Origin of the sequence: Streptomyces sp. NPDC048191, assembly GCF_040652655.1 — a bacterium.
Lineage (GTDB): Bacteria > Actinomycetota > Actinomycetes > Streptomycetales > Streptomycetaceae > Streptomyces.
Window position 1 is genome coordinate 57672 of sequence record NZ_JBEZMO010000029.1, and the last position, 45962, is coordinate 103633.

General features: G+C 67.2%; 30 protein-coding genes and 7 pseudogenes (1 of these 37 only partly in view). 19 read left to right on the forward strand and 18 right to left on the reverse strand.

The window, feature by feature from the left end; all coding sequences use genetic code 11:
* The 3 genes from AB0D93_RS33125 to AB0D93_RS33135 form a co-directional block, all read right to left on the reverse strand.
* On the reverse strand, positions 1–609 hold the beginning of the coding sequence (locus AB0D93_RS33125) for a sugar porter family MFS transporter (protein ID WP_362127496.1). It extends 825 nt beyond the left edge of the window; only the first 609 of its 1434 coding nucleotides appear in the window; its start codon is at positions 607–609; its stop codon lies beyond the left edge, outside the window.
* 9 nt (positions 610–618) lie between these two features.
* On the reverse strand, positions 619–1572 hold the full coding sequence (locus AB0D93_RS33130; protein WP_362127499.1) for a TIM barrel protein: 954 nt from the start codon (positions 1570–1572) through the stop codon (positions 619–621).
* 268 nt (positions 1573–1840) lie between these two features.
* Positions 1841–1972, reverse strand: a complete 132-nt coding sequence (locus AB0D93_RS33135; protein WP_362127502.1) for a hypothetical protein — start codon at positions 1970–1972, stop codon at positions 1841–1843.
* Positions 1973–2455: 483 nt separating this feature from the next.
* Here AB0D93_RS33135 and AB0D93_RS33140 point away from each other — a divergent pair.
* Positions 2456–3298 (forward strand): annotated as a pseudogene (locus AB0D93_RS33140) (transposase); the annotation flags it as partial.
* Positions 3299–3598: 300 nt separating this feature from the next.
* Here the strand turns inward: AB0D93_RS33140 and AB0D93_RS33145 are convergent.
* The 4 genes and pseudogenes from AB0D93_RS33145 to AB0D93_RS33160 form a co-directional block, all read right to left on the reverse strand.
* Positions 3599–4852, reverse strand: coding sequence for an ATP-binding protein (locus tag AB0D93_RS33145; protein WP_362127505.1), 1254 nt, complete (start codon positions 4850–4852; stop codon positions 3599–3601).
* Positions 4853–5329: 477 nt separating this feature from the next.
* Complete coding sequence (locus AB0D93_RS33150; protein ID WP_362127508.1) at positions 5330–6844, reverse strand: lanthionine synthetase C family protein; 1515 nt, start codon at positions 6842–6844, stop codon at positions 5330–5332.
* Positions 6845–8523: 1679 nt separating this feature from the next.
* Complete coding sequence (locus AB0D93_RS33155) at positions 8524–8940, reverse strand: hypothetical protein (RefSeq protein ID WP_362127511.1); 417 nt, start codon at positions 8938–8940, stop codon at positions 8524–8526.
* Between the two features lie 643 nt (positions 8941–9583).
* Positions 9584–9802 (reverse strand): annotated as a pseudogene (locus AB0D93_RS33160) (transposase); the annotation flags it as partial.
* Positions 9803–10682: 880 nt separating this feature from the next.
* Between AB0D93_RS33160 and AB0D93_RS33165 the strand changes: the two are divergent.
* Positions 10683–10832: a hypothetical protein gene (locus AB0D93_RS33165; protein WP_362127514.1), complete on the forward strand. Its 150-nt coding sequence runs from the start codon at positions 10683–10685 to the stop codon at positions 10830–10832.
* Between the two features lie 131 nt (positions 10833–10963).
* On the opposite strand, the gene AB0D93_RS33170 is transcribed toward AB0D93_RS33165, so the two are convergent.
* Positions 10964–12694, reverse strand: coding sequence for a chloride channel protein (locus AB0D93_RS33170; RefSeq protein WP_362127574.1), 1731 nt, complete (start codon positions 12692–12694; stop codon positions 10964–10966).
* 1343 nt (positions 12695–14037) lie between these two features.
* On the opposite strand from AB0D93_RS33170, the gene AB0D93_RS33175 reads away from it, so the two are divergent.
* From AB0D93_RS33175 to AB0D93_RS33205, 7 genes are all read left to right on the forward strand, one after another.
* Positions 14038–14433, forward strand: a complete 396-nt coding sequence (locus tag AB0D93_RS33175; protein ID WP_362127517.1) for a hypothetical protein — start codon at positions 14038–14040, stop codon at positions 14431–14433.
* 907 nt (positions 14434–15340) lie between these two features.
* Positions 15341–16423, forward strand: coding sequence for a class V lanthionine synthetase subunit LxmK (lxmK, locus tag AB0D93_RS33180; RefSeq protein ID WP_362127577.1), 1083 nt, complete (start codon positions 15341–15343; stop codon positions 16421–16423).
* The gene (locus AB0D93_RS33185) at positions 16420–17379 is read left to right on the forward strand and encodes a T3SS effector HopA1 family protein (protein WP_362127520.1); all 960 of its coding nucleotides are present in this window, start codon (positions 16420–16422) and stop codon (positions 17377–17379) included. Before lxmK ends, AB0D93_RS33185 begins: the two co-directional genes overlap by 4 nt.
* Positions 17380–17716: 337 nt before the next feature.
* Positions 17717–19447, forward strand: coding sequence for an ABC transporter ATP-binding protein (locus tag AB0D93_RS33190; protein ID WP_362127580.1), 1731 nt, complete (start codon positions 17717–17719; stop codon positions 19445–19447).
* Positions 19447–21375, forward strand: a complete 1929-nt coding sequence (locus AB0D93_RS33195; RefSeq protein WP_362127523.1) for an ABC transporter ATP-binding protein — start codon at positions 19447–19449, stop codon at positions 21373–21375. The genes AB0D93_RS33190 and AB0D93_RS33195 overlap by 1 nt, the downstream gene beginning before the upstream one ends.
* A 595-nt stretch (positions 21376–21970) precedes the next feature.
* Positions 21971–22255, forward strand: a complete 285-nt coding sequence (locus AB0D93_RS33200) for a transglycosylase family protein (RefSeq protein WP_362127583.1) — start codon at positions 21971–21973, stop codon at positions 22253–22255.
* Positions 22256–23079: 824 nt separating this feature from the next.
* A complete protein-coding gene (locus AB0D93_RS33205) occupies positions 23080–24129 on the forward strand; it encodes an ATP-binding protein (protein WP_362127526.1) in 1050 nt (349 codons plus the stop codon).
* 399 nt (positions 24130–24528) lie between these two features.
* Here the strand turns inward: AB0D93_RS33205 and AB0D93_RS33210 are convergent, their stop codons facing one another.
* Both AB0D93_RS33210 and AB0D93_RS33215 read right to left on the reverse strand, forming a co-directional pair.
* Positions 24529–25797 carry an MFS transporter gene (locus AB0D93_RS33210; RefSeq protein WP_362127529.1) on the reverse strand — a complete coding sequence of 423 codons (1269 nt, stop codon included), beginning with the start codon at positions 25795–25797 and terminating at the stop codon, positions 24529–24531.
* Between the two features lie 830 nt (positions 25798–26627).
* Entirely contained in the window at positions 26628–26774 is a 147-nt protein-coding gene (locus AB0D93_RS33215; protein WP_362127586.1) for a hypothetical protein, read from the reverse strand.
* Between AB0D93_RS33215 and AB0D93_RS33220 the strand changes: the two genes are divergently transcribed.
* Entirely contained in the window at positions 26715–26903 is a 189-nt protein-coding gene (locus tag AB0D93_RS33220; RefSeq protein WP_362127595.1) for a hypothetical protein, read from the forward strand. The two genes, AB0D93_RS33215 and AB0D93_RS33220, sit on opposite strands and share 60 nt — an antisense overlap.
* A 13-nt stretch (positions 26904–26916) precedes the next feature.
* Here the strand turns inward: AB0D93_RS33220 and AB0D93_RS33225 are convergent.
* Positions 26917–27210 (reverse strand): annotated as a pseudogene (locus AB0D93_RS33225) (transposase); the annotation flags it as partial.
* Between AB0D93_RS33225 and AB0D93_RS33230 the strand changes: the two are divergent.
* Positions 27149–27335 (forward strand): annotated as a pseudogene (locus tag AB0D93_RS33230) (IS5/IS1182 family transposase); the annotation flags it as partial. The pseudogenes AB0D93_RS33225 and AB0D93_RS33230 sit on opposite strands and share 62 nt — an antisense overlap.
* A gap of 44 nt (positions 27336–27379) precedes the next feature.
* On the opposite strand, the pseudogene AB0D93_RS33235 reads toward AB0D93_RS33230, so the two are convergent.
* Positions 27380–27556, reverse strand: a pseudogene (locus AB0D93_RS33235) (IS5/IS1182 family transposase); the annotation flags it as partial.
* 281 nt (positions 27557–27837) lie between these two features.
* Positions 27838–28926, reverse strand: coding sequence for a beta-propeller fold lactonase family protein (locus AB0D93_RS33240; RefSeq protein WP_362127532.1), 1089 nt, complete (start codon positions 28924–28926; stop codon positions 27838–27840).
* 1031 nt (positions 28927–29957) lie between these two features.
* On the opposite strand from AB0D93_RS33240, the gene AB0D93_RS33245 reads away from it, so the two are divergent.
* From AB0D93_RS33245 to AB0D93_RS33260, 4 genes and pseudogenes are all read left to right on the forward strand, one after another.
* Entirely contained in the window at positions 29958–30896 is a 939-nt protein-coding gene (locus tag AB0D93_RS33245; RefSeq protein ID WP_362127589.1) for a YceI family protein, read from the forward strand.
* Between the two features lie 949 nt (positions 30897–31845).
* On the forward strand, positions 31846–33960 hold the full coding sequence (locus AB0D93_RS33250) for a DUF2156 domain-containing protein (RefSeq protein WP_362127535.1): 2115 nt from the start codon (positions 31846–31848) through the stop codon (positions 33958–33960).
* A 525-nt stretch (positions 33961–34485) separates the two neighbouring features.
* Positions 34486–34749 (forward strand): annotated as a pseudogene (locus tag AB0D93_RS33255) (Tn3 family transposase); the annotation flags it as partial.
* 378 nt (positions 34750–35127) lie between these two features.
* On the forward strand, positions 35128–36465 hold the full coding sequence (locus tag AB0D93_RS33260) for an MFS transporter (RefSeq protein WP_362127538.1): 1338 nt from the start codon (positions 35128–35130) through the stop codon (positions 36463–36465).
* 649 nt (positions 36466–37114) lie between these two features.
* On the opposite strand, the gene AB0D93_RS33265 is transcribed toward AB0D93_RS33260, so the two are convergent.
* On the reverse strand, positions 37115–38314 hold the full coding sequence (locus AB0D93_RS33265) for an acyl-CoA dehydrogenase family protein (RefSeq protein ID WP_362127541.1): 1200 nt from the start codon (positions 38312–38314) through the stop codon (positions 37115–37117).
* Between the two features lie 278 nt (positions 38315–38592).
* Between AB0D93_RS33265 and AB0D93_RS33270 the strand changes: the two genes are divergently transcribed.
* A complete protein-coding gene (locus tag AB0D93_RS33270; protein WP_362127544.1) occupies positions 38593–38883 on the forward strand; it encodes a flavin reductase in 291 nt (96 codons plus the stop codon).
* A gap of 260 nt (positions 38884–39143) precedes the next feature.
* Positions 39144–39614, forward strand: a complete 471-nt coding sequence (locus AB0D93_RS33275) for a hypothetical protein (protein ID WP_362127547.1) — start codon at positions 39144–39146, stop codon at positions 39612–39614.
* A 2211-nt stretch (positions 39615–41825) separates the two neighbouring features.
* Here the strand turns inward: AB0D93_RS33275 and AB0D93_RS33280 are convergent.
* The 4 genes from AB0D93_RS33280 to AB0D93_RS33295 all read right to left on the reverse strand — a co-directional run bounded on the left by AB0D93_RS33280 (position 41826) and on the right by AB0D93_RS33295 (position 44892).
* Entirely contained in the window at positions 41826–42107 is a 282-nt protein-coding gene (locus AB0D93_RS33280) for a hypothetical protein (protein WP_362127550.1), read from the reverse strand.
* Positions 42108–42139: 32 nt separating this feature from the next.
* Positions 42140–42814, reverse strand: a complete 675-nt coding sequence (locus AB0D93_RS33285) for a 7-cyano-7-deazaguanine synthase (RefSeq protein ID WP_362127553.1) — start codon at positions 42812–42814, stop codon at positions 42140–42142.
* On the reverse strand, positions 42814–43209 hold the full coding sequence (locus tag AB0D93_RS33290) for a 6-carboxytetrahydropterin synthase (protein ID WP_362127556.1): 396 nt from the start codon (positions 43207–43209) through the stop codon (positions 42814–42816). Before AB0D93_RS33290 ends, AB0D93_RS33285 begins: the two co-directional genes overlap by 1 nt.
* Before the next feature lie 147 nt (positions 43210–43356).
* Positions 43357–44892, reverse strand: coding sequence for an MFS transporter (locus tag AB0D93_RS33295; protein ID WP_362127559.1), 1536 nt, complete (start codon positions 44890–44892; stop codon positions 43357–43359).
* Between the two features lie 696 nt (positions 44893–45588).
* Between AB0D93_RS33295 and AB0D93_RS33300 the strand changes: the two genes are divergently transcribed.
* Positions 45589–45774: a hypothetical protein gene (locus AB0D93_RS33300; protein WP_362127562.1), complete on the forward strand. Its 186-nt coding sequence runs from the start codon at positions 45589–45591 to the stop codon at positions 45772–45774.
* A 1-nt stretch (position 45775) separates the two neighbouring features.
* A pseudogene (locus AB0D93_RS33305) lies at positions 45776–45962 on the forward strand (hypothetical protein); the annotation flags it as partial.

Consider the following 45962-nt stretch of genomic DNA (forward strand, 5'->3'; position numbering starts at 1 on the left):
CGGGCTCTCGGGCATGACGAGCATGCCGAACCAGAGCACGACCGCCGGGATGGTGGCGATGACCAGCATCCAGCGCCAGATGCCGCCGGACTCGCTGCCGAGGTGGGCGATGATCGCGTTGGAGGTGAAGGCGAGCAACTGCCCGCTGACGATCATCAGTTCGTTGCGGGTGACCAGTGCGCCGCGCCGCTCGGCGGGGGAGATCTCCGCGAGGTAGACCGGTACGGTCACCGACGCGCCGCCGACCGCGAGGCCGAGCACGAAGCGGGCCACGATCATGACCGCGGTGGTGGGGGCGAGGGTGGCGCCGAGCGCGCCGGCGAAGAACAGCACGGCGAGGGTGAGGATGGTGCGGCGCCTGCCGCGGGCATCCGACATGCGTCCACCGGCGACCGCGCCGAGCGCGGCGCCGAGCAGCAGTGAGCTGGTGACCATGCCCTCCGTGACCGGGGTCAGCCCGAGGTCCTTGCTCATGTAGGGCAGGGCGCCGTTGATGACGCCGGTGTCGTAGCCGAAGAGCAGTCCGCCGAAGGTGGCGATGACGGTGATCAGCCGCAGCCGGCGGGAGATTGCCGCAGGGGCCTTGATCGCGTCGTCTTTGACGTTCATGGCCGCCTCCTACCGGGTGCTGGCCGGGCGTCGGGCCGCGCTCAGACCGCAGCCGGCCAGGTGCTCACGGGTGCGTACGGCGATGGGCAGCGGTACGTCGGGAGCACACGGGTACAGGTCCTGCTCGACGACGACGAACAACTCGGCGTCCAACCGCGCGAGTTCGGCGATCACGTCGGCCGGGTCGGGTACGCCCGCCGGCGGTGAGACGCACACCCCGCGCCGGACGGCCTCGCCGAACGACAGGTCCTCGATGGCGACCTGGGCGAGGATCTCGGGGTCCATCTGCTTGATGTGGACGTATCCGACACGTTCCCCGAACCGGCGGATCAGGTCGAGGTTGTCCCCGCCACCGTACGCCACATGGCCGGTGTCCAGGCACAGGTTCGTGTACCGGCTGTCGGACTCGTTCAGCAGCCGTTCGATCTCGGGCTGGGTCTGGATGTGGCTGTCGGCGTGCGGGTGGATGACCAGCCGCACGTCGTACTCGTCCAGCAGCACTTTGCCCAGCCGGTCCGCGGCCTTGCCGAAGCCCGCCCACTGCTCGGCGGTCAGCTCGGGCGACTCGGTGAACGCGCCGCTCTTCTCATCCCGGTACATCGCAGGGATGAGGATGAGGTGGTGGGCGCCCGCGGCCGTGGCCAGTGCGGCCACCTGGCGGACACCGATGAGCGTCTCGTCCCAGGCCCCCGGCCGGTGCAGGGCGCCGAAGGCGGTGCCGCCGCAGACCTTCAGGCCGCGGGCGTCCAGTTCCTCCTTCAGCCGCTGCGGGTCGGTGGGCAGATACCCGTACGGGCCGAGTTCGAGCCACTGGTAGCCGGCTTCGGCCAGCTCGTCCAGGAAACGGGTGTACGCCACCTGGTGCTCGTCTTCGGGGAACCAGATGCCCCAGGAGTCGGGCGCGGAACCCAGGCACAGATTGCCTGCGGTGGTGCGGAGCGGTGTCGTTGGCGCCGTTGCCATGGCGTGTCCTTCGCGGAGGGGACGGGAGCAGCGAGGTGGAGAGGGCGAGCGAGCCCTGTGTAGCCGCGGTCCCGCCGCGGCTGGGGGCCGCGGCGGGACCGGGATCAAGGCGAAGTGGCAAGCGGCGTGGGGATTGCGGGCCTAAGACCAGGCTCTGTGCCCGCCCCCTGGTGCGTCGCTCGTCTGGATCGACGTCGTGGCGTGCGGGCCGAACGGTCCGGTGCCCGCCGGGAGACGATCGTGCGAGCGATCAGCCGCCGAGTTTCACTCACAGGCCCCCGACGACGATCGTGCCCCGCTCAATGTCGAAGGCGAGCGTCCCGGCGAGGGTTGTGACTCGCACGTCCTCGTCGGAGGAGAACTGCTCGGCCTTCGCGTATCCGATGACTTCCACGCCCATGTCATTTTCCTCTTTCTTGTGTGGGGACCTGACCGGTGACATCAACGGGCGGATGAACCCGGTGCGTGTCCCGGCCATGTCCTGCCAACCGGTTTTTCCTTGTCTTCGAAACTGCCACCCGCCCCGAGAGGGCGGCATCCCCCGACCGGAGGGCCTGATGGGGGAGGCTGCACGTGAACGCGTCGTGATGCCGCGGGGGTTCGTCTCCAGCCCTTGTCCGCAAGGCTTGCGTGGGAGGTGTGGTACCGCGGACGGCCGGGCAGCGGGCCGGCGCCGCAGAACGCCTCTGGTGGGTGTTCACCGGGTTCCTCCGAGGATGCCCCGGCCTTCAGGCCGGGGAGGAATCGGACTCCTGCGGAGCAGGGCAGGGGTGGCCGGATCGCTGTCAGGGCGATCCGGCGTTCACCTCGCACGGCGGTGATGTCGCGCTTACAATTGATCAAGAACTCTCAACTGCCAGTCTTCTCAGGTGGGTTCGGGTGCATGGCGACAGAGGCGACCACGAAGGACTCCGGGTATGCCCGGTACACCTTCCGTGTGCGTCTGTCGGTTACCGCGCGGCGCGCACTTGAGGCGGAGTGGGCGCGTTGTAGGTGGGTCTGGAATGAGTGCGTCGCGAAGTCCAGGCAGGTGCACGTGCAGAGCCGGGCGACCGGCGAGAAGGTGACCTGTGGTCCGGGGCAGTTGGACAAGATGCTGACCGAGGCACGCGGGGTGATGCCATGGCTGGCTGAGGGCGCGAGCGTGCCGCAGCAGCAGGTGATACGCGACTTCGCGAAGTCTCGGGCGAAGGCGCTGAAGGACATCAAGGACCGGTTGCCGATGCACCGCCGGGCCCAGATGCCCCGCTGGAAGAAGAAGCGCACGGCGCGGCCCAGCCTCAACTACACGAAGCGCGGTTTCCGCCTCAGGGATGGCCGCTTGCACCTTGCGGGCGGGATTGTGCTGACGGTGGTGTGGTCGCGGGAGCTTCCGGCCGATGCGTCGAGTGTGCGGGTGTACCAGGGCACGCTCGGACATTGGTATGTGTCCTTTGTCGTTCCCGCGCAGAGCGAACCGCTCGCATGCACGGGGCGTGTGCTCGGGGTGGACTGGGGTGTGAAGGAGACCGCGACCGCCACCGATGACGCCTACGATCTGCCGCATGCCGAGCACGGCAAGCGGGCCGCGCAGCGGCTGGCCCGCTATCAGCGGATGATGGCCAGGCGTCGGCGTCCGAAGGGACAGCCCGCATCCGCGGGCTACCGGCAGGCGCAGGCACAGGCGGCGAAGCTGCATAAGAAGGTCGCGCGGCAGCGGGAGGACACCGGCCGCAAGTGGGCCAAGTCGCCTGCTGGCGTCCCGGCGTGGCAGGAGACGGCGCCCTCGGCGGGATCGCTCCGGCCCCACACTGCGTGCGGCACGGCGACTTCAGGGCCCGGCTTTCGAGGGCAGGCGCGCGGGCGCAACGCCGGGCTGTGCCCGTCGGCTTGGATATGTGGGGGCCGGCATGGCAGGCGCTGTCCAGTCACCGCCGAGCGGCAGAGCGCGTGCGACCGTGTCAGGAGCGGCGTACTGCCTGCGCGGGCTCATGTGTGTTGGGAACACTCGGCGCACGGAGGGTCCCGGGTGGCGCGGCGGTGGTCTTCAGATGGGGGATGCCTTCGTGGCAGGGCCCAGCAGGGGCGATGTTCCCCGTTGCGGGCCGGGTGCGTAAGCGGGAATACGCACCGGGAGGCAGACCCTGACCGATGTGCCGTGGGAGACGGGCAGGAAATCGAACCTGCCGTGCGCCGCCTCCACTCGCACACGCAGGGATGCCAGGCCGATGTGGCCCTGTGAGAGGCGTTCGCGCAGCATCGCCGCATCGAAGCCCCTGCCGTCGTCGGTCACCGTCAGGTAGATGGAGTGGTCCGTCTGCTTCAGCTCGATGTGCAGGTGGGAGGCTCCCGAGTGCCGAACGGCATTGCCGAGCAGTTCCCGCGCAATGCCGAACAGCAGCACGTCATGAGTGCCGGGGACCTCGGACAGATCGCATTGGGCCGTCAGCCTGCCGCGTGCCCGTGCTGTCTGCGCCAGTGATCTGAGCGCCGCAGCCAGACCGGCCGTCTCCAATACCGCCGGATGCAGTTGGTAAGTCGTCTGCCGCAGGGCCTTGGCCACGTCCGTCAGCGTGTCGTCCGCCCGGCTCAGCGCGGTCCTGTCGCCGGTCTCGGCGAACTCCTCCAGATCATGGCGGGAGGCCAGGATCGACTGCAGTGGCCCGTCGTGGATCGCTTCGGCCACGATCTTTCGCTCCCGGTCCTCTGCCCCGACCACCTGGGCCAGGAGATTCGCTCGGGCATCAAGGAGCTCGCCGATCCGGAACGTTCTGCTGCGGTGCACCGCTGACAGCAAGAGGACCAGGGTGCAGACCATCAGGTGCGCGCAGACGAGAATCCAGACGCGAAGCCATGTCAGCTCGGTGACGGCGACGGGATCCGTCGTCAGAGCCACCACGAAGGCGGCCGCGTTGAACGCCAGGGTGATGGCCGTCGTACTGAGCCGAATGTTGAAGGCGCAAAAAAGAGGAAGGATGAACAGAAACAGCAGGAAGAGGTTGGGGCCGCTGGACAGCTGCAGCAGGAGGAAGACGGCGAGGACGTCGATGACGCCTGACACGGCCACGGCGGGAACGTAGAGTTTCTGCGGGGGACTGGCGTACCACCACAGCAGTCCGCCCAGCGTGAATGCCGCATAGACCGTGATGATCCCCAGCAGCACTCCCCAGCGCTCGTGCGGCGTGTCCATGACGGCAGCCACGGCGAGCAGCGCCGCCAGCACCAGACGGAACCCATTCCGCAGCAACTGGACACGCCGACCGTATTCGGCGAAGACCATGTCCTTCGCGGTGCCTGCCACTGCGTTCTCCTGATCGTACTGAATGGAACTGATTCGTCCTGAAGGGGACTGCTTCGGCGGCCGTCCCGGCCGAGGGGTGCCGACACCGGTCGCCCGGCGGAGCGGCCAGGGCCCTACCGGTGCCCCACCAGGATGGTGAGCAGGGTCCACAGCACGTGGGGAACGTGGTCGAGAACAGCCATGCGGGATCATTCCTCTCCAAGGCGGCGTACTGTCCTCCATGCCACCCCACCCGGCAGACGGGCGGTATCCACCACCCTCCCGACCCGCTGGGGGACCGCCGCTTCCCCCGGCCGGCCGCACAGGGGCGAGTCGCCCCTGGCACCGGCTGCGCACGCCCACATCCGGCCCGCCGGGGTGAGGCCGCAGGCGCAGACCGATCAGCCGGGGGCCGGGAGGGCCGCGCCCGGCCCGACGGTGACCGGGGCTCCCGCCTCTACGCGCCGGAAGGCCGCGACGGGGGGCGGTGCAGCGGCTTCACGCGAGAGCGAAGCAACGGTCCCAGGGCCGGTCGGCATGATCAGGCAGGGGACCCCTCGTGACATCGAGCAGCGCACAGGCCACGCCCGCGGCCCCTTCCAGCAGGCCCGCCCTGTCGGCCCTCTCCACCGGCATGCCGATGGACGCGCTGCGAACGGCGTGACGGAACACGAAGGGAGCTTCCTCGTCGGCCTCCGACAGCACCGCCGTGGTGATCCGCCGGCACCCTTCGATCAGATCGGGATCTCCGCAATGGGCGGCCACACGCGCCGTCGTCTGCAAGAACCCGGCGCTTCCGTGGCAGATCGTCGGACCATCGGTCCCCCACTCCGCCTGCTTGCGTCCCACAGCACCGCGCAGCAGCGCGACCGCCCGCTCACACCACTGGGGTACGCCCATCACCAGGCCCGCCCGGTACAGCGCCGCCGCCACGCCCGGTGTGCCATAGCACCAGGCGGCCTGGACGGCGGGCCGGGGGAGAAGCTCGCCGGTGATCTGCTCGTGGAAGGTGACACGGTTGGGCCAGCCCGCGTCGGCGTTCTCGGGCTCTGCCCAGTGGGCGAGCCACTCGGCGATGCAGGTGATGGCCGGGCGCTGACCAGGTACCTCATGTCCGTAGGCCAGCGCGGAGCAGAGGACCGCCAGCACCCCGGTGATGCCGTGCGCCATGCCGGTGTCGAAGAAGCCGTCGGGATAGTGATTGCGTTCCTGTTCGGTGAGGAGGCTGTCGACGGGCAGCCACCAGCCCGGCACCTGCCGGCCGTGAACCCGGACAGGGCGGGTCAGCCCCACCAGATACTCCAAGGACTGTGTCACCGCCCGCATGACGTCGGCGCTCTCAGCCGTGTCCACGGCGCTGTCCAGCAGCAGCCGAGTCGTTCCGGACATTCCGGCGATCACGTCATATTCGATCGGCGCGCTGACCGTACGGGACGTCCGTCGGCGCATTGCATCCAGGCGCCGCAGCTGAAGCATGACCAGCCACTGCGCCAGCGCCGCACGCAACGACTTGTAGTCACCGGAGTCAGCGGCGCAGGTCTGCGCGGCCGCCAGCAGTGCCGCGGGACCCTGGAACAGGCCCGTTCCGGAAGGTTCGGACAGCGCCTGCACGGCACGGGAAATGTGCCGGTGGGCGACCGCGCGATAGGCGTGATCGTCGCGTGACAGCTCACCGTAGAGGATGGCGGGGCCCGCAAACCCCGACGCCAGACTCAGTGGATGCCACGCCGGTCTGCCCCAGGCCGCCTCGATACGGGTGTCCGCCTTGGAGGTCACGGATTCGACTTGCCCGGGCTGTGCCAGTCGCGCGGCCACCTCCTCGATGACCTGTGTGGCCCGGGCCGCCACGGGGCCGCTGACGAGTGCCGTGCTCTGCGTAATCACGAAAAGAACCTCCTGTTTCTTCAGCCGCCGGCGATCCGCGGCGTCGATCCGCTGCCATCGGACCGCCGCCGGCCACGTCGCACCGCAGGGCCGGGCGGCAGATGGCCATCGGCCCACAATCGCCAGCACCGGGCCACGAGGACTCCGCCCAGCCGGCTACGGCACCCCGCGGGCACACGCGGCGCAGCACCCTCGTACCTGCCGCTCCTTCCAGCACCCACGGCGTGGAAAGCCCTGAACCACAGGGCTGGCTGAGCCCTACTCTCTCCCGCCGCCGGGAAAGCCGGTATCCGACGACCCGGGGAATGCCCGGGGGAGCCGGCCGCGGGACCGGGTGCTTGGCAGCACTTCTTCGGGCGCCGGTACACACCCGGAGAACTGGCAGTAGCGGGGCAGCAATAGGCCCTCGAGCAGCGCGTTCGGTGCGGATAGGGGGCCTGGTGCGGGTCACTGGGCCGTCTGTGGGCCGTCAGGCTCACGCGGGGCCGACAGAAGCACCCGATCCACGGCGACCATCACGCGTGCGGGCAAGGAGAGGAGGGCGGGGGTGTTGCATTTCGCGGGCGAACACGGCACTCCCCCGTATGAGCTTCATCTGACGGACCACCCGCAGGGCTCCGCCCTCGAAGCCCAGTGCATCTTCAGCGAGTGCACCCCGACCACCCAAGCGGCTGCTGTGCTGCCGGAGCATCAGTGGCCGCCGAAAGGCAACAGCGCAGTGGACACGGTCCGTGAGAAACCTCCTCCGGGAGATCCACCAATCAGGATCTGTCGCCGATGAGGGAGGCCGACAGTATGGGAGTCAAAGACGGGACCACGGTGTGAGCATCGCTTACGCAACCGTGTACCTCACGAGGGAGAGCATGGTGGACACCACCGAAGCCTTTACCGGTCACGACACATACGCAGATGCCGCAGAACTCGCCATCGAATCGCAGAGCGACGCCGTAGCCGCGTGCAGTTGGCCGCATACTTGGCATGGCTGCGCGGACGACTCCGCCGACGCACGGCCCGCGAGGGACCAGTCACCCAGGTGCTGACACGGTAGGCCGGCATAAACAGCACCGAGTAGCATCGCCGCTGCCCAGGAGGACAGCTCAGCAACGATCGGACTGCGACGGTCAGATGGGCCCGTTGTTGCAGCAGCTCATGGACGAGGTGTCCGCCCAACATCCAGGACGAGGAGCACACCCTCTCTCCAAGGCTGCGGCCCGCTCCTTCGAGGAGCTGAGCGATCTGGAAAAGAGACTCCGGCTGCTTGCGGGACCACGACACGACGCGTGAAGTGGTAGCAGTTCAAGGGGGGGCTGGCGGGATTTCATTCGCGCGTTCGATCTCTCATAACACCAGTCAGGCCACCTCGGCGCCTCAGCGACGCCGACCGACGCGAAGGCGCCGATGTTGGTGGGGTGATGTGGCGAAGCCCTCGTCGTTGGTGTGGTGATCTCCCTCAACACGCCATCGGCCGGGGGCTTCGTTGGTTCCGTATCCTTCCATGCTCGATGTCCCGCATGAGCTGATTCAGCATGTATTGACTTATCGACGCTCGAAGGCGTGAACTTCGTTTGAGCTAGCGCAAATTGGGCTGTTTCAAGCAGGCCCTGCTGGCTCTTGCGCACGCTTACCGACCGGATCGGCTCACGTTTCGGACCTCCCGGTGGCCGCGGCGCTGGACGAGAACGGGCAATGGCGCGGTCGGCACGGGGGCGCGACAGACGCATTGAATACGGCTGCGCCGGCCCCCGTGGGGGGCCGGCACAGTCGGGCTAGGGGCATCCGTTGCTGCCGCCCGGTCTGGCTTCCTGAGATCAGGTGCTCAGGTGAAGCACCACCCGGGCACTCCGTTCGGGAACCACCGTGAACTGGGCATAACCACGTGCCTTTTTGTATACCCCGGTGCCCCCCGTAATTGCCTCCTGGAAGGACTGGGGCGCGGTGCCTTCCAGGGTGAACTGTGTGGTGCCCTGCAGGGTGATCTGTCCGTGCGGCGTGGCGAGCGTCTGCAGGCACTGCACGCTGATACCCGGAGCAGCATTCCGGCCACCGACCACGCAGTCGAACACGAAGGTGCCGAACGGCTTGCCGGTTCTCGTTTTGGTGGTATTGCCCGTGGCTCCAAAACGGGAGCCCGCGTGTTGAGCGTTGCCGAAGCGATCGGTGATCGTAGTCGTGAGGTCCAGAACTTGCCGAGAACCGTGCGCGTGTCCTGCTGCCGCGGCAGGCATTGACATTCCCAGGCTCCCGGTCATACCGAGCGCGCAAGCTGCCAGCAGGGCTGGTGTCCCGAACGTTCGCATCATGTCTGCCCTTCGCTACGGATCTGATGTCGCCCTGTGCACGGTTAGAGGAGAACAGGGGTCATCACCGTACGTGCCGTTCCGTAAGGGGGGATAAATCCATTCCTGTGACCCGAAGCCTTTCATCCGATTGCACTACCGGAGGATCCCGGCGGGGGTGACTATGGAACGGCATCTGTTGATGCAGCGGCTGGCCGGCGACAATGACGATGCATCCGCAGCTGCCCTTGCTGCCCTCCGCGGCGGCGCAACTACGTGTGGGGGATTGGACCGTTCCCGCAGAGCAGCCTGCCCAGGGCCATGCGACCCGACTTCGGTACCTGCGGCGGAAGGGAATTGAGGCTCGGAGCCTGGACCGAGTGGTGCACCTCCTTGGCCGACACGACGGCTCCGCGGTCCGGTACATCCGGACCGCACGCTCACGCAACTCCAACGGGTACTTCCTCGGCGCGGGTATCGTCAGATCTCCTCTCACGAGAACCATCTGAACCTCTGTCACTACATCTCGCATCCGGGGGGAAGCTCAGACCGTCGTGCGTTCTGTAGCTGGCGATGGCTGGGAAGCTGCTGGTCAGTCGGAGTGGGGTAGCAGGGCGAGCCGGCCCAGGGCGGTGGTGACGGTCCAGGGCCAGTGCCGGGCGAGGCGGAGGAACCGCCGGCGGCCGGTGGTGACGAGGTGTCCCGCCGAGGTGAACAGGCGGAGCCGCAGTCGCCTGGGTTCCCAGAGCCGGGCCTTGCCGGTCAGCGCGAGCATCGGCATCCAGGCCAACAGATCCAATGCGATCTGCACGTGGGTTGGGCATGGGTGCGGCCACCGTGATCATGAACGTTTGTGACAACGTTGCCAAACCAGGTGGTTGTGTTCGGACGGCGATGGATCCGATCACAGGGCTGCTTCGCCCGGTGGACGTCAAACCGGCAGATCACCGTATGTGCCACGCGCCGGCGCCTGCACACGAGAAGTCCGTCGACCCGTCCACAAGGGCGGCCCCGCCACAGATGCCCGGTGGTTCCCCCGGGCGATCCCCGCATCGTGGGACTCCGTCCGTCTCCCCTGACTGGACAGACTTGAGCCAGTCTGGTGCACAACACACGGGGACCCGCATTAGAGAGGAACAGAGCATGGATATGTCGGAGATCTTTTCCGGGCACGACGCATACGCGAAGGCTGAGGAAATTGCGATTTCCCTCGACGACTCGCAGGAGAAGTCCTTTACTGCCTACTGTCACGGTACCTTCATTGGTTGCCCTACCGGTAACCAGGGCTGAAGCAAGTTCCGGAGGTGTGCGGTTGGTCGGTACGGAGGGGTTAGCCTCGATCATTCATGAGGGTCCGTCAGCTTGCTGGCGGACCCTTTGTGGTGAGTGTTGGTGGTGACTTTCGGAGTCTGGGCAGGTTGAGTGCCCGGCTGATGCCCCTATGGATGTCAAGCGGCTGGTGCGGGTGTCACCGCGGTTCGCGGGTGATCATCTGGTACATCTCTCATGCGATGTACCGTTTCAGGCAGCGGATGGCTTCTCGGCGGGTCTTGCCCTCGCTGATGCGTCGCTCCACGTAGTCGCGTACAGGCCGACTCCGCGCTCTACACCGTCGTCCTGGCCCGCCTGCGCTGGGACACCCGCACCACGAGGACGCCTCCACCGTCCACACAGGCACCGCACCCCGCGCCATGGCCGCCTTCCGCAACCTCGCCATCGGCCCGCTGAAGATCCTCGGAGCCGACAACATCGCCAAGACCACCCGAGCCATCCACCGCAACCCCGAACACGCACTCCGAATCCTGAGCCTCACAGGCGACCCGGACACTCCAGGAACTTGATCAAGCTCTGGCCGGTAACTGAACCTCTTTCATCCTGGCTGGGTGAGTGAAGTGGGCTGGTCAGGTGGGGGGCGGTTGGTCCCGCACAGGATTGAGCAATGCCGCACCGGCCACAGCCACCTGACACACGCTCACGGCTGCCTCCGCGGCCGGTCGGCGGGAAAGAGGGCCAGCAGGGCGGCACGGTGGGAGAGCCATCCCACGAGGTGGCTTCGTGCACTGTCCAGCACCGGAAGTCCGTCTTCGTCGCTCTCGGTGAACAGGGCCAGGACTTCGTGGAGTTCCTGCCCGGCCAGTGCGACCGGGGGGAAGCTCCTCAGCTCGGCCAGGGGGCGGGACAGCGGCACGCCCGCCTCCAGTGCGTCGGCAGTCGTCATGGAACCGACCACGCCCTGATACCGCCCCGCGGCGTCCACGAGAGGCATGCTGCTGCGCCGTGTGCGCCGGAGACTGTCGACAGCCTCGCGCAAAGTGGCCTCGGGCGGCAGGCTGTTCGGAGGCGGCTCCATGGCATCGGCCACGGTGGTCAAAGGGGGGCCGACCTGTTGCAGGTCGACGCCGCGGCGCTGCAGCTTCGCGGAGTAGACGGTCTCCTTGCTCAGCGCGTTGCTGACGCCTGTCGCGATCGCGACGGCCACCATCAGCGGCAGGATCAGTCCGTAGTCGCCGCTCAGCTCATACATGATGATCACCGCGGTGATGGGTGCGCGTGCCGCGCCGGCGAACACCGCCCCCATGCCGAGCAGCGCATAGGAAGCAGCCGGTCCGGTGACTCCGGGAGCCCAGAGCCCGAAGAGCTGTCCCCACGCGCTGCCGAGCATCGCGCCGATGAACAAAGACGGTGCGAAGACGCCCCCCGAACCCCCGATGCCGATGGTCACGCTGCTGGCCACGATCTTGCCGACGAGCAGCACCAGGAGGAACGCGATGCCGTATCCGCCGATCACCGCCTTCTCCAGCACCGGATAGCCAACGCCGTACATCTGCGGCAGGGCGAGAAGGATCAGGCCCAGGACAACGCCACCCGCGGCCGGGCGCAGCCACTCCGGGCCGTGCCAGAGGGCGTCGCAGGCGTCCTCGATCCAGTAGAGGATTTTCGTGAAGACCACGCCCACCGCGCCGGCCACCAGTCCCAGCAGCACATAGAGACCGTAGGAGGCGAGGTGGTGCACCTGTGCCGGGGGCAGATGGAGGAATGGCCGGTTGCCCAGCACTCCGCGGCCGATCACGGACGCGGTCACCGAGGACAGGACCACCATGCCGAAGCTGCGGGCGGTGAACTCGGCGAGGATGAGTTCCATGGCGAAGAAGACGCCTGCCAGCGGAGCGTTGAAGGTCGCTGCGATACCGCCTGCGGCCCCGCAGGCGACCAGAGTCCGCAGGCGTTCCTCGCCCACGCGTACCGCCACGCCTGCCGTGGAGCCCAGGGCGGAACCGATCTGCACGATCGGCCCTTCCCGGCCGACCGAGCCGCCCCCGCCGATGCACACCGCCGAGGCGATCGCCTTGACCGCCGCGACCCGGGGCGGGATCCTGCCGCCTTGGCGGGCGACGGCGTACATGACTTCCGGGACCCCGTGCCCCCGTGCCTCTCTCGCGTAGCGGTACACCAGCGGGCCGTAGACCAGTCCCGCCACCACCGGTGCCAGCAGCACGAAGTAGGGACCCAGCCAGGGAACCAGAGGGTTGTCGGCCCGTCCGGCGGACGAGTAGTCGGCATGACCGGTCAGCACCCGTGTGACGGCCTCGATCAGCCACCGAAAGACGACCGCGCCGAGTCCGGCCCCCGCACCCACGGCCACCGCGAGCGCGACCAGACCGGCCGGTGTCTGCTGCAGCGCCGTCAGCGCGCGGCGCGGCATGCTGAGGGCCTCTTGCCGCAGGCGGTGCAGCACACCCGTGCCTGGCCGGTTCGAGCTCACCTCACCCACCTGCCGGGCACCTGCTTGGCCTGCTCCGTGCCACGCACGCGGCGAGCGGGCCGGGCAGAGGGTGGACATCGGTGCGGGCAGAGATCATTTTCTTCCTGCCTCTCATCACACTGCAAGTATCACATTATGTCTTGGAATATCGGATTCTGTCAGATGGGGTGGCCGGGCCGCTGCGCGAGCAGGTGACAGGTCGTCAAATTCAGCGGCGGGCTGACGGTGTCCTGCCGCCTTTCCGGCGCTCGATCACCCGTGCGGGTCCCCAGCCCTGGCCACGGCGGCCGCCGGTAGGTCCGTTGCCCGGGAAGATGTTCCCGGCGAAGGGCTGCCGGCGGGCTCGGGGGTGAAACGGAAGTCTCCGTAGCCGTGAACACCGGTTGGGAACCGGTCAACACCGCGCACGCCCTTGCCGGGCCAACGCGTATGCGCCTTTGGGGGGTGTGTCGTCGATTCGCGCAACGCCCTTGCAGAAGTCCACGGTTGGCAGACGCTCTGTTGTGCCGTACGACAGACCTGCAGCGACCGTGCACCCCCGTGCGTGCGGCCGATGAAGCCGGACATGTCGCATTCCGAGGTCCTGGTTCTTGTGCCCACGGCGCCTGGACGCATGGGAGCCACGCATGATGGCGCCGGTCCTGGCGCGGTGACCTGCGGGCCCGGGGTGTGCCGGTGTCGACGTGCGCTGCCGAAGGCCGAAGGCCTAGACCGCCTGTAAATCTGTGACCTGTGCAAACAGGCGTTTGATGCCGTGTCACTTCGCTGGCCGTGCACCCCGGTTGCGGGCCGGTATCCCTGGTGCCGGGTGACGTCGCGGCCTCCGGGTGCGGATGCGCGCATGACAAAAATTCTTACACGGTGGCGTCTCTTGTCTTCTCTTCGCTGTTCTCGTGCCAGCCTCATCTCATCCCAGGCAGCTGCCAGTCCGTCGCGCAGTGCTCAATGGAGATGCAGCTCGCCGTTCCCCCCACTGGCTGAGAGGCGCACCGATGCGAACATCAAGGATCCTGACGCGGTCCAGGCGAACACCGACACTGGCCGCCGTGGCATTCGCCATGGTGGGGGCAATGGCGACACCGTCGTCAGCGTCGGACGCACCCACCGCACAGGACATCCTGCGTGACTGTGCATCAGGTCTGGGCAAGTGCACGTTTACGCCCGACTATGTGGGACCGGGCCAAGCGGGAACGTTCCGCCCGGTCACTCCCGTCCAGCTGGGCTGTGTGGCGGGGACGTCGCTGCGGAACGACTGGTCGGACACGACCGGCACAACGGACACCGTGGGGACGGAATTCAGCTCGTCCGTCACCATCGCGGAGACCGTCCAATTCAGCCTCTCGGTGATGTACCAGCACAGTTGGCTGACCACGCATACGGAAACCTACTCCTCCACACTTCCCGTACCGAAGGGTTACAAGGGCTGGATCGACTACGCCGATGTGGTGCAGCACATTTCCGGCACCTGGCAGACCCACTACGACGACCGGCACTGGGGGCACTATTTCTGGTACGTCCACGACAACATCACCCACCCGGTGACGGAGGGCACGGACGGTCAACGGAGGCAGATCATCCCGGTGATCCGCCCCATGACCTCCGCCGACTGGCGGAGCTGCGCAATGGCCCCCGCCAAGGGCACGAACGCCGTCGCCAAGAAGGCCACGATCCGCTCGTAACCCCCATCGGGCAGATCTCCTCAACTGCCTGCTCAGCCTGGAGCGCTGCTCCCGGCCGCCCGACCGGTCCGGCGCTACGTCGACGAGCCCCTCGAACGTCCCGTTGACGTAGCGCCGGGCCCTGCCTGTGAGGTCGGCAGAACCGTGTGAAGCAACCCGGCTCGCACCGGGGCAGGACCCGTTCCACCACCCCTGCTCGGCCGGGCCGAAGAAACCCGCCGTGCGGTTGTGAGTGTCACCGTCCGGTCGTGGCCGGTCTGCCGGAAGGCATGGAGAAGGCCCCTGGCCCTCGGAGGCCGGTTTCGGGGTGCCTCTCTTTCTTTCGCCAAGCGAGGCGTGGGGTTGCGGGCTCGTAGCAGGTGCCGTCGCGGTGGCGGGCAAGGTGCTTCCCGGGGCCGTCCGGCACCGACACGCCCCACACCTCGCCACCGGGGTCGGCACCCGAGCCTGTCAGGCCGGCCACCGCCTCGCGTTCGCGACAGCGGCCCAAGAGGCCCCCGGCATTCGAAGCCGTCAAGGAGGCATGCCCGGCGACGAGTTGACCCGGCCGGGCCGGACCCCGCTGATCATCGTGGCGAGGTCGGCACATCCCCTTCGAACCCGAGGCGGCGAACCTGCTCCCGATCATCCCAGGACGCTACGAACGCGAGCGTGCTGCCGGAGCATGGTTCACGCCGCGCCGGCACCCGGGGTCATCAAGCAAGGACACGTCGGCCCCCATGTGCCCCGCCGCACGTCGGCGGCGCTCTCTTCCGGGCCGCTGTGACGTCCCTCATCGCGGGGAAGCGGCAAAAAAGAAGGGGGCGAGGGCAGTGCCCACCATCCGCTCCACCGTTCAGGGGACGGTGTCCGCTCGAGGCGGGCGGCAGCCTGAGTACCTGACGAGCGAAAGGAGCGGGTTGTGGGCATGCGACAGACGCCACTGCCTGTTGATCTCGAAAGGGTGCCGGAAGTGTCCCGCGCCGTTGACAGGCTGGGGCTGGGCGTTCTGCTGCCCGAAACGATCCACTCCTTCAACGGGCGCAACGACAACTGGTCGGGCCGGACCAGCACCGGAGCACCCATCTTCATCAAGAAGGTCCAGGGCTACCAGGCTCGGCAGCGTTTCGAGCGCACTCTCTCGTTCGAGAAGCTGCGCCGGCTCGGCCGGGCCCCGGTGCCCGCTGCGCAGTGCCTGGGATGGGACGAGCCGTCGCACATCATGATCTACGAGCTGCTCGACGGAGCCCGCAGCACCGCGGACCTGGCCGAGGACCAGGCCTTCACCGCAGAGCTCGCTCGCGAGGCCGGCTCTATGGTCGGCCGCCTGCACAACGTGCGGGTCGAAGACCACGAACTGCCCGATCCGCCGGCCCCGTGGACGCTGCTGGAGTGCCGGGGGGCGGTCAGCGCCGAAGCCTACGCCCTGGCCAGCGGAGCACTGCTGGAGACATGGGGGCTGCTGCAGCGCGATTCGATGCTGGCCACAGCGCTCGACCGTCTGCGGCACGACAGCGAGCAGGCGCCGGCCGCCCCCATCCACGGAGACCTGCGACTGGACCAATTTCTTTTGTCGGAAAACGGACTGCGCATGGTCGACTGGGAAGAATTCTGCCATGCCGACCCGGCCCGGGACATCGGCGCGTTCATAGGCGAATGGATTCACCGCGCAATGTTGGCAGGGCTCGCCGATTCCCCGACGGACGGCGAAACGCTGATGAAGTCGTGGGGGCAGGAACTGGATCACAGGATGCCCATCATCCGCGCTTTCTGGGCCGGGTATGCGGGCGAGCGGCCGGTGACCGATGCCGGGTTGGGTGTGCGAGTCGCCGGTTTCACGGGCTGGCACCTGCTCGACCGGGTCCTGGCCGGCAGCATCGAACGTCACCGGCTCGGAGCGCTGCAGCGCGCCCAGATAGGCGTCGCGCGCACACTTCTGCTCGATTCCGGGACCTTCTTGAAGATCACTGGAATCGGGACAGACACGCCAAGCAAGGAGATGGCGGCATGACCACCGAGACTTTCCAGCTCGCAGACCGGCTGCAGCAGGCACTCGCCACGGTAACAGTTACCTCCGTAAATGGTTTCCATGCCTTCCGGGTAGGCGATGTGGAATTTCAGTCGCCAAGTCTCAGTGAATTCCGTGGCAAGCTGAGCGGCGCACTCTACGACACGTTCCACGCCGGCCGCGATTCCCAACAGCAGCGGCCTCGATGGCTGCGCGACCCCGCCTTCGAGGACGTGCTCGCCGCGGCGATGCCCTACCAGCACACGACCGGTACCGGCCGGTATGCGGGGCGTCTGGACAGCGGCGAGATCCTGGCCGAACTGGGCTCCCTGCGGGTGAAGTTCACACCCGACGACGTCGAGGGGATGGCGCAGTGCCAGATCGGCGACCTGCTCAGGCTTCGCCTGCCGGCGTCCCGGCCGGCCCTGTCACCCGGCTTCTACCTCGCCGACAGCCCCGACGGGCCTCCGCCCGCAGGCCCGCTGCTGCGCCTTTACGTACACCTGGCAGACCCCCACCAGGCCGCTGCTGCCTGGAGGGCGTGCATGCTCGCGCTGAAGGCGCAAGGTGTGCGCTACCGCGCAAAGATCAGCTCAGCCCCCTGGCTGTATCCGCGTATGGACGCACTCGTGGTGTACCTGGGCCATGACGCCTGGCCAGCAGTGGGCGACGTCGTGGACGTCCTTGCGTCCCTGCCCGGAAAGGGCACCGACACCTCCGTGTTCGCCTCCCGCCTCGCACCGGGCATCTCCTACGCCTGGGAACCGGCCGATGCCAGGGTCGGCAAGAGCAATATGAGCTTCGGGCAGCACCGCAGCGCCGCCCTCACCGACGGGCTGCTGGCCGCCGCCACCGCTGCGGACACCCGGAAAGCGGCAGTCCTGCAGGCGCTGTGCGACGCCAACATCGACCCCGGCGCCCCCGAACGCAATCTCGACTCGCCTCCCCTGCAGTGGTGACGGCCGGCCCCCACCGGGCCGCCGCCCCCTCGCCCCGCCCGGGCCCACCCGGTCCGGCATATCCGCCTGCGGCATCCGCACTCGGCTGAGTGAACAAAGGAACCGATCCCCGATCATGAGAGCACCGTCCGCACCCCAAGACCAGTGCCTCGATCACGTCGATGGGCCGCGGCAGCCACAAGCACAGCCGCCCGCGCGACAGGAGGGATGCTGCCGGGAACCGGCACACCCGGCACAGCGCGGCCACCGGCGACACCGGCGCCCTGCCACAAAACCGCCCGAGCGATCAGCCCCCGCACGGCAACGGAGCAAAGCATGCGCGAACCGCAGCACACTCATAGGACTGCTGCACACCTACCTCAGGCCCTACAGCAAGCCCATCGCCCTGGTGGTAGTGCTGCAGTTGCTGCAGACCTGCGCCACCCTCTGCCTGCCCGCGCTGGACGCGCGCATCATCGACAACGGCGTCGTCAGGGGCGACACCGGTTACATCCTCACCTTCGGCGCCGTGATGCTCGCCGTCACACTGGCGCAGGTCGCGTGCAGCATCGGCGCCGTCTACTACAGCGCCCGCACCGCCTGTGCGCTGGGCCGGGACCTGCGCCGTGCCGTCTTCGACCGCGTGCAGTCCTTCTCCGCACGCGAGGTCGGCCATTTCGGGGCGCCCTCGCTCATCACGCGCACGACGAACGACGTGCAGCAGGTTCAGATGCTGGTGCTGAGCGCGCTCACCCTGTTCGTGTCGGCGCCCATCATGTGCGTGGGCGGCATCGTGATGGCGCTCGGCCTGGACGTGCCCCTGTCCGGGGTACTGGCCGCGGTCGTGCCGGTACTCGCCATCGCCATGACGGTGATCCTGCGCCGAGTGCACCCGCTGTTTCGGACCATGCAGGTCCGCCTCGACACGGTGAACCGGATCCTGCGCGAGCAGATCACCGGCAACCGCGTCATCCGTGCCTTCGTCCGCGAAACCTACGAGCAGAAGCGGTTCGGCAAGGCCAACAAGGACCTGACCGAGCTCCAGACGGCCACCGACTGGATGCTGGAGCTGATATATCCCATCGTGATCACGGTGGTCAACCTGGCCTCCATCGCCCTGGTGTGGTTCGGCGCGTACCGTCTGGCCGACGGCGGGATGCAGATCGGGGACATCGCCGCGTTCCTCGTCTATCTGATGCAGATCGTCGCGGCCGTGATCACGGCCACCTTCATGCTCATGAGGGTGCCGCGCGCCGAGGTGTGCGCCGAGCGCATCGAGGAAGTCCTCAAGACCGACTCCAGCGTGGTGGCGCCGCTCGCGCCAGTCACCGAGCTGCGCCGGCACGGCCATCTGGAGATCCGGGGCGCGGGCTTTTGCTATCCGGGTGCCGAGGAGCCGGTGCTGAAGTCCATCGACCTGGTGGCCCGGCCCGGTGAGACGACCGCCGTGATCGGCTCCACCGGCAGCGGCAAGTCCACCCTGCTCGGGCTCGTCCCGCGGCTGTTCGACGCCACCGAGGGCGAGGTGCTGGTCGACGGCGTCAACGTCCAGGAGGTCGCCCCGAAGCTGCTCGCGCGGACGGTCGGACTGGTGCCGCAAAAGCCGTACCTGTTCGCGGGAACGGTCGCCACCAACCTGCGCTACGGCAACCCCGACGCCACCGACGAGGAGCTGTGGCACGCACTGGCGGTGGCGCAGGCCAAGGACTTCGTGAGCAAGCTGGAGGGCGGCCTCGACGCGCCCATCGCGCAAGGAGGCACCAACGTCTCCGGCGGTCAGCGCCAGCGCCTCGCCATCGCCCGCACCCTGGTCCAGCGCCCGGAGATCTACCTCTTCGACGACTCCTTCTCCGCGCTCGACTACGCCACCGACGCGGCCCTGCGCACCGCGCTGGCCCGCGAGACGGCGGAGGCGACGACCGTCGTCATCGTCGCCCAGCGGGTGGCGACCATCCGGGACGCCGACCGGATCATCGTGCTGGACGAGGGCCGGGTCGTCGGCTCCGGCCGGCACCACGAACTGATGGCCGGCAATGAGACCTACCGGGAGATCGTGCTCTCCCAGCTGACGGAAGCGGAGGCCGTCTGATGGCCGGGAAGAGGACGGACGGCCCCGACAGCCGCTCGATGGATTTCACGAAGTCGGGCAAGCGGCTCATCGCCCAGTTCAAACCCGAACGCCTCACCCTCGGCCTCCTGCTGCTGTGCATGGGGCTGAGCGTGGGCCTGTCAGTGCTGGGACCGCTCCTGCTCGGCAAAGCCACCGACCTGGTCTTCGCCGGCATCATGGGACGCCAGATGCCGTTCGGACTCACCAAGGACCAGGCGCTGAGCGACATGCGGCTCCGGGGCCAGGACACCATCGCCGACATGCTCAAAAGCACCGGCCTGACCCCCGGCAAGGGCATCGACTTCGACGTCCTGGGCCGTGTGCTGCTTCTCGCTCTGGTCGTCTACCTCGCCGCCAGCTTGCTGCTGACGATGGCCACCTGGCTGGTCAACCAGATGGTGAACCGGACCATGTACCGCATGCGTGAGTCCGTGCAGGCGAAGCTGTCGCGGCTGCCGCTGTCGTACTTCGATGGGCGCCGGCGCGGCGAGGTGCTCTCACGTGCCACCAACGACATCGACAACCTCGGGCAAACCCTGAGCGAGGCGATGAGCCAGGTGCTCAACTCAGTGCTGACCATCATCTGCGTGCTGGTGATGATGTTCTGGGTCTCCTGGCTCCTCGCACTGGCGGCGCTGGCGACCGTACCGCTGATGTACGTCGTCGGCACCCGGGTCGGCAAACGGTCCCAACCCCACTTCCTCCAGAAGTGGCGCACCGTGGGCACGCTGAACGCGCACGTGGAGGAGATGTGCACCGGACACACCCTGGTGAAGGTGTTCGGCCGGCAGGAAGAGTCGGCCAAGCAGTTCGCCGAGCACAACGAGGCTCTCTACCAGGCCGGGTTCAAGGCCCAGTACCACAGCGGTGTCATGCAGCCGCTGATGATGTTCCTGTCCAACCTGAACTATGTGCTGGTGGCGGTCGTCGGCGGCCTCAAGATCGCTTCGGGCACCCTGTCCATCGGCGACGTCCAGGCGTTCATCCAGTACTCGCGGCGGTTCTCCGGGCCACTGAGCCAGGTGGCGGCGATGGCGAACCTGGTGCAGTCCGGTGTCGCCTCCGCCGAGCGGGTCTTCGAACTCCTGGACGCGCGGGAGCAGGAAGCGGACCCGATGCCCGGCGAGCGGCCGGCCCGGCTGCGCGGCAGGGTGCGGCTGGAGCACGTCTCGTTCCGCTACGACCCCGACAGGCCGCTGATCGAGGACCTCTCGCTCACGGTGCAGCCCGGACACACGGTGGCCATCGTCGGCCCGACGGGTGCGGGCAAGACCACACTGGTCAACCTGCTCATGCGGTTCTACGAAGTCTCCGCCGGCCGGATCACCCTCGACGGCGTCGACATCCGGAAGATGTCCCGCGACGACCTCCGCTCCGGGATCGGCATGGTACTGCAGGACACCTGGCTGTTCGGCGGCACCATCGCCGAGAACATCGCCTACGGCGCCTCCCGCGAAGTCAGCCGCAAAGAGATCGAGCAGGCCGCGCGGGCCGCACACGCCGACCGGTTCATCCGCACACTGCCCGACGGCTACGACACCGTGATCGACGACGAGTCGGGCGTCAGCGCCGGCGAGAAGCAGCTCATCACCATCGCGCGGGCGTTCCTGTCCGACCCGACCATCCTCGTACTGGACGAGGCGACCAGCTCGGTCGACACCCGGACCGAAGTACTGATCCAAAATGCGATGGCTCAACTCCAGCACGGCAGGACGTCCTTCGTCATCGCCCACCGACTCTCCACGATCCACGACGCGGACACCATCCTCGTCATGGAGAACGGCGCCATCGTCGAGCAGGGCACCCACGACGAACTGCTGGCGGCCGACGGAGCCTACGCACGGCTGTACCAGGCACAGTTCGCACACGAACGCGACACAGCCGACCTGCTGACCGTTTTGGCGTGACCGCCTTCCACCACCCCCCGAGCCTCGAGGGAAGCTTCCGCACCAGCCGCGGCGGGGGCAGACGCCTGCCCTCTTCGCTTCGTCGCGCACGGAAGGCCCCGGCGGCACCGCAGCGGACAACCGGGCGGGCGGTCATCGAAGGAGCGTCGGGGCACACAGCGGCTGATCGCTCTCACGATGTCACCCCGCGGCCGCACAGCCGCCAGGCCCTCACACCAGGACGCCGATCCAGCCCGCGATCCCCACGCCGCGTGCCACTTCCCCCTGATCCCCGGACCCGCCGCAGCCCTCGGCCGCGACGCGAGTGAGGGCTTGGCACCGCAATGCTCCCGGCCCCGCAGGACAACCCCTGGCCGCCTCCGCGCCCCTCCCCGAGTCGCAGCGGACGAAGAGGCACGTCCACCGATCGGCTGGTGCAACTGGAAGGCAATTGACCCCCGGTCGGCCGATTTATTTGACCTTCGATTTTCACGAGGCTCGATTCGAAAGCGTTTTTCACCACCCAGGAGTGATTATGACTTCCGCGTCCCGCCGCGCCTCATTTATCAGGAATGCCGCTCTAGCCATCCTCACGACCATCGGCATCTCCGTGCCAATGATCACGGCCGCAAGCCCGGCAAACGCGGCGACCGACAACGTATGGAGCCGCCTCGCCACCTGTGAAAGCAGCAGCAACTGGGCAGCCCACACAGGAAACGGCTTCACAGGAGGCCTCCAATTCACGAAGTCGACATGGCGTCAATTCGGCGGTACTGCCTTTGCCCCGACCGCAAACGAGGCCAGCAGGGGGCAACAGGTCGTTATCGCCAAGCGGGTCCAGGCCGCACAGGGGTGGAATGCATGGCCGTCATGCTCAAGGAAGATTGGACTTGCCGGCTGATACGACCCGCCCGGCAAAGTGCCGTCCCTGCCGGTGTTCCGGCACCAAATGAAACCAAGCCGGTACCGCGGCGGCCGCATCGCGCGAGGCGTCCGGCGGTGGCGCTGAAGACATCGTGCTGGAGTTCGTGCTCCATCCGAGCAGTCACGTGCAGCTCCCGGCAGGTGACCTCGGATGGAGCACGGCGTGTGATGCAATGCCTGTCGACCTTCGACACCCCGGACGGTGAGACCACCGTGCAGGGGGCCTGGAGCGAACACGGGAGCCCGCCGCAGCCGTCCGAGGCCGCCGTCACGGCCGGAACCGGCAAGTGCCGTAACACCACCGGCTACGCGCGACGTACGCGCTGCTCAACCCCGGCAACACCGTCGGCATGCGCGCGGCAACGACGACCGGCGCCGGCCCGGCGTCTGCGTCACATGCGGCGGCCTTCAACCCCCGTAGGCCCAAAGCGCCGTGAATCGCCCGTGCCGACGGCGCGCACCGCGCGGGCGCCCCCGGAGGGTGATGCCGCTGCGGATCTACAAACGGCGGAGTAACGTTTGTAGGGATTTTCGAGTTCATATGTGATACCGAGAACTTCCTCGGAAGTGCCGGAACAGCTCCAACGGCTGGCGTATTACAGGTCGGGGGTGATAGTGATGCCGAACCCTGTGGGCAGCATCGGTGAAGTAATCGGCGGGCATGAGCGTCGCAGTCTGCAAGCTCAGTGTGTGCTACGCCTTTTCATCCTCGCCCTGGTGTGCGTCAACCAGGCCCGACTCGTACCCCGAGGCGGCAGATGGGCCGCCTCCATGGTCATAGCCTGCGCCTACGGAATCTGGGTGATCCTGTTGGTCACCCGGGTCGTAATGAACCGCAGGGTTCCCCGCCAAGTGCCGTGCATTATGATCGATGTGCTTGTGCTGACATCGATTCTGACGGTCCTGGGGGGGTTCCAGGAATTCTATACACCCCCTACCGGATTTGATTTCCTGGACTACGCCTACCTTCTGCTCCCCATCCTTGCGGCGTTTCAAATCGACGCTCGCGCGACACTGCTTGTGTCGGTAATGGAGACCGGTGCTTGGGTGTGCGGGGCGGGTTTTACGACGATCAACCCCGACTGGTCTATAATAGGGCGCTTTGCGATGCTCTCCACCATTGTGGGGCTGGCGTGTGTGTTCATCTCTGCCATAAATCATTCCAGGGTCTCGGCGATAGCTGATCTGGCAGAGACGAGAGCGCACCTGCTCGACGAGAACATCGTCATCGAAGAACACGAAAGACAGGTGCTGTCGGAAGCCATCCACGACGGCCCGCTGCAGACCCTGCTCGCCACGCGACAGGATGTCGGCGACATGCGTGACCAACTCGGAACGACGTCCGATGAATCCGCCACGGCTGAGCGCATCGACACAAACCTGGAGACGGCGGTGGCCGACCTGCGGACCGTTATCCGCGGCCTGCACCCGATGGTGACGCGCGAGATCGGCATCGGCGAATCAATTCAAAACCTCGCACAGGCCGCCGCGCAAAGAGGAGGGTTCGACCTGACGTTCCGGAACGAACTCCCGACGTGCGATGTGCAGATCCCGCCCCGCATTCGAAAGGTAGCCGTAAGCGCGGCCCGAGAATTCCTGGAGAACGCCGTAAAGTACTCCAGAGCGCAGAACCTGCACGTCACCTTGGGGGTTTCCGAAAGAGCTCTGCGTCTTGAAGTGAGCGACGACGGCGTCGGAGCGCCCGCTGCCCGGCTGCGCTCCAACCTTCAGCAGGGCCACATCGGGATCGCTTCTCAGAGCGCACGGGTCGAGAGCGCGGGTGGAAGCATCGCGATTCATGGGTCCGAAGGAAACGGCGTAACGGTGACCGTCTCCATCCCGCTCGAGTGAGCGTCTTCTTCCTGCAACGTCACCGCCCGGACCGTCGGCGCGTAAGGGCAGCGCGTGAAGAGGTGCCCTGGCCGGGGCGCGGCGGCTCGCGGAGAGGCACACATCAGGAAATTCACAGCAGCCCTGCAGTACGCGACCGCCCAAGCCGGCCCCGTCCTGCTGCGCACCGAGGACAACGCCGGCCATGGTCCCCGAAGCCGCCGGCCGGAAACCTTGCGGCGTTCGTGGGCGTGTGGAGGTTCTCGCAGGTCCATCTGATCGACTGCCGTCTGGGGGAGTGGCGTACCACGACGGACCGGCGCGGAAACCCAGGGGGGTACGTCCCTGGGCACCGTCTGGAGGGCCCCTTCTGCCGCACCGGGCGATCGACGCTGCAGACGTTGCACAGGCTGGACCGGATCATCGACGGTCGGCAATGCGCGGCTGCGGGGTCCCGCCCATGACGGCCGCATCCGTTGCGCATCCGGCGTGCGGCCGCCGCCTGGAAGGCTCGCCGCGCCGGTCCCGCTCCGTCCGGAATGCCAGCACGGTCAGACCCACGAACGTGACCAGGGGCAGCAGCAGGGCGTCGCGGACGGTGTGGGCCTCGTCGGCGAGGAAACCGGCGAGCAGCGGGATCGCGGCGCCGGCGCCGATCGTCATGGTCAGGATGCTGGAGACCGCGTCGGTCTCCTGCGGCGAGGTCTTGTCGAGGGTGATGGCGAGCACGACGGGGAAGACGTTCGCGCAGCCGAGGCCGATGAGGATGAAGCCGGCCGCGACGACGGGCGTGAGGGGAACGAAGACGATGGCGAACCCGAGGGTTGCCGTGACGCAGCTCAGACGCAGGAGCGTGGAGCGGTGCATGCGGATGAGGAGGAAGCTGCCGGTGAGCCGGCCGCACGCGAGAGCCAGCACGAAGACGGCGGTGCCGAGCAGTCCGATCCGTGTGTTGTCGTAGCCGAAGCTCGCGTGGAGGAAGAGGGGGATCTGGGAGCCCACGGTGATCTCGGCCCCCATGTAGGCCACCAGTGCGGCCGCTCCGATGGCGACGGGGCGCTTCTTGAGCAGCCGTGGCACGGAGGAGAACGTGCACCGGTCAGGCGCGGCGGAGGCGGGGGCGGGGCGGGCGCGTCGCGGAACGCCGATGCGGACTGCGATGAGGGTGATGGCGACACCGGCGGCGTAGAGAGGAAAGACGATTCCCCAGTCTGCGCCCAGGGCAAGGGCCGCGATCGCGGGGATCAGAGGGCCGGACAGGGCACCGACGCAATGGAGGCACTGCGCGGACAGCAGCCGCTGGGTGAACTTCCCCGGCGGGGAGGCGTCCTGCAGCAGGGGGGCTGACGAGACCTGCAGGAGTGTCGCCCCTATGCCCATCAGGAGTGCGGTCGCCAGGAAGATGGGCAGAGATGGCATGCCCACGGTCACGGGGATGAGCATGGCGAGGAGCATGCTGATCAGACCGAGCGACAGCACGCGCTTGCGGCTCGTACGTGCCTGCAGAACGCCGGCGGGGATGGAGAAGAGCCCGAACATGGCGTAACCGGTGAACGGGATCAGCTGGGCGACGACGATGCTCAGGTGGAACTGATGCCCGGCCAGGCTGACGAATGGTCCCAGGGCGTCGGCGAATCCCATGGCGAAGAACGTCATGAAGATGGGCGTCGTGCCGGTGGTGCGTGTCATCGTGATCTTCTAACGGTGGGGGAGACTCGTCGATCAGGTGCGGGCGAGGTAGGGGGATCGGCTGGTGTCCGTCAGGAGGGCCTCGACGTCTGCGGCGCTTCCGGCGGGATGGTCTGCGGCCTGCTGGAGAATCGCGGTCATCCGGGCTGCCGGGGCATGACCGGTCGCAATCGTGCGGTGTGCGGCCTTCGAGAGGTCTCGCCGGAGGGCCAGGTATATCCCTCGCGGCCCTGGGCGATGAGATCCTGCGCGCCGCCGACCTCGGTGACGACCGGAACGACCCCTCGGGGCGCAGCGCTTTGAAGCAGGAACCCACCGAGACGGTCACCCGACCGTGGCAGGAATCCCCGCCGTCAAAAGCGACTCGTCCGCCTCACCACATAGGACACGGTCTCAGGGGCACCCAGTCACGGATTCCGTGAAAGTTGAGAGCAGGATGCGGCAGGCAGTCGATGCCGCGGGCGCCATTGATAATTTTCGCCGTGACCGGACTGTTCATCCAGGGCTCCATAACATCTGCGGCGGCCTACTGGGGCCTTTGTATGGATTTCCAGGAAATTACTGGATAGGGCGGGAGTCATTCTCCGAAAAGGAAGATGGCGCCTGTGCAGGTCTACTCTTTGGACTGGTTACCACTGGTCTTCACACCCAGGCGAGCGGTTGCCACACGTGCCGCTCATGCTCCTCATGAGCGTTGCATCTTCGCTGTGGAGGTATCCCCTGTAAAAAAAGCTAGCCCCAGGGCAGCACCGCAGCCCTCACCTGATTCACCGGTTGACTGCCTGATGCAGACGTCCTCCGATCGGCCGATCCCTTCGGCGCACTGCGGGCTAAAGGCTGCGTCGGTGGTTGTCGAAGCCGCAGTCGGTGCTGGTCATCTCCCGGGAGGAAGCGGCGGGGAAGGTGATCCATTCGTCGTGCGTCGCGGTGAGGACGGCGGTGGTGTACCGCTTGAGGGTGTCGGGGTTGGGGAAGATCTGGCCGACGTCCCTCCGGCGTTCAAGCTGCGCAGGAACGCGCTCCAGACCACCTCGGGCTCGCTGCCGCGCGCCATGAAGGCCGAGGACTTCGCGTCCGCCGTGCTCGGTGTTGCCGGTGTCGATTGACCAAGGTCTGCGAGACGATCTGGTGGTTCACCCGGGCCTTGCAGCAGGTGGCGTCCAGGCAGAGGTAGGGAGCGGGTGTGGTCCAGGGGCCGGATGCGAAATGCGGTCGGTTCTTGTCGAGGCCGTCGCGGATCCGGGAGACCTCGGCTCTGGAGATACCGGTGTCGGTGCCCAGGGGTTTGACCAGGTCGTCCATGCTGCGGGTGGACACATCCTGGCCGTCGGGCCGATCGCGCCCACAGGGTGCGTGCCTGACCAGGCAGATCCTGGTGCTCTCCGACCGTGCTTGCCGCGCAGCCGGCGCCACAGTCCGAACCCGTACTACGACCGCGACCTATCTGGGAAGTACGCCCAGCTCAACCAGGGCCACGCCCGGCTACGGGCGCTTGGCGAGCGAGCTTCGCCCGCCTCAAGCAATGGCTGCGCCGCCGGCCGCCGGAAGGGCTCTTGGGACGCCAGACGGTGATCTTGAGCGATCAGACCGCGCGCTTTGTCATTCCGCGCAGATTTCGCCGCGGGGGGCGGCCCACGTCGTGGGCGACGGCCTGGTCCGCATGATGGAGGCCGTCACCGCGCTCCCGGCAGTCGCGGAGGATCTTGTAGTTCTTCATCCGGCCGAGGACATGTTCCACGCGGGCACGGACCCTGCGGTGCTGGGCATTGCTGCAGATCATGCTGCTCACACATCATGAGTGCCGCCGTCAGCCCGGAGGCCGGGACGGAGGCCTGCGAGAAGCCCGGGCCGCGTATGGAATTCGCTCGGGTCCGACCGAATGGGCTCGCAAGGGACGCGTGCCGCTGGACGACGGGACCGAGCGGCACCGCCACGCCGGCCGGTGGATGCGGCCGGCGTGGACTTCACGGTGAGGCTGTGCCCAAGAAGACCGGCACGCCCTGCCTCTTCTTCGCTGTCAGCGTCAGTGTCGGTCGAACGCTACGCGTCGGGGATGTCTCCGATCGCCACACCGAGGGGGCCGTTGAAGCCGGGAACGGTGGCCGTGACGGTGTCGCTGCCGGTGTCGACGACCGAGATGTCGTTCGAACGGAAGTTGGTGACGCACAGGTGGGTGCCGTCCGGGCTGGCCGCCACACCCCGGGGGACCCGCCCGACCCCAATCATGTCGATGACCTTGTTGTTACCGGTGTCGATCACCGACACGCTGTCCGAGCCGGCGTTGGTGACGAAGGCCCGAGGGCCGTTCGGGGTGTTCGTGACCACCACACCCTCGGGGCGGGAAAAGTCGCGGCGGTGCCTGCCCCCGATGGTGCGGACGACCTTGTTCCTGTCGGCATTGATCACCGACACGCTGTTGGAGCCGGTGTTGGTGACGTAGATGCGGGACTTGTTCGGGTCGACCGCCACACCCTGAGGCCGGGAACCGACGCGGATGTTGCGGAACACCCTGTTCCTGAAGGCGTCGATCACCGACACCTTGTTCGAGCCGGTGTCGGCGACGTAGACACTTGAGCCGTCCGGAGTGACCGCCACACCCGTAGGGTGGGAACCGACGCAGATGTTGCGAACCACCCTGTTCCTGAAGGCGTCGATCACCGACACCCTGTTCGTACCGGCGTCGGTGACGTAGACACGCGAGCCGTCCGGGCTGACCGCCACACCGTCAGGGCGGGAGTGGCGACCGATCGGGATGGTCGCGACGACCTGGTCATTGCGGGTGTTGATCACCGAGACGTCGTCCGAGCCGGAGTTGGCGACATAGACGTGAGAGCCGTCCGGGCTGATCGCCACCCCCTTGGGGTGGTGTCCGACGTGAATCGTGTCGATGACGAGCAGAGTCGCGACGTCCCCCACCGACAGGGTGTCCCCGTGGAAATTCGTGATGTAGGCGAGGACCCGGGTCTGCGCCATGGCCGGTGTGGCCACGCCGACCGGCACGGCCACGCCGGCCAGCACCGCCAGTCCCGCGGCCCACGCCCGCGCCCGTCCCCACCACGAGCCCCCACCTCTATGACTTCGCTCCTCACGGTCCCGCTTCGGCTCCCCCGATACCGCGATACCAGACATCAAACCTCCTGCTGCGCACGGCAACGCGCCTGTGCTCTAGTTGAAGTCGGCGACCCATGCCCCGACGGGGACGTCCCGGACCACCGCGGCGCTGAAGATCGCCTGCCGCGACGCTAAACGCCCACCCCACCTCGGGCCCGCCCAGACCCACCCACCAGAGCCGAACGAATGACTCCGCCTCACCCCAACCACCCACACCGCGCGACCAGCCGTTGCCGGGTGCGTGGGTTGCCGATGGTGGTCCAGGCGGCTGGAGTCGCTCTCGCTGACGAGACCGGCTGCCCGCCATGTACCGAGCCGTCGCCCGCCTCGTCTGTCCCGGCCCTGGACCTGACGCCTGATCAGGTCGCCCTCAGGCCCGCCCTGTCCGTCGTCACGTCGCTCACCCGCGTGCTTGACCCGCAGCTTCGGCCTCACCTCTTGTGCGCCTGACAAACGTTCAGTCGACCAGCCCTGACCGGCTGTACGGGCGAAGCGCCCTTCAGCCGCCACGGCCGCACTCCCGGCCCTCACGAAGCCTTCCGTGCGACATGAACCTGCGGCCCTGTGATTCGCCGCAACCGCCGTCAGCCTGACCGCTGGGATGCTCTGCGCGGTATCGGTCACTGCCACCGCGGCACCCGTCGGCCTCCAACGCCCTCTCGGCACTGGTTCCTGACGGACCATCACCCGGTGCAAATGACCAACTGCGCCGATCGCGCCGCAACACTCAGCTGCACTGCAGGTGCCACTGATTGCCTGCCTTGGGCCAGGCTGCCGGCACCGCACTGCCAGGCCCCGCCGTCGGCCCGGCGGGCGGGAGCGCGGACCGGGCCGCGGCCGTCGCCAAGGCCGGGCCGCGCAGCGGCCGCCCGTCCCCTGCTTCGCCCCACATGTGAGATTGCATCGGACAGGCTGTCGCGCAGGACAAGGATCCGGTGCGACAGCCGTTTCTTTCCTCTGTCCGAGGTGGCAGGGGATTTTACAGTCGGGAATACCGGTCCGTATCGCGGGCGCCCGGTGTCGCGGGGCGTTAAAGCCTGGTAGGGGTGATGCAGATTCACACGTTGGTGGCGAAAGGCGCGGACATGTTCACCCTCTTTCGGCGGGTCAGGTATATAGGCGGCGGAGTGCTCGGCCACTCGAGTCTGGCGCTGCCCGAAGGGGCGGGGCGGGCCGAATGCCAGGTGGTGGATCCGGTCGGTCTGCCGATGCAGGCCAAGGTCAACGTCCTGGACGAAGCAGGGCAGTTGACGGCGCGGGGCCGCACCGACACGTACGGGCTGTTCACTGCCGCTGTGCCGGCCGGTAATTACCAGCTTTCGGTCGTGTGCGACGGATTTCTGCCGCGCCGCGTGCCCGTACAGGTATCTGCCGGGGAGCGGGGATCGGCCGGTGTGGTCGAACTGCACGTTGCGGCGGCGCCGCCGACTCCGGCACCCGGCCACTGGGACATCGATCCGGGGCACACGGCCATCCGGTTCCGTGCCCGGCACATCGGTCTGGCCGAGATCCACGGCCGGTTCAACCGCTTCTCGGGCAGCCTGTGGGTCGCCGAGCGCATGCGGGATTCCCGGATCGAGGTCTATATCGAGGCCGACAGCATCGACACGGGTGTTCGCATGCGCGACGACCACCTGCGTTCACCGGACTTCCTCGACGTCGGCGCCTACCCGTATCTGATCTTCAGCGGCGGCGATTTCGTGCACCGCGGTGGTTCCCGCTGGGCGGTCACCGGGGCGCTGGACCTGCACGGTGTGTCGCGTACGGTGAAGCTGGACATCACCTACCTGGGTTTGGGCACGGGCATGCAGGGTGAGACCCGCGCGGCCTGCCGGGCCGTCACCGAACTGCACCGGGATGACTTCACTCTGACCTGGCAGAAGATGCTTCCACGCGGCATTGCCGCCATCGGTACCACCATCCAGATCGAGTTGGACATCCAGGTCCTGCAGGTGGGACTGGCGAACGGTCACCCTCCGACTGCATGACCGCTTGCTCAGATCGACCGGCCCATTTCAGCGACGGGAAGCGGATCGGCATACCGCCGAATCCGCCGTGTACCTGGTGCGGCTGGAGCTCTGGCCGTCGAGGGGATGGTGCCCCGTGAGGTGGTGGAGCCGATCGTGGTCCGTAACCGCGTGGGTCCCCTGCCCGGGCGTGCACCTTCTGTCGGTGACGGCTTCGTGAACGAGGGCGGCCCACCCGCGCAAGTGACGGGTGCGGGATCGAAACAGCGACCTCGGCCGTGGGCACGTCCTCCGTGGCGCCTCCGATGCCAGCGACACGTTGTCCGCCAGGGAAGCGTTGCCGTACCGAGGCGGCGGCGATGTGCTCGCTGTCGGCAGGTCGCTCCGCAGGAGCGGGCCGGGCGGCCGGTGGACCGGGCCTGGAGCCGGGCCCTGCATTCCTCACCAGGCGACGCTGTGAGGCGTGCCGGGAGTGACACGAAAACCCTGCCCTTGCGTGACGAATGAGGGAGCCCGAAGGCTTTCCGGCGCCAGCCGCACCATGCGGCTGGCGCCGTTCCGGTCGCGGTGGGCGGCCCGGATCGTCATGCCCCCGACGGTGAGGGCTGCGACATCGTCCGTGCTGACGTCGGTGCGGAGCCCACCAGCCACGGCGATCACCCATTCCTGCCCGACCCGCGTGCCCCGGCACACAGCCGTGACAACGTCCAGCAGGGCCGGCTGCTGCCGGAGCCGGGTGAGGACGCCCCTGTGCAGCCGCCATGCCCGCTTCGGCGGTGCGTCAACGGCGGGTCCATCATCCCGACCGTCCGCCGATCGGTCGACCGGGGCCTCTCCGCCCGCCTCCACCATGGGGTAGCAGTCGAACCCGGCATTCCCAGTTGAATTGTGCCGAGCTGGAGGAACAGCAATGAGCGGTGGCAGCCGAGAACGGGGGGCACGCGACAGCGAATGCAGTGCCACTCGGCTCATGAAGATCGGTGAGGGAGCGGCACGCTTCGTCGCCCGCCGGCCCTTCACGTCCGTGGTGGTGGGCGCCGTCCTCGCCGTGGGGGTGGCTACCGGTTCGTTGGGGCACGCGGTGTCCTCGCGGTCGTGGTTTCCGCAGGTGGCCTTCGGCGCGCCCGCATTGCAGGAGGGCCGGTGGTGGACGTTCGTCACGGGCGCGCTGTTTGCGTCACCGCCCTGGCAGTATGTGCCGGTTCTGATAGCCCTCGTGCTCTTGGTGGGCTGGGCCGAGCGTTTCCTTGGGACGTTGCGCGCCGCGGCGATCTGCCTCGTGGGGCAGGTGGCGGTGACACTGTGGTGTGCGGTTCTTCTGCTGTTGCTGCGCGACTCCGGCTGGGCATGGGCGTCGTCACTGTCCTCCGTACGGGATGTGGGCTTCTCGGCGGGGGCTATGGCAGCGGGTGCCGCGGCATCGGCGGCGATGCGGTCACCGTGGCGGCTGAGGCTGCGCATCGGCCTGGTGGCCTTCACTGTGATCTGGCTGCTGTACGAGGGCAGCCTCAGTGATCTGGAGCATTTCTGGGCCGTGCTGGCCGGCCTTGCCGCAGGACGTCTGCTGTGTCCTGCGCCTGACCCGGCTGTACGGGCCAGCCGCCGGGAGTGGCGCCTGCTGGCGGTGACCGGGCTCCTCGTCATCGCGGTCACTCTGCTGGTGGTGCGGCTGGCTCCGGGGCGGGGTCCCTTGGGATCCACGGAAGGGCTGGGGGAAGGCACGCCAGAGTTGCTGGTCTCGTTGTTGATCATCGGTGTCCTGGCCAACGGGCTCCGCAAGGGCTCACGGCTGGCGTGGCGCTGGGCTGTCGCGGTGGCGGCTGCGTACGTTGTGCTGGGTGTCCTGGTGGCGCTGGCGGCTTTCGTCGCGGCTGTGACGGGGACGCCGATCGTGCTGGACGGGCTGCCTGTGCTGGTGCCGCACGCGGTGATCTGGGCCGCCGAACTGGCGCTGCTGCTCGCGGGCCGTGACGCGTTCCGCGTTCCCGCACGCCGGCTGCGTACGACGAGGGACGGCACGTGGGAGCCCGACCGGGCAATGGAGGTGCTGATTCGGCACGGCGGCAGCAACCTGTCGTGGATGACCACGTGGCCGGACAACCGGTACGTCGGTGCCGAACGCGGTGAGGCCTACGTGGCCTACCAGGTGCACGCGGGTGTGGCGGTTGCCCTGGGCGATCCGGTGGGGCGGCGCCAGGAGCGCGGTTCGGCACTGCTGGCCTTCAACGAGATGTGCGAGAACTCGGCATTGGTTCCCTGCGTGTTCTCCGCCACCACTGCCACGGTGCCTCAGACGCGTGCACTGGGCTGGCGAGCGGTACAGGTGGCTGAGGACACCTTGATCGATCTCGAACAGCTGGAGTTTCGTGGCAAGGCCTGGCAGGACGTGAGAACGGCACTGAACCGAGCGCGGAAGGAGCAGATGGAGTACCGGCTGACCACGCTGGCGGACGAGCCGCCACATGTGCAGGCCCAGGCGCGCGCCATTTCTGAGGAATGGGTGGGCGAGCTGGGTCTGCCCGAGATGGGGTTCACCCTCGGCAGCCTCGACGAAGTCCTGGACCCGCACGTGCAGGTGGGCCTTGCCGTGGACCGCGATGGTGAGCTGCACGGGCTGACCTCGTGGCTACCGGTGTATGCGGGACAGGGGGAGGTGCAGGGATGGGTCTTGGATGTGATGCGGCGCCGCCGGGACGGCTTCAGGCCAGTCGTGGAATTCCTCATCGCCTCCTCCTGCCTGGCCTTCCAGGAGCGCAGGGCCCGGTTCGTCTCGCTCTCAGGTGCTCCGCTCGCCCACAGCCACGGCGACGGCGCTCATGCTCCGCTCGACCGCTTCCTGCAACAGCTGGGGGCCTCCCTGGAGCCGTACTACGGGTTCCGCAGCCTGCACGCCTTCAAAGCGAAATTCCGCCCGCACTACGAGCCGATGTACCTGCTCTACCGAGACGAGGCGGACCTCCCCCGCATCGGCGCGGCCCTGACGCACGCCTTCCTGCCTCCAGGAGGCCTGCGCGACATGATGCGCCTCATGGCCGACAGATCGGTGAGGCAGCGGATATCCCCCAGGACGGCCGACGTCACATAGCGCCGCTCACCATTGCCCTGCCCACCTCTCGCCTCAAGCTCCATGCGCCGACGAGGGCATGACGCCCGTGCGTGAACAACAACCGGATTTCAACGACAGAGCCGTGAGCGCTTCCCCTGGCCTTCACCGCATGACGGATGCGCCGGAGCCTCGGCAAGATGCCGGTTCGCTCGCTCTCCACGCAGGGGCTGCGGAGGAGATACGGGCGAGAGCCGCCACCTGGTGACCACCCGTCACATTCAGCTGCGGACGGGGGCGGGGCGATGGCGCTGTGCGGGTCTGTGGCGATCGTGGGCTCCGGCCTGGAGACAGTGTGCTGCCGATCATGTGATGGGCGGTGTGGTAGTGCCGTCGGTGGAGCGGACGGAGTATCCGCGGTTGAAACGGATCATCTCCCGAGCGCGAGCCGGCGCAGTTCTTCCCACCGGATGAGGCTGAGGTCGCCTGGGCAAGGAAGAGGACCCATGAGCGCCCAGAGCGCATGCTCATGCTGCTGGTCCTGCTGCTCCACTTCGCAACGCAGGCTGGCTGACCAGCCGCGACCCGGAACAGCAGGGCAAGACGATCAAGTTCGTCGCCCTGGTCGCCGCGAGCGTCATCTTCTCGACCGCCATCGACATGAGCCGGACCTTGCGGCACATGTCCCACGAGGGCTGGTCCCTGAGCACCAACGATCTCGCGGTCCCGAGCCCTACCGGCGCGAGAACGTACTCCGCTTCGGCGACTCCGCCACCGACCAGCTCCACATTCCTCCACCAGGGTGTTGGCGAGCCAATACGCCTCATCTGATCGGGGGAGGTGGATGCGTCCACTGCGTCGCCCTTCTAGGGTGTGACCGCCGGTTTGCCGATGGTGCATAGTGGGTGGCGGCAGGGTTCCGCATTCCGGAGAGTCCGGGTGACGAGGAGGGGCACGGTGCGACAGAGCCAGAGCGGTGGCCCTCGGGGTCTCGCCCCCATCACCCGTGACTCCCGTCAGGTCCCTCAGCGGTAGAAGACGTGTGGCCGGTTGCATCCGGTCCTCGAAGACCACTAGGTGTATTGCCCTGGTCCGCATCTCGAGCGGCCTGCGGTTGAGTCGTCTCTGACGAAGCGCCGAATCGAGAATTCGTTCCCCATGTTTGTCAATGATCGCTCCAAGTGCGCGCGGTGGGCCGTTTCCGTGGCCATGTTCTGCGTATCTCTGGACTTCTTCGCGCTGAATCTCGCGCTGCCGCGCATGACCGCCGACCTGCACACCTCAGCCGGGGGCCTGCAGTGGGTCCTCAGTGGCTACATGCTCGCCTCGGGCGCGCTGATGATCGCCGCCGGCCGCCTGGGGGACCTGTTCGGGCATCGCCGACTGCTGATCGCGGGTGTGGGCCTGTTCGGGAGCGCCTCACTGCTGTGCGGACTGGCTGTCTCCGCTCCCATGCTCGTGGCCTGCCGCGTCCTGCAGGGCGCGGGGGTGGCGTTCGTGATGCCGGTGGGCTTCGCGCTGCTCACCCACGCGGTGTCGGCCGAGCGCCGGGCCAAGGCGAACGGCTTCGTGTTCGGAGTGGCCGGCATCGGGCTGACTCTGGGCCCGTTCGTGGGCGGCCTGCTGACGCAGACGGTTGGCTGGCGCTGGCTCTTCCTGCTCAACGTCCCGCTCGCCCTGGCCGCGATTCTGCTCGCGAGCCAGGTGGCCGAGACCCGACCGGCGAACGCCGCCCGGGCGGTCGACTGGCCCGGACTGGTGACGGTGACTACCGTGATCGCCGGTGTGACAATCGCCCTGGACCGCGGACCGTCCTGGGGCTGGACGTCCCCACGGACCATGTCGGTGCTGGCCGCCGCGGCCGTGCTCCTGGCCGTGTTCCTGCGCGTAGAGTCCAGGGTCTCTCGGCCGCTGGTCGACCTGGCTCTGTTCCGCAACCAGGTGTTCGTGATCATCACGATGGGCGGGGCGATAGCCAGCGCGGCGGCGTCGCTCTACCTGTTCTCGGCCAGCCTCGACCTGCAGGAGGTACGCCACCTATCGCCGGGGACGGCAGGTGTGATCCTGCTGGTGCCCGCAGTGGCCACCGCCGCCGCCGGGCCGGTCGCGGGACGACTGGACAAGATCGGACCACTGAAGGTCCTGGCCGCTGCCGTGGGGCTGGGCGGGCTCGCGATCCTGGCGCTGTCCCGCACGGACCGGCTCGCGCTGTACATCCCCCTCCTGGCAGTATCCGGCGGGGCACTGAAGGTGGCCAACACCTTCACAGTGATCGCCACCCAAGGCGTCATCCGGCCCGAACACGCCGGAGAGGCATCCGGGGTCACGATGACCGCGATCGTCACGGCGGGAGGCGTCGGCATCGCCCTGGCGGGCAGCACGCTGACCGGCAGCGTGTCCGTCAGCACACTGCAAGCGCCACTCACGGTCACGGCCGCGGCCTGCCTGCTCACCGCGGTGATGCTCACCATCTGCCATTGCCTCCGAGCAACTACCGCGGACGACACGGCGCTCGCCGAGGTGAGGCAGGTTACAACCGACGACTGATCCATCGTCAGGTCTTGGAGGCAGTTGCGTGTCCTGAGGCTCCGTGGCCGTGGCCGGCTCTGCGGTCGCATATCGGCATGTCGGCAGGGCCGTCGGTAGTTGCGTACGGCATCGCGGCCCGATCGTCCGGGGCCTGCCTGCCCCATCGCCCTCGCCGCGCCGTGAAACAGGGGCGCGTTCCACGCTTGGTTCCCGGCGAGCCCTGCCAGGAACTCCGGCCCGCTCTGGTACGTGATGCAAGACATCGCGTCGCGGGCGTCAGGGGGGCCGGTGTTCGAGACCCGCGCCATGGCTGGCAGGACGGACGGGATGACGTCGCCCGCGGCGCCGCCGTCCGCCGAAGCGGTACACACCGGGCCGGCTCGGCAGTGCCCAGCGCACACATGGTCTCGCCCTCCAGGGCGGACTCCACCAGCCGCTCGGTCAGCTGCTGGAGCAGCCCGCCCTCGCCGGTCAGCTGCAGGCCCCTCTGTCCGCGCCCGGCTCACCAAGGCGCACGTCAAAACAGCCTCGATCGAAATGCATTCAGCCCCGGCGTGACCGCCGGGGCTTTGTGCAAGCGTCCCGGCAACCGGCGCCTTCGGCTGGTGCCGGATGACATGGCCTGCGAGAACTCGGAGTGGCACCCCGCATGGAATGATGCGGGGCACTACCCATGCATTCGTTCTGTCGGCCTCCCGTTTCCGACACCGAGCGCCCAAGCCCCGTAGGCCGCCCCCGGCGTATCGAAGGAAAAGATGGAATGGGAGGCAGCGGTCCTGACGTCGCGCCAGAATCGCTGCAGTTGGTCACCCTCGAAGTGCCCCGTCGTACCGGTACCGTGGAAGAGACGCTCAACGGCCGACACCGACAGTTCCACCGCCATCGCAAAATCCCTCGGCCCACGAACCACCGACTCCTCGGTGTCCTCGACGCCGTCGGCGACGCGCGACGCCCGCTGGACGAGGAATTCCGCGGCGTCCACCTCGGCAGTCGAGCGGGCCAAGTCAATCTGCACCGACGGCTTCTCGCGCAGCGGCACTCCGCGCCGGTCGGCCCGCTGCATGGTGCGCTCACGAGCGGCGCGCAGCGCACCCCGAGCGGCACCGATCACGGGGACGGTGAGCGGCAGCGCAGACAGTGCTCCCATGGGGACCGTGTGGCACCGGGCCTCGGAGGCCGTCGCCCGGCCCATGCTGATGTCGAGTCTGGACAAAGTGAGGAACTCGGGTACGAAGACGTCGTCCAGGACCATGATGTTGCTTCCAGTCCCGCGCATGCCCAGGGTGAGCCAGGTGTCCTTGACGGTGATGTCCGCCTTCGGCACCGCGAAGAAATGCTGATCACCGCGGCCGTCCGAGCGGCCTCCCTTACCGGGTACGACGCAGCAGGCGAAGACCCAATCAGCATGGCGCACCCCGCTGATGTACTCCCACTCACCGGTGAGCCGCCAGCCACCGGAGACGGGCTCCGCCTTCCCGGCCGGCATGAGCGCGCCCCCCATCAGGGCATCCGGCCCGTCGCCCCAGAGCACCGCCTGCCCCTCCACGGGCAGATACGCCCCGTAGCGGGCCGCGTACGCGGACAGAGAGGCGACCCAGGCCGCCGAGGCGCAGCCCTCTCCGACCAGGGTCACCGCCGAAGTCATATCCTCGAAGCGGCCTTCCGTGCCGCCGAAGGCCGCCGGAACGAAGTGCCGGGCGAAGCCGGCTTCCCGGATGGCCTCAGCCACCTCGGGTGCAAGCTGCCTGGCGGTCTCCGTCTTTTCGCCGCACCGCGCCGCGATCTCCGCCACACGCGGGGCACCGGCGACGACCGCCGCCACGCTCGACCTCTCGGCGGGGATGGTCGCTTCACTGTCGATGAGCATATGTTCGCCACCTTCTTCACGGTGGCGGCAGTCTCGCCCGGCCGGACCTGCGACAGGCCGCATCCCGGCCGGGCATGGCTGCGTCAATCACCCGTACGGCACTGCTTCGGCCCACCGACGGCTCGCGCCCGATCGGCGTCCGCCCCCTTGCGGACGGACACGGCCAGAACCTCTGGCTTCCCCCCTTCAAGGAACTCAGCCGTAACGGATCTGCCCCGGGCACGCCCGCACGGCCCCTCCGGTGGCCCGGCGACCACACGACGGCACAGCCGTGATCAATGACGGCCCACACACGGCCCGTCACCGGCCTGCCCAGGACGCAGGCCTTATTCCCGGGGGCCCTGCTGTTCGCCACCAAGGGCGCCGACAAGTTCTCCGACGCCCTGCTGCGGCCGAGCCCCGCCGGGCTGCCGGCGGTGCACCAGGCACCCGTCCAGCTGGACTGTGCCACATACGCGCGTTACCCGGCCGGGGATCACACGATCCTGGTCGGCCGGGTAACGGGAGTACGGCTGGGCGAGGTTCGCCGATGGTCCACTGCGAGCGGGAGTTCCGGCGCCTGCAACTGAGGGGCCGGGTGGCGAGCCGCGACGACCCAGGCCTCGGGTACCTGGCCATCCGGCAGGGCGCCCACGTTCGCTTTGCCGGGCCGTCGGACACACCGACTCCAGGTGACACGGCAGGTACATCCTCCTATGGCACCTTACGCTGTTCTGCTTATCTTCATCTCTTTCGGTGCAGTTATCAGAGCGCCGGAAAGGGCCTGCGCCTTCCGCCGGTTACCTTCACCCACGTTGGCTTGCGCCGGAACGCAGGAGAGGAACGGAAAATGGCCGCCCAGACGAGTAGGAAGCACCTGCCGCTCTCGAAGGCTTTGAGGCCCTCGGCCAGAGCATGGCTGGTGGGCGTCACGGCTGTGACAGCGCTGCTGTCCGCCCCCACGGCCGGCGCCGCCTCCGCGGACGGCGGCTCCATCTCCTTGCGGGGCACATGGAGGGGCGAACGCGAGGTCATCAACAGCGCCACGGGATTCTTCAGGGGTGCCGTCACACTGAGAATCTCCAAGCAGCATGACCGGACCTTCAAGGGCGTCGTGAGTTACGTCATCGCCAACGGGAGCACTGTCAGCAAGCCCGTGGTTGGCGGCTTCACTCCCGACGGCGACGTGATGTCCGGCTCGAATGATGAGGGCGTTTACACCTTCAAACTCATCAGCCGCCATACCCTCGACTACTGTTACGCCGAATTCGGCGTCCCCTCGGCGACTTCGTGCGGGCGGTTGACGAGAGTGAACCACTGAACCATTGCATTCAACCCCGGCCGAGGCGAGAACACATCAAGGGGCGTGGCAATGCGAGGCGTTCGGTTTCCGCGCCGGCGTTCTCCACGCCCCGCATCTTGACGGAGAGGCCATGCTCGTTGTCGTACCGGGCAAGTTGCCGTCATCGTCGGCCACCGCCTCCGGTTCCCGCGAGCGAAGGCGCACCAGCGCGCTCGGCACGCCTCGGCGCACGCGTCTGCCCTGCCGCTGTGTTCGGGCGGGCGGCGCGGTACGCGTACTGCTGGGGAAGCCGAGGCCGTGGGAGGAGAGGACCTGAGCATCGGCGCAGGTTTTCCAGGATCGTAGGGCCCGGTTCGTCTCACTCTCAGGGGCTCCGCTCGCCCACGCTCAAGGCGACGGCGCTCATGCTGCGCTCGACCGCTGCCGGCAACAGCTGGGGCCCCACCGGAGCCGCCCACCTCTCACCTCAAGCTCCTCGTGCCGGCGAGGGCACGACGCCCGGGCGTGAACAACAGCCCACGGCCGCCGGGAAGTCGGACACGACGGATGGGTTGGCGAGAACACACAGTCTGGTTTGACGACGGGTCCGCGGATGCCCCTGGTGAGCCCTGGTCGCGGCCGAGCCTCAGCAAGCCCGTTGCAGATGTGACTAGAGCTGCGTGCATTCCGTCTACACCGCATGCTTCTGGCCAAACTTGCCCATCCAGCAAGAGCTTACTTCCGCAAAGACTAGATCAAGTCACACCGACCGATGGCTGCATACACTTGTTCACGATTTTTTCAATGCCACCGCCGCCTGCACTCACGTGTCCTGCAAGCCGGCACCCGTCAGCCGCGGCCGAATCACGCCGGACAGGGTGGCATGGCTGACTCGGACACGTCAGACTCCACAACGGACTCGTCCCCACCCCTAAGGAGCGCACACCCCATGCGCCGACTCACGGGCTTCGTTGCGACGGCGCTCGCAGCAGCCGGGCCACGGCCGCCATCCCGTCCATTCACGCTGAGCCTGCGCCCCCTCGGCGCCCGCCCTCACCCTCTGATGCGCTGAGGGCCCCGCGGCCACCCTCGAGCAGGCGGTGATGCTTGCCGGGCGAGAGAATGTACCGTGCCCCAGCGCCTGCACATCACAACCGGCCTCGATGGTGGCCGGCGGGGCGGGCGGAGGCTTGCGGCGGTACATGCCCCCCAACACCTGGGAGAGGAAGCGGCCCTGACGAAAGCGTCGCTTCTGCCGCCGGCCCATGAGGACAGCCGCGCCCCATCACCGGCCTCAGCCGGCCCGTCAGGCTTCTTGCACCAAAGACACGCCGCTCGCGCCGACCACGGGCGCCTCATGCGTGCTGCGCGCGCCACCGTCGACCCGTTCGGACGCGCGCCGTTCGAGCATCACGACTCTGAGGGTTCGAACTATCCGATAGCCGCGGACAGTTCGACGCAGAAGTGAGCTGTCGCCCTTGTGTACTGGGGAGATCACAGCGGGCATCGGCTCACTTCGCAGTGTTCGGCCCGCGCAGTGGGGGCGCGGGCCGAACGCTCATCTCATTCCACTTCTACCCCGCATGTGGCGCGTTGAAGCAGCCGTGCGCACTCGCTGCCGGCCCGAAGCAGGCGCGCGTGTCCTGGAGTTGGGCCACCTACAGCCGACATGTCCGCAGGCCGTGAGCCCGGGTGCCGCAAGAACGGCGTTTCCATTTCTGCCGGGCAAGACCGTTGAACAGGTCGTGGACGCGGTGGTCGATCGCCCAGCGGGTGACGGCGGTGAGCCTGTTGCGTTTTCGTTCGGGCTGCGCAGCAGCAATGGGGCAGCGCTTCCGACCTGGATGCCCCGGTCGTCTCAAGCCCATGGCTGTCTGTCCTGGTGGGTGTGTCGGCGGCGGCTGAACTTCAGGCGACGCCGAGAGGATGCAGACGCCGGCACGGGTGTGCCTGTCGGCTGGATTCCCTTCAGGCAGCCAGGGCTGCTGTCCGAAGGCGGGGGGTCCAGTCGGCAGAACTTGCGGAGGTTGAGCACCAGCGCGGCGAGTTCCAGTTCGCACTGGCAGGCCGTTCGCCCTCGGCGGGCGAACCGGCGTTGGCGAATACGGTCTTGAGCTGGCCGTTGACCGGTTCGACGGTGGCGGCCCGGCGCTTGTAGTCGCCGATCCGTCTTCGGCGGCGATGCCCGGGTGCCGGGCCAGGTCCGGGGAGTGGAGCATGGCTTCCTGCAGGGCGACGGCGATGCGCCGTTCACGGGGCGTGGGCTTGGCGCAGTTCCTCGTTCAGCTGCTGCAGTTGCCGCGCCCGGGCGTACAGCTCGGCTTCCATGGCCGCTTCCCGGCCGGGACTGACCGACGGTGCGTGCGCGGTGCGGTGGGCGCGGACGACATCGGTCATGTCCTCGGACCGGTGGATGATCCAGGCGACCTTCCCGTCCGGGCCGAGCACGGGCACACTGATCGCGGTCCACCACCGCTCCTTGAACACCTCGGGGTTACCGGGGACCGGGATGTCGTACTTCTGCAGCGCCATGTGATCGGTCTGGCCGGAGGACAGGACACATCTCAACCTGCCGTACCGGCGTACCGCGTCGAGTCATGGAGCCGAGCAGCGACAAAGGCGTGGCGGCGTTCTGCACACTTGTTGCAGGCACCGCAGTGGAGCAGGCCCTTCGCGTCGGTGCGTGGGGCCATACAGGTGAGCGAGAGTTCATGCGGGAGATCCGGGAACGTCGAGATGAGCTCAGTTTTCGTTCGGTGCCTGTACGGGGTAAGTATCTCGATTCGATGAGGTGCCAGGCCTGTGCTCAGGCACTCCGCATACTGTCGAAAGAATTCCGGGCTGGCATCGGAAAATGGATTGCCCTCCAAGCTGCCAAGCGCCAGGGCATTGACTCCGCGCATGGAGCTCCAGAGCGCCGCTCCGGCCAGGAGCATGAGGTTGCGCCCCGGCAGTTCGACCTCGATATCAGGGGCTCGCGTATCCGGAATGTTCTCGCCGGTTACGCTCCAGTGATGACCGTAGACCGAGGCCACTGGCATCTCCATCACGCTCAGGGGTTCCACTGCTGTGCCTGAAGGAAGTGCGTCGAGGAAGCGCTTGAGGGCATATCGCTCTTGAGACTCCCAGGCAAGTCCGAACTTGATGTACAAGGGATGGACTGTGGCGCTCCGGGCAAGGTCGGCGATGAGCACACAGCTGTCCAGTCCCCCGCTGGCGAGCACGGTTACCGGTTTCATCACTGATCTCCGCAGTAGGTCGCGATGCTGGTGGATGTCTCCCACAGGCGGATTTCGCTGATCGGGAGACCGCAGTCGGTCAGCGAGTCCCAGATTGATTTTGCGATGTTCTCTGCAGTGGGGTTGTCGTCCATGACGAAGACTGGTTGTCCCGATTCTTGGAGCATGGGAATCAGAGGGTCTTTACGGCAGAGCAGCACCCGGTGGTCGAGGTTATTCTGCACCCATTCCCCTATGGTTTCCTTGATGAGTCCGAAGTCGGCAACAAATCCGACCTCATCAAGGTGATCCGATCGCAGCACCACTTCGAGTCGGCCGTTGTGCCCATGCAGGTATTGACACTTGCCACTGTAACGAAGCAGGCGGTGTGCGTAGGCAAATTCCAGAGTTTTCATGACGCTAAACCGATTCATCTCTTGCTCCTCGTTTGTGAATCGAAGGGTTCTTGTTCGGGCCGGGTGGACGGTTCGGACAAAGCAGGCTGGTGCGGGTCCCACGTCCTTGTCGCGGGTCCTGTTCCAGGCAGTCGGCGGCAGGTGAGCTCACATACGGGCCCCCCTTTTGGCGCTTCTCGGAAAGTCCCGTATGACGGGGGGAGGGCTGGAGCGCAACCGCCAGAAGGCCAGGAGGGCTGTCAGGAGAGTCAGTCCGCCGGCGACACAGAACGAGGTCGAGATCGGGGCGGTGACTGCATTTTTGAGCTGGGGGAGTGAGTGCAGTGACATGCCCATTCCATCGATACGAGGAGACGCTGCATCAGTGACATCAGCGTTCTGCGGTAGGTGTTGCGTGCGATCCCACTGTGCATTCGCCGCTATGGCGCCCATTACTGCAAGGCCTGCTGCCCCGCTGACTTCTCGAGCGGTCTGCACGAACCCGGAAGCCTCCGCTCGTCGATCCTCGGAGACCGCGTTCAGCAAATCGGTGACTGCGGGGCTGACGGCCAGTCCGAGTCCGAATCCCATGAGGACATACGGAGCGATCATCTGCGGATAGGAATACAGATGAAGTATTGCTGCCATCCACAGAAGTGATACGGCGACTGCCGTCGTTCCCAGGGGGACAAGTCGTGCAGGGCCCACGCGGTCATACAGTATTCCTGACAGCGGAGTGACAAGAAGTAGGGTGATCAGGAACGGAGCCAACGACAGCCCGGCCGCAATGGGGCCGAGGCCTAGGACATCTTGCGTCCAGATGGCGCTGAGGACTGAAAATCCAACAACGGAAAACCGAATCGTCGAAACTACGACGAGGAGAAGGGGGAATCGGGGCAGAGTAAGGCAGCGGAGGTCGACGATCGGGTTCGTGTTTCGCAGCTCCCACACGACCAGCAGGGCAAGGCCGACAAATCCACTGACGAGCAATGCCTCGACTGTCGGAGACCGCAGACCCCACTGCTGAATCTGCAGAATTCCGAGAAGAAACGCTGCCAGACCCAGGAGCAGCAAGAGAGCACCGACCCAGTCGATCCGTTGCTGGAGCCGTGCAGCGGGCGCCAGTCTCTCGGGGGGCGACACCAGAGCCATGAGCGCCATCAAGGCCATGCCCAGCGGCAGGTTCAGCAGAAAAACCGAACGCCAGGAAAAGAAATGGATGCACAATCCACCGATGAGCGGCCCCACTGCCAGAAAAACCATGGAAATTGCTACAGTAAAAGACAGTGCTCTGCCGCGTGAACGGTGCTCGAATGCCGCAATCACGGCCGCAGTCGCAGAAGGAATCATCATCGCAGCACCCATGCCCTGCACGAATCGGCCTACGATGACCTCCGTGACGGTGTGACTGAAGCCGCACATCGCGGAAGCGGCGACAAAAATGATGACCCCCGTCCGGAAGACCAGGCGGTAACCCACGATGTCCGCGGCTCTACCGGCAAGAGAAATGAAGGCGGCGAGTGCTACCAAGTAGGCGGTCACAATGAGTTGCAACTGTGTGGACGACGAATGCAGGTAGCGCTGAATGCTCGGCAAAGCGACCGTGACCGCTTCCTGGTCGAGATAACACAGGGCGAACGCACCCGATGAAATGATGGCGATCCACCATCTGGGCTCTATGCGCGCCCCTCTCGCCTGCAGCATCGGCGTCCGTGATCCTTTCATTGGTTCCAGCCGATCGACCCACGCCTGGAGACGGGCATGTCGCAGTATGGCTGCGCTTCATGTCCGCATCGGTGACCGGTGGTTTTCCCGGCCTGGAACCTCTTGACCGAGTCAAGATTCATGATCGTAGGAATGGCTGATGCTGAGCGACGCCTCCGGCGGAATCTGTTCTTTTCATTTGGATGTGAGGCCGTCCAGTGCCATTCGGTGTGTCCAGTAAAGGAATAGGACCCGCTCACGTCGTCCTCCGATCGGACGAGCTACCGCACGAGTCACTCCCCCCGGCCTGTTTTCGGAACGCCGCCGCATGCCCGGACAGGCGCCCGGCGCACCCCGAGCCGTGGCTTGCGGAGAACGGGACAACGGAAAACCGAGGTCGTCCGGCCCCTGTCCCCCGAGTATCCGCACTCATGAACGAGTCGAGTGGTGATCTTGTGCAGGCGGTCGAATCGCCGGTCGGTGATGCGGGCGAAGGCCGACCGCGGTCACGTCGCGGCCGTACCACTGGGCAATCGTCCGACGTGTCAGTCGATCGGCCGAGCCTGAATCAGTCCAACAGCACCCCACCCTGTAGGTGGCCTCCCGGCCTGTCTTCGACGGGGCAGCGGTCACCGTCTTCATCCCCGGTCCCCCCAGAACACTGCGCCGCCAGGCGCAGAACGGAGAATGTACGCGATGCCTGACACCACAACCCGGGCCACCACACCCGCCCACACCCATGACCGGATGAAGCCGAGGAAGCGGCAGGCCTGGCCGGCCCGGGCACAGGTCCGGCTGGCGGCGCCCGCCGTACTGACGGTTCCGGCCGAGGCCACTTTCGTTGCAGTCCTGCTCGCCGCGATGGGCATTGGGGGCAGCTGACATGACCGAACGCTCGAACCGGACCGCCGCCCGAACGGACCTGCACGGCGCGGAGGAATCAGCACGGGCACGGCCCGCTCTGCGGGTAGTCCTCGAGCCCGAGGGCATCGACCTGGCCGCCGCGGAAGCCGCGGCCGGCCGGTTCCTCAACGCCCTCGGCATCTCCACCGCTTCGGAGAGCCTGCGTG

What these genes read in the sequence shown, in the direction of transcription:
- AB0D93_RS33280 (WP_362127550.1), bottom strand. Translation starts at nt 42,107, where the DNA reads ATGGCGCTGCAGAAGTACGACATCCCGGTCCCCGGTAACCCCGAGGTG.
- AB0D93_RS33195 (WP_362127523.1), top strand. Translation starts at nt 19,447, where the DNA reads ATGGCCGGGAAGAGGACGGACGGCCCCGACAGCCGCTCGATGGATTTC.
- AB0D93_RS33295 (WP_362127559.1), bottom strand. Translation starts at nt 44,892, where the DNA reads ATGCTGCAGGCGAGAGGGGCGCGCATAGAGCCCAGATGGTGGATCGCC.
- AB0D93_RS33200 (WP_362127583.1), top strand. Translation starts at nt 21,971, where the DNA reads ATGATCACGGCCGCAAGCCCGGCAAACGCGGCGACCGACAACGTATGG.
- AB0D93_RS33165 (WP_362127514.1), top strand. Translation starts at nt 10,683, where the DNA reads ATGGCCGCCTTCCGCAACCTCGCCATCGGCCCGCTGAAGATCCTCGGA.
- AB0D93_RS33135 (WP_362127502.1), bottom strand. Translation starts at nt 1,972, where the DNA reads ATGGGCGTGGAAGTCATCGGATACGCGAAGGCCGAGCAGTTCTCCTCC.
- AB0D93_RS33265 (WP_362127541.1), bottom strand. Translation starts at nt 38,314, where the DNA reads ATGCTCATCGACAGTGAAGCGACCATCCCCGCCGAGAGGTCGAGCGTG.
- lxmK (WP_362127577.1), top strand. Translation starts at nt 15,341, where the DNA reads ATGCGACAGACGCCACTGCCTGTTGATCTCGAAAGGGTGCCGGAAGTG.
- AB0D93_RS33185 (WP_362127520.1), top strand. Translation starts at nt 16,420, where the DNA reads ATGACCACCGAGACTTTCCAGCTCGCAGACCGGCTGCAGCAGGCACTC.
- AB0D93_RS33275 (WP_362127547.1), top strand. Translation starts at nt 39,144, where the DNA reads ATGGCCGCCCAGACGAGTAGGAAGCACCTGCCGCTCTCGAAGGCTTTG.
- AB0D93_RS33130 (WP_362127499.1), bottom strand. Translation starts at nt 1,572, where the DNA reads ATGGCAACGGCGCCAACGACACCGCTCCGCACCACCGCAGGCAATCTG.
- AB0D93_RS33290 (WP_362127556.1), bottom strand. Translation starts at nt 43,209, where the DNA reads ATGAAAACTCTGGAATTTGCCTACGCACACCGCCTGCTTCGTTACAGT.
- AB0D93_RS33270 (WP_362127544.1), top strand. Translation starts at nt 38,593, where the DNA reads ATGACGGCCCACACACGGCCCGTCACCGGCCTGCCCAGGACGCAGGCC.
- AB0D93_RS33155 (WP_362127511.1), bottom strand. Translation starts at nt 8,940, where the DNA reads ATGCCTGCCGCGGCAGCAGGACACGCGCACGGTTCTCGGCAAGTTCTG.
- AB0D93_RS33245 (WP_362127589.1), top strand. Translation starts at nt 29,958, where the DNA reads ATGCAGATTCACACGTTGGTGGCGAAAGGCGCGGACATGTTCACCCTC.
- AB0D93_RS33170 (WP_362127574.1), bottom strand. Translation starts at nt 12,694, where the DNA reads ATGCCGCGCCGCGCGCTGACGGCGCTGCAGCAGACACCGGCCGGTCTG.
- AB0D93_RS33210 (WP_362127529.1), bottom strand. Translation starts at nt 25,797, where the DNA reads ATGACACGCACCACCGGCACGACGCCCATCTTCATGACGTTCTTCGCC.
- AB0D93_RS33240 (WP_362127532.1), bottom strand. Translation starts at nt 28,926, where the DNA reads ATGTCTGGTATCGCGGTATCGGGGGAGCCGAAGCGGGACCGTGAGGAG.
- AB0D93_RS33300 (WP_362127562.1), top strand. Translation starts at nt 45,589, where the DNA reads ATGCCTGACACCACAACCCGGGCCACCACACCCGCCCACACCCATGAC.
- AB0D93_RS33250 (WP_362127535.1), top strand. Translation starts at nt 31,846, where the DNA reads ATGAAGATCGGTGAGGGAGCGGCACGCTTCGTCGCCCGCCGGCCCTTC.
- AB0D93_RS33285 (WP_362127553.1), bottom strand. Translation starts at nt 42,814, where the DNA reads ATGAAACCGGTAACCGTGCTCGCCAGCGGGGGACTGGACAGCTGTGTG.
- AB0D93_RS33260 (WP_362127538.1), top strand. Translation starts at nt 35,128, where the DNA reads ATGTTCTGCGTATCTCTGGACTTCTTCGCGCTGAATCTCGCGCTGCCG.